Below are 57,671 nucleotides of genomic sequence, written 5' to 3'. Positions count from 1 at the left end.
GTCAACAATTGCAGTTGACGCCCCACATCAATGTAGTGCTCATTAAATAATGTCTGCTGATGATGAATTGTTTCTATACGCTCTGTTTCGAAAAAATGCCTGATGTTGATATAATTTAACGCGACAAGGCCGCCAAAAATAAGCAGCAATAGCCCCGTAATTGACAGTAAAGTTTTACTTAAAATACCAACATACAGGTTTTTTACCACACAGGGCTCCGTTTAAATCAAGTCTATCGCCATATTTCCTTTGGCTTCGAGCCAACATCGACGGTCACTAGCACGTTTTTTAGCAAGCAATTGATCCATTAGATCCATGGTGCCTTCATAATCGTCAATAGTCAGCTGAACTAACCGGCGAGTATTGGGGTCCATTGTCGTCTCACGCAGCTGGAGTGGATTCATCTCCCCGAGCCCTTTAAAGCGCTGAACATTTACCTTACCACGTTTTTTGTTCGCTTCAATTCTTGCCAAGATTGTCTCTTTCTCACCATCATCGAGTGCATAAAAAACTTCTTTGCCGACATCAATACGATACAGTGGTGGCATGGCTACAAAAATATGGCCATTGTCAACAAGAGGCCGGAAATGCCGGATAAACAATGCACAAAGCAACGTGGCAATATGGAGCCCATCCGAGTCAGCATCTGCCAAAATACAGATCTTCCCGTAACGCAATTTTTCCAGCTGGTTACTATCGGGATCAATCCCCAATGCCACAGAGATATCATGAATTTCCTGCGAGGCCAATACATCAGCGCCATCGACTTCCCAGGTATTCAGAATTTTACCGCGCAACGGCATAATGGCTTGGAATTCACGATTTCGGGCCTGTTTGGCACTTCCTCCGGCTGAATCACCTTCGACTAAAAACAACTCACCACGCAGCGGCTCTTGTGTTGAACAGTCGGTCAACTTACCGGGCAGAGCCGGACCATTAGTGACTTTCTTACGAGCAATTTTTTTACCAGAACGTAGTCGCTTTTGAGCATTACTGATAAAAAATTCGGCTAACTGCTCTGCTTCAGCGGTATTCGCGTTCAGCCACAGACTAAACGCATCTTTAACAACACCAGAAACCAACGCTGCACATTGGCGAGAAGACAAACGTTCTTTGGTCTGTCCGGCAAACTGCGGATCCTGAATTTTTACCGAGAGAATATAACTGAGCCTGTCCCAGAGATCATCGGGGGTCAATTTCACGCCACGAGGGAGCAAATTACGGTACTCACAAAACTCCCGCATGGCGTCAGTTAACCCTTGGCGTAACCCATTAACATGGGTACCGCCTAACGGCGTCGGAATAAGGTTCACATAACTTTCGGTGACGCCCTGTGGACTTTCAGGCAACCACGTCAACGCCCACTCGACACCATCTGTTTTGGTGACAATTTCACCGCAAAACGGCGTTTGTGGCAGCGTTTCTGAGTCTTCAACCGCCTGAGTAAGATAATCATTTAAGCCGCCTTCAAAACACCAACTCTGTTTTTCATCTTTCACTTCATCAATAAATTCGATGGTTAAGCCTGGGCATAATACCGCTTTGGCTTTTAACAGATGAGCTAACTTACCCGAGGCAAATTTAGGAGAGTCAAAGTATTTAGCATCTGGCCAAAAATGAACGACAGTCCCGGTGTTTCGCTTACCAACAGTGCCAACGACTGATAAGTCTTTAACTTTAAAACCGTCAGCAAATTCCATCTCATAACGCTGGCCATCACGTTTCACTTCCACCTCAATTTTCGACGAAAGTGCGTTCACAACCGATATTCCGACCCCATGCAAGCCCCCTGAAAACTGATAGTTTTTATTAGAGAATTTGCCACCTGCATGCAGTCGGGTAAAAATAAGTTCAACCCCACTCACCCCTTGTTCCGGGTGAATATCGACAGGCATACCGCGCCCATCATCAGAGACTGAGAGAGACTGATCAGCATAAAGCGTTACGGTAATATTGCGAGCAAATCCGGCGATTGCTTCATCAACGCTGTTATCAATCACCTCTTGGGCCAAATGATTTGGGCGGTCTGTCTCGGTATACATCCCTGGCCGACGCTTCACCGGATCGAGCCCACTTAAAACCTCAATAGCATCTGACGTGTATTCGTTAGTCATTATTATCCAATTTTTCGTAAGTCATAAAAAAACGCATGATCGCAGGGACATATCGCTTAAACTCGGCAAAACCATGTTCACCGCCATTTTCTACCGTCTGTTTGGTATGTGGATAAGCAACCAGTGCTTTTTGGTAGTCGAGCACTTCATCGCCTTTTTGCAACATCAGCCACTGCTTCACACTTGTGTCATCCGGACTGATTCGCAGTTGCTCCAACTCATCCAGATGATGTTGACACAAACGGAATCGTTCCTGAGTATATGGATGCACATGTTCCCCCAACAGCATCGGAACCATCGATAAATCAGCAACAGGATTAACCAATACTGCGGGTAAATCGTAATCAAGAGAAGCACGTGCTGCAAATAATCCACCTAATGATGAACCCACCACTCCGAGGATCTGACCTTGGAAGCTCTGCATTATCTCACAGATCTGACTCCAAGCGGGTTTTGGATAACAAGCCAATTGCGGCGAGATCAATTCAATGGGGCTATGAGTTTCTGAAAGATATTGTGCGATGCACTTTCTTTTGAAGGATTGACTACTTCCCTGAAAACCATGCAAAAAAAGTAAATAACGTGTCATCTATTATCCTACATTAGATGGACAAACAGCCGGCACAAATTAATATCCCTGAGACTGGGCATCCGGCAGAAACTGTTGACCAGCTAGACGTCTCACTCGAGAGTGAATTTCGCCATTTGCCCGCAGTTTCAAATAACGGTACCCAGGTTGCTGACGGTCCAGCGCAAATTCTTTCGACAGTGGCAAAAACTGAATACATGTACTCGGAGAAGCAATATAAGCCAGTTGTGCGCTCTGATATTCAAAATTCTGGTGAATATGACCGAATAGTACCGCTTTAACCTGCGGATGAGGTGCAATCACCTCATGAAAAGCATCCGCATTTTTTAAGTTATGTTGATCAAGCCAGTTGCAACCAATAGAGCAACTCTGATGATGCATTAAAATAAGCGCATGTTTTTGAGGATATTCGCTGAGCGAACGCGCTAGAAAATCTAATTGCTCCGGCTCTAAATAGCCATGGGGCTTCTCTGTAACCTGAGTATCCAGCAAAATTAACTGCCAATGATCACTCACCAGCTGCTTGGCACGACTTAATCCTTTTTGGCTGAGCGTTTGATGCATAACCGGCTGCCAATCATGGTTACCTGGCAACCACAAAATCGGCTTTTCTAAAACACTGACTGTCTCCACAAAACGCTCATATGAACGCGCACTGTGATCTTGAGAAATATCCCCAGTAGCCATAACCCAATCAAAAGGGATGTCATCTTGCTGAATTTGAGCTATGACCGCTTCTAACGAAGCTAACGTATTCACTCCCAACAGTCCCATGGCTGAGTTAGCAAATAAATGAGTATCGGTCAGTTGCAACAGCCGTAAGTCGCCGTCTGAATCAACATGAGTAAAAATTTTTTCAAATTCCACAATGTTATCTTACTAAAAAGTGTTGACTATCGGCCGAACGGGTATTCGTTATGCATCTACGGCCACTCGATGTTTTAAACAATAATGCAACCAATCATATAAAAACAGATTAACTTGTTGTTTTTCATCTTGCTGATACATCTGATGATTCGGATAATCATAGCGTGGCTTAAGCTTTGAAATCTGCTGACTTGAGCACACTTCAGCCAACGATGCATCGTGATAAAGTTTCACCACCATATGTGGTTCTTTTAAACCAGGCAAAGCGTGACGATAGCGCTGGCAAATCGCGAACACGGACGTATAGCGTGTTTGTTCACAACATTTTAGTTCGAAATCCCCGGTAAAAACAGGCGAAGACTGCCCCGACGGACGCAATCTCAGTTGTTCGCCAGGTTCCATTTCAGTCGGAAACATCCGACAGAACAACAGATAATTTGCTGAATAAACCTGCATCAATTTATTCAAGTCAACGCGATATTTTTTTACCACTGAATCCAAATCAATCTCCTAGCTATTGGCTAATCGGGGCATACCCCCAGCGTTGGCGCAACTGGTTCACATTCAAAGCGAGCCATTGTAACGCAATCAACGCTGCGGCGTTATTAATTCGTCCGGTTTGTGTCAGCTCAAAAGCATGTTCACGAGTCAAAATATGCACCTGAATATCTTCGTTCTCTTTAGCCAAACCATGTACACCACCGGCATCGCTAGCATCCACTTGAGCAACATACAGATGAATCTGTTCAGTCATCCCGCCAGCACTTGGATAATAGCTATAGAGTTTTTCTATTTCTCCCAATGATAATCCAGACTCTTCAACGGATTCACGGCGCGCAACATCTTGTGGGTCCTCGCCCTCTTTATCTAGCATACCTGCCACTAATTCAAGTTGCCAAGGCGATTGTGCGGTTGGATACGCGCCGACCCGAAATTGCTCTACCATCACGACCTCATCACGTTGTGGGTCATAAAGTAAAACGGCTGCGGCGTGGCCGCGATCTAATACTTCGCGACTAAACCAATCGCTCCAGCCACCTTCAAATAAACGATGTCGTAATTGGTAGCCATCTAACTTAAAAAATCCATGGTACAACGGTGTAACTTCTTTCACTTCAACATCATTGCGATCAAAACGAGCAACATCAATATTATTTTTCATGCCGTATCCTTAGAGGGCTGTTGACCTTTTGTAATTATTTTTTCAGCAATCTGAGGCTGATTTAGGCAAGACGAACATTTTGCCGTTCACTCTTTTAACTCAGGATAAATCTCTCTCAGATACTGCCTTCTTGGTTCATTTAAACGCATCCTGAACTTTGTTGCACCCTACTTGCTTAACTCATTAAGCGGCACAAAATTGCATCGCGTTCAAAATGCGTTTAATTTGAACAAAATTCAACCACCAAAGGTCAACAGTCCCTAGATATTTGAAAATCATTTCAAACTGTGACAACAACTGTCTCCTATTGTCCTATTTAATATCTCGCGTGTAAAAGTCAATTGCCTAGGCAATCAAAATTTCGTAGTATTGTAGCCCTATAATCACTAGATACTTTTGCAATATCCGCATACCTTTATAGTTTATATGTATCTTGAGGTATTCCTCTGAAGGCAAAAAGGAATCAGAATGAAGCTCAAACTCACATCTTTGTTGGTAGCAGCCGGTCTTGGTGCATGTGCTTTTAATAGCTATGCTGACGATTTGCTCCAAATTTATAAACTCGCACAACAAAAAGATCCGGTCATCCTACAAGCAAAAGCCGAACGTGATGCTGCATTTGAGAGGATTAACCAATCGCAAGCAGCATTGTTGCCGCATTTGAGCATCGATGGTGGATACACTTATAGCTCAACGTTAGGTAATTACTCACCAGCAAAATATGATAATGCTAGTGCGGGCCTCACTCTGACCCAATCTATCTTCTCAAGAGCGAACTGGCTTAATCTTGGGATTGCTGAGAAAGATGCAACCCAACAAGAAGCTTTATATGGGTATCAGCAACAGGGGCTAATGGTTCGTGTTGCAAGTGCTTACTTTAATGTACTAAGAGCCATTGATGACCTCTCTTATGTCAGAGCCAATAAAGACGCCGTCAAACGCCAATTAGAACAAACCCAACAGCGTTATAAAGTAGGTTTAACCCCTATTACTGATGTGAATGAAGCTCAAGCTGAATATGATCGCACTGTTGCCCAAGAAATCCAGTCAGAAAACAAGCTAGATAATAGCTATGAATCAATTCGCAAACTGATTGGTGTCATACCGCGTAATCTAAAACTGCTTAATACGAAAGAGTTTTCACCAGCCCCACTAAGCCATCAAAACAAATATTGGATGGACTCAGCAATAGATAAAAACTTGCAGCTTAATGCTGACCGTATCGCTAAACAAGTTGCAGAGCAGCAGATTGATGTCGCGCAAGCAGGTCATCTACCAACTTTATCTCTTAACGGCGGTTTAAGCACACAATACAAAGACTATCGTGATAATTCGATTGCCAGTAGAGCTTCTGACCAAGGTCATGCTGATTCAGCGAACATTGGCCTGCAACTTTCTGTGCCTCTGTACCAGGGGGGTGAGATTAATTCCAAAGTGCGTGAAGCGCGTTATAACTATGTAGCTGCCAGTCAATCTTTGGAAAATACCTATCGCACGATTCAAACAAACCTAAACAGTTATTATAATAACGTTCGAGCTAACTTAAGTTCGATTAAAGCTTACGAGCAGACAGTTAAATCATCTCTAAGCGCGTTAAAAGCAACTGAAGCGGGCTTTAAAGTGGGTACACGAACCATCGTTGATGTGCAGGATGCAACCAGTAACTATTATCAGGCGAAAGAAGAATTAGCAGCCTCTCGTTATGATTACATCATTAATATGTTAACTTTAAAACAGTTAGCTGGGACGCTGAAAGAGTCAGACCTACAAGGCATTAACAATCTCCTTTATGTGCCAAAATCACAAATTCCAGTTCAACCTGCTGCCCCCAGCTTAGATAGTAATTAAGCCAGCATGGACTTACCAATAAAGGCACTTTAATAGTGCCTTTATTATTTGGCAAGTCTGTCATCAACGGCAATTAAGCATCTGGAAATGGTTGTTGCCAAGGCTCAAGCCAGTCGCTTAGTTGCTCTTGTGCATCTAAAAACTGTTGGCCTTGAAGAGGAAAGCGACAATATTCAATCCTCTCTCCCTGCCAATCAAATCGGAGCCCAAAGGCATCTAAATATCCTCGCTCTGCATCGGCACCGTTATAACGCTCATCGCCCAAAATCGGCACCCCAAGGCTTTTCATTGCCACACGTAACTGATGCGTCCGCCCTGAATAAGGCCGTAACAGATAAGCTCTCAGACCATCACCTAACGCTTTACTATAAAACCGTGTTCGAGCGGGATTGTTTTGCGAAAAAGTTAGTTTCCAGCTCCCCGAGCGCGTTTTACACATATCACCTTTCACCTCTCCCTGCTTTTTCTTGGGTTTGCCATAGGCTAATGCTAAATAGAACTTCGCAATCTTATGCTCTTTAAAAAGAATCTGAAACCTGGCGGCCGCCTCAGCACTCGTTGCAAATAGCACCAGCCCTGAAGTCATCTTATCCAGCCGATGAACGGGCCATACGGCTCCGATTTTTTTATTGACGAACTGAGCCAACCCTGGTTGGTCATTTTCACGATGAAATGACAAACCATAGGGTTTATCCACCAGCACAAAATCCTGGTGTTTTAAAACAATCGGAATATCCACACAACTCCTTTATAAAATAGCCACTGCTTTAATCTGCACCCACACCACCATGTTCGGGATCAATTTAAGGTGTTGGCACGAATAACGCGATAATAGTGCTAACAAAGGCGTTTTCTCGGCCAATTCCAATTGCACTAAGACCTCATCAGGTCGAACACCGGGTTTCAATGAACACACCGTGGCCGGTAATAAATTAAGAATCGAACTATCTTGGGCCTTCGTTAGACTAATGCTGACATCACTGGCGAAGATCCGGCAACGAATCTTTTGGCCAATGGGAATGTCACGTTTAGACATTTGTAACACTTTAGAACCACAAGCCAATTCAGTTAATCCGTTTAAATGGCTGGTTACAACTGTATTGATAACGCTGCTGGCCCCGTCAGCAAATAATTGGGCACTTTTGGGGTTCAATAATGTCTGTTGCAATGGACCACTTAAACACACTCTCCCCTGTTTCATCAAAACCAGATGGTCAGCTAGACGGATGACCTCTTCGGGGGCATGGCTAACATAAACAATAGGAATATCCAGTTCGTTATGCAGTCGTTCCAAATATGGCAAAAACTCTCGTTTACGAGCTAAATCGAGCGCCGATAACGGCTCATCCATGAGTAGTAACTGCGGCGAAGTGAGTAGAGCTCGAGCAATGGCAACCCGCTGGCGCTCCCCTCCAGAGAGCGAACAAGGGCGTCGCTCAAGCTTGTCGCTGATCCCCAGCAACTGGCAGACATCGCCCATTGATACCTTACGTTGTTTAGGCGCAATTCGCCGCCAACCAAATTGTAAATTCTGCGCTACATTGAGGTGTTCAAATAAACTGGCTTCTTGAAAAACATAACCTATTGGACGACGATAAGTCGGGACAAAGTGATTTCTTTGCTCATCCTGCCAACAATGCTCCCCAAGCTGACAAAAGCTCTCAGGCAAACGCTCTAACCCAGCCAGAGCCCGTAATATTGTTGTTTTTCCGCAACCTGACTCACCAAAAAGCACACTAATACCCTGTGCAGGAAGTTGCTCATTGATATCTAATTCAAAATCGCTCAACTGGCGTTTAAAACGGATGGTTAACTCACTCATAAGGTCACTTTCCGAGTTGCTAAACGGCTATTGAGCATATATATGAGCAATAACGCGACAAATGAAAACCCAACCAGAACAGCCGCAAGTTGATTTGCCCGACCATACTCTAATGCTTCGACATGATTATAAATTTCGACAGACATCACTCGGGTCTGCCCCGGAATATTCCCCCCAATCATGAGTACGACGCCAAACTCACCAATACTGTGACAAAAACCTAAAATAGCCGCCGAGAAAAAACCCGGGCGAGCCAGAGGCAGTGCAACTTTAAAAAACGCAACTCCCGGCGGCATTCGCAAAGTAGCGGCCACCTCTAATGGTCGATGACCAATCGCTTCAAACGCGTTTTGTAGCGGTTGAAGGACAAATGGCAGAGTATGGATCACGCAGCCTATAACGATGCCGGTAAAGGTAAATGGCAATGGACTGACGCCTAACCAATCCGTCAACTGACCAATGGGCCCATGAGGTCCCATCAAGAGTAACAGATAAAACCCTAATACCGTTGGTGGCAAAACCAGTGGCAGTGAAACGATTGCACTAACAGGAGATTTTAATCGGCTTTTGGTTTGTGATAGCCACCACGCGATGGGTGTGCTCAACAGAAGTAGAATAATCGTAACGATGAGGGCTAACTTCAGCGTTAACACCATCACCATGAAATCCGAGGACACCATTTATTCACCTAATCGTTACAGTTAAATCAAGACAAATCATCCAGCGCTATTACTAGTGAGATTAACATCAAGAAATAGCACTTGGGAAATGCCTATTTATCGCTTACATCATAACCAAATGAGTGAATGATCTGTTTGGCTTTAGGTGATTGTAAATAAGCTAAGAATTTTTTAGCAGCCTGATTATCAGCACTTTTACTCAGTAATACCGCATCCTGACGGATTGCCGGATAGTAGTGATTAGGAACAATCCAACCAGAACCTGTTGAGATCTTGCCATTACGATACACTTGGGAAAGTGCCACAAACCCTTGTTGCACATTTCCGTAACTCACATAGGAATAGGTTTGGCCGATATTCTGACCAAAAACAAATTTATCTTTAAGTCTGTTATACAACCCCAGCTTTTTCAGTGTTGCAACCGCGGCGGCTCCATATGGAGCGGCCTTAGGATTAGCAAGTGCCAATTTATTAAACTTGCCTTCTTTAAGATACCGCTCACTGCCATCGATAAGCTTTGGTTGCTTCGACCAAAAAATCAACCGACCTTTAGCATAGGTAAATTCACTGCCTGCGACTGCAACATGGGCTTTAACTAATTTTCGAGGCCGTTTCTGATCCGCTGCCAAAAAAATATCAAACGGTGCACCATTGACGATCTGCGCATACAATTTCCCGGTTGAACCAACACTTAGCATTACTTGATCAGAACTGCTTTGTTGATAGTTTTTTACCAGAACCTGCAAAGGTTTATAAAAATTAGCGGCCACCGCAACCTTAACTTCCTCAGCATGGGCAACAGTCATAGAAGCTAAGAGTGCCAAAGCAGCTACCACTAATGTTTTTTTCACGATTATATTCCCTTATATTTGATAAAGTTAAGCATCATAACGACATAAAACAACGGCTGAAGGTGAAAATCCAACTGCAATCATCTGACCTTCAACCAACGCAAGCTGCTCTACCTGCTTTGTTTTTAACAAAGCGGCTAAGTTTTTATGCGCATCAATGGCAACACTCACCTGACAATGATGGCTATCTGGGGATAACCGTGTGATAGAACCTTGATAATAGTTTGCATGCGAGTGAACCCGATGTTCTGGCGCATACAGCTTAACTTGCGGCGCTTTAATCAGTGCTAAAACTTCCACACCCGGCGCTAACATGAGTTCATGGACGGCTTCACTGGTTACCGCTGCTTTAACCTGAAAATTGGCCCCAGCTTGGACAACAACCTGAGCCCGAACCCCTTGCTTATTCACTTTGATCACTCGCCCACTAATCTGGTTACGAGCACTACTTTGAAAGTGCAGCTGGCGCAACAATAATCGCAATTTAGCCAGTTCAAATTCAGGCTGATTAGCCAACAGTGGCTGTAATTTCACGAGAGACTGTTGATACTCAAGCTGCAATGCTCGGTACACCTGAATCAATTGCGTAGCCGCGACCGTCAACTGGGTGCCACCACCTCGTCGCCCGCCGCTTTGGGTGATAACCAGCGGTTGCTCCGAAAGGTTATTCATTGTATCTAATGCATCCCAAGCAGCCTTATAAGACATGGGCAATGATTTAGCCGCAGCGCTTAATGATCCATATTCGCCAATGGCTTCGAGCAAACGAATACGCTGCTCGGTAAACAGAGCCTGCCCGCCAATTTGCAATTGTAGGGGTAGTAATGATGGTTGCTGGTTACTCATTATATACCTCAATATATAACGCTTTTATTATATCGTTCAATATATAACGTATCAGAAATAAAAAATACCTATTCACTCAAGCAGTGTAATAGGCATTTATATCGAGCATGAACGACTTTAAAATGATTTAAACTTAGGCATTCAAGATGTATTTTTCGATAACTTGGGCGACACCATCTTCGTCATTAGTTCCAGTAATTGCATCAGCTATCGCTTTGGTTTCACAATCGGCATTTCCCATCGCAACCCCGAGGCCTGCCCAACGAAGCATTTGGTGATCATTGCCAGCATCCCCCACACAGATCACCTCTTCACGCGGAATATTCAAATACTCAGCCAACGCAGCGACACCATTGCCTTTGTGCGCGTTAGGATGCATAAACTCTAAGAAAAATGGTGAACTACGTAAAATGCTATATTGCTGGTAAAATTCACTAGGCAAACCAGCCATCGCAGGTTCAAGCAATTCCGGCTCATCAATCATCATCACTTTAATAAGTGGTTCATCATCATCCAAGTCATTAAAATCTATGGTAGTCCAGGGAATATCATTCATAAACGCTTCATGCTCAGTATAACGACTAACTGCGGGTGTAATTAAACCACGTTTTAAACTAAACGCGTGAACATTCACCCCAAGAGCATATGCTTGAGCAGCGATCTTTTTGGCGTCCTTACCATATACCTGCAGGTTTCCTAACACCAAATCAGACCCCATCTTTTGCACCAAAGCACCGTTATAACTGACGATAAATTGGCCATCATGATTAAGCCCCAACGTCTCAAGGTGCATAATAATCCCTTCGACCGGGCGACCTGATGCGAAAACGACCTCAACCCCAGAAGCTTTTGCCTGTGATATTGCTTCAACAACATGGGGAGAAATTTTATTCTGTGAATTTAACGTTGTGCCATCAATATCAAGGGCAAGCAATCGATACATCAAAAAAAGCTCCATTTCATAAGCAGATATGAACCTTCAGTTTAAATTAATACCTACTTATGTAAAAGCCTTCGCCAACGCTTAACTCTCAGAGATTGCGATCCGTTCAGCCAGCTCTTCAAACTGCTTGTCGATTTGCGGTCCGAATAATGGGTCGCGAGCAGCTGAGTGCTCCCAGTTTTGTTCAATATTACGCCAGTCATCTTCAGTTAGTGCTTCTTTAAGGGCCGGGAAAACCTCCTGCTCTTCGTAATCTAAATGACGCCACTGATAGTTGATATAATTTTCTAACTTCTCACTAAATTGATCTAACGGAATAACCGCATCTAGCAGAATAAGTTCTACCACATCAGCTAACTCAATAGTCATTTGACGCAATGTATCGTGCTCATTCTCGAGCTTATTCGACACCGTTTGCTGAGCATCTGATGAACGATATTTGCGGTAGTAATCATAAATCACATCCTCTTTAGGATGATGATACTTATCCGAATAATCGCGCATGTACGAAATAATATCAGCGATCAATTTATATTTGACGGTCTTTCCAGAGCGAATTAACTCAAGTTTATGCTCCAAAACCTTCAACAAAGACGCAATATTGCGATGCTCCTTTGAAATATTGTCTAACATCGTATACTCCTTAGCTCCAGTCGGACCAAAATCAATCCCAGATCTAGGTCGTTAGTTCACACTCCCAATCAGTGCATCAAAGATACACTTCCCCTTCATATTTCACTATAGCCTATTGAGGTATATCACTATAGTCTATTGAGCTATATGCATTGGTATTTGCCAATCAATTGGCGTTTTTCCTGATTCACTCAAATACTGGTTGGCCATCGAGAAATGATGACACCCCAAAAAACCTCGATGAGCCGATAATGGCGATGGATGCGGCGCTTTTAAAACCAGATGGCGGCGAGTATCGATCACGGTGCCTTTTTTCTGCGCATGCGCCCCCCACAACATAAAAACCAAGCCCTGACAATGCTCGTTAAGTTTAGTAATCACAGAATCACTAAACTGTTCCCAACCACAACTAGCGTGAGAATGCGCTTTGCCATGCTCAACCGTTAACACTGTATTTAACAGTAACACACCCTGCTTGGCCCAATACTCCAAATAACCATGTGCGGGAATTTCAAACCCCGGGATATCATTTTTCAGCTCTTTGTATATATTCACCAAAGATGGCGGTACTTTCACTCCCGGACGAACCGAAAAACATAATCCATGTGCTTGACCAAACTGGTGATAGGGATCTTGACCCAAGATAACAACTTTCACATTCTCCAGTGAAGTTAGTTTAAATGCATTAAAAACATCTTCCTGAGGAGGATATATCGCTTTGCCCAGCGCTCGTTCATGAGCCACAAATTGCATCGCCTGAGCAAAATAAGGCTTATTTTTTTCTTCACCTAATATCGCCGTCCAGGATGTTTCTGTCATAATTTAACTCTTTTAACAAATTCAAAGTCAATAGAATACGAACCTGTTAAGCTCAGAACAAGGTTCGTTTTCACAATAGTAGGTGTTTCTCCTAACCCAATCTAACAGGGGTCAACTCACGATGAAATATATTGGAGCTCATGTCAGCGCAGCCGGAGGTGTCTTTAACGCCCCCGTCAATGCAGCAAAAATCGGAGCCACAGCCTTTGCTCTATTTACCAAAAACCAGCGCCGCTGGCAAAGCCCCCCCTTGAGCGCAACAGCAATCAACCAGTTCAAAGCCAACTGTGCTCGCTATCAATTTAGTGCTGAGCAAATCTTAGTACATGATTCATATCTGATTAATCTGGGCCACCCAGAGCCAGATGCACTCAATAAATCTCGTCAAGCATTTGTTGATGAATTAAGCCGCTGCCACCAACTCGGACTAAAGCTACTTAATTTTCATCCAGGTTCCCATCTTCGCAAACAAAGTGTCGAACAAACCTTGGCTAAGATCAGTGAATCGATAAATTTAGCACATAAAGAAGTACCAGAAGTCGTTGCAGTAATTGAAAACACCGCCGGACAAGGTTCAAATCTCGGCTGGGATTTTGCACAAATCGGCCAGATTATTGCAAATGTTGCAGACAAAAGCCGAGTTGGCGTCTGTATCGATACCTGCCATGGGTTCGCCGCAGGTTACCCGATTCATACTCAAGAAGGATTTATGCAAACCTTTGCCGATTTCGACGCCTTAATTGGATTTGAGTATCTAAGAGGCATGCATCTCAATGACAGCAAAGGTCAACTAGGCTCGAGAATTGATCGCCACCAGAGTTTAGGTCAGGGAGAAATTGGCCATGACTGCTTTAAGTATGTGATGCAAGATCCACGCTTTGACAATATCCCATTGATTTTAGAAACAATTGACCAACACATCTGGCCACAAGAAATCAGCTGGCTGAAACAACTAGCTGGCGAAAACGAATAACACCCCAAAATTTCACCTGGATCAATGCAGGCCCTTAAAGATGCATCTAAAGTACATATATCCATATCTTTTAAATGGTTATTAAACCATGTTAGTATGAACAACATTGATTGAGGTCAATCAAAGGGCTTGTCTTAGAAAACTCAATTGTAAAAATATGATTGAGATCATATCCAGAAACAACTGGCAGGCCTAAGTTACTCGAGTAGATAGTATAGGAGCCATACCATGACTAAAGGTATTCAGATTACTAAAGCAAGTAATGATGCACTGCTAAACTCTTTCTGGTTACTAGACGAAGCGAACGAACAGGCTCGTTGCCTATGTGTCAAAGATGGTCTTTATGACGAAGATCAGATCGTTCCATTAGCCGAACTGGGTCGCATTGAATATCGTGAAATTCCAATGCATTCAGCACCTCGCGTTGAAGGGGGCCAACACCTAAACGTTAACGTTATGCGTCGTGAAACGCTTGAAGATGCTGTAAAACACCCTGAAAAATACCCACAGTTGACGATCCGTGTTTCTGGATATGCAGTTCGGTTTAACTCACTGACAGCAGAACAGCAGCAGGATGTTATTACTCGTACTTTTACTGAAAAAATGTAATAACGCTTTTCTCATATTCAAAAAGCCGCTCTTTGAGCGGCTTTTTATTGCCTATAATTCCCTAATCAACCACCTTATTTAGTCATCTGATTGTGTAACACAATCAGATTTTGTTACCAATACAATGCGCAACTGCCGCGTTTTCTCAACCAGTTTATATTTAAGAGGCCCCTGGTATTCCCGAGGCAGTATCGTGAAATAACTTCCTTTAGGCGCTGAGTCTAAAGGAGGGTTATTCAAGAAGAACGTAACGGCAGCCTGATCAACGTAACTGGGGAGCCAATGTTTATTGACCATAATCGGCACATGCATATTGTCACTTAGCTTCTGCAAATCTCGAAGTGAAGTATAACTATTCCAGCCCAACTTTAACGGTGTCGTCAAAATGAACAGCATATACAATGTCCCCATCACCTTTAACCAACTGGCAAAATTAACGTTTTTAAGCTTCGGGACACGAGAAATACCATAAGCACTAAAAAAAGCAGCTGTGATAAAAAACTCATACAGATAACGTTCAGAACGCGTACTAATCAGATGAACTACCGCAAAACAAAAAATAGTAAAGATGGCTAAAAGGGTCAGCCCTTCTCGATCAATATTCGAATCTCTATGCTTATATAAGTGGTAACAGCCATATAAGAAAAATGGCAGATACATAAAGTAATCTTTGAGCATGAACCAAAGATAACGATAAACAGGTTTATGTTTGTATTGCGTTGCTTCAGAAGTATCCGAGGTGACCAAACGGGCCCAAACTTCATCATATAAGAAGTGATGTAAAAAATCAGTTCGCAGCGAAATGTAGACATACCACCATAAAAATGAAGCCAAAAAGACCAACAATGCAGCCATTGCATGAAGCAAAAACTGGCGCGAGCGGATATCACGACCAACCGGAGTCAATAGATACACAATAACAATCGCCCAAGGTATCCCTCCCAGAAATCCTTTAGTCATGACAGCTAAGCCACTCATCAGGCCAAAACCCAGTATCCACATCAACCGCTTATCTTTGAGATAATGCCAGAAGAAAATCATCGCCATCACAATAAAAAATGCCGTGAGGGCTTCCATTTTTAAGGTATGCGAGTTTTTATAAATGACATAGCTAGTATCGAGGCAAAAAATACTCAGATAAGCTAAGTTATAACCTTTACATATTCTGGCTATCCAGTAGAAAAAAGCTAAATTCAAGACCAAAGCGGAAAAAGCCACCACCAGATTGACCGCGAATATACTGTGGCCAAACACATACAGGCTTAATGCGGTCAACCAAAATAACATGGGAGGCTTATTCAGATAAATGGCATCATTAAAGTGCATGACCAGCGGTGAATGCAGCGTCAGAATATTTTTTGAAATCGCCGCATACACCATACTATCGCCCCGCAGATCACCACTCGAAAGATTTGCAGCAAAAATAGCAAGCGTGAAGACGATCACCCATAACGACTTATAAGTGAATGTTTTGAAATCGATTTTAAAAGCAGAAGTCTGGAGCAAGAAAGGCACACCAAATTGTCACAAATTATGTGCCAACAATTTTCTATGTTGGTGTTAAAGTTGTCAAGATGGGCACTCGACGACTTTAACACCGTATTCGAGCGTTATGTTGCATCTGACTAGGGAATTTCGCGAATCACACCTTCCTGAGCAGTCGATGCAACGAGTACCCCCTCCTGATTGAAGAATTGGCCCCGAACCAGCCCATGCCCTGATGATGCAGCGGGGCTGTCAATGACATATAACAACCACTCATCCATGCGAAATGGTTGATGGAACCACATACTGTGGTCTATGGTTGCAACCTGCAATTTTTTATCAAAGAAGGTCCGACCATGCGGCTGCAGAGCCGTCGGTAGGAAATTAACATCCGAGGCGTAGGCAATCAACGACTGGTGTAAGTTTGGTCGGTCATTTAATACCCCATTTGCCTTCATCCAGATACTACGTTTAGCTTCGCAAGCTTGAGGATTAATGGGATCAATAAACTGTACAGGCCGAATATCAATTGGTTTATCGCAGATAAACCGGTTACACAATGCTGCTGGAAGTTGATCACGCATCCCAAAAGCATATTCCTGTTCTGACTGCAGTTCCTCAGGCGATGGCACATCAGGCATACTCATTTGATGCTCAAAACCCTTTTCCTGCTCCTGAAAAGAGGCGATCATCATAAAAATAGGACGGCCATACTGAATAGCCCGAACTTGGCGCGTTGTGATGGTTCGTCCGTCACGTAATTTGGTGACTTCATAAACAATCGGTTTTGCTGGATCACCGGGATGCAAAAAATAAGAATGTAGCGAATGAATTCGGCGCTCTTCAATGACCGTTTCACTGGCAGCACATAACGCCTGCCCTAGAACTTGGCCACCAAAAACGACGCCGATCCCTAAATCTTCGCTGTTACCCCGAAATAACCCCTGCTCTATCGATTCTAAACTGAGCAGATCCAGCAAATTTGAGAGAATTTTACTCATGATCCTTGCGCATCTGTTTGCATAAAAGCGACAAGGATGCGCAAACTCAGCCAGAAGATCAATCCCCTCGCTTAAAATTTAGCCAGAAACGGCCATTAATAATTCTTTTAATGGCGCAAATTCAGCTGGAAAATATTTAGAAAGTAATGGTAAATCAATTCGTTGAGCCAAGGCATCAGGTAATTCCACCGGTTTTGGCAAAATCCCATCCACCACTGATTTAAATTTCGCGGGATGGGCGGTACATAAGAAAATCCCCTGCTCTGCCTCGCGAAGCTGGCTGACAAGTTGTTGCCAAGCAATCGCACCATGCGGTTCACTGACATATCCCTGTTGATACAGTGCCAACATTGCCTCTTGAGTCTGCTCATCGGTCAACGCGCCAAAGCCTAATTCACTAAGAGAGCGATTTTGAACTTTAAACAGCTCTTCGATCCGAGGCCAATTACTCGGCTGACTGACATCCATTGCATTGGATAAAGTTGCCACGGTTGGATGGGGCAACCATTGCCCATCGGCCAGATAACGAGGAACCGTATCATTGATGTTCGTTGCAGCAATAAAGCGTTTAACCGGCAATCCTAAGCTCTGAGCAATCAATCCCGCGGTCAGATCCCCAAAATTACCACTGGGAACAGAAAAAACGACATTTTGACGCTTTTCTTGCGCCAACTGCGCAACTGCTTCAAAGTAATAACAGACCTGAGCCAACAATCGACTAATATTAATAGAATTGGCAGAATTAAGCCCGACCTGTTCACGCAACGCCTCGTCATCAAAGGCTTGTTTGACTAAGGCCTGACAGGCATCAAAGTCACTTTTCACCGCAACGGTCGTAATATTTTTTCCTAACGTACAAAACAGCTTTTCTTGCAACTCACTGATTTTCCCTTCTGGATATAACACCACAACTTTTATGTTCTCAATACCATAAAAGGCGTGAGCCACCGCAGCCCCGGTATCTCCTGAAGTTGCCGTTAAAATAGTAACGGCTTGCCCCGCGCTAAACCGTTTCAGACACTGTGCCATAAAACGAGCACCAAAATCCTTAAATGCCAAAGTGGGCCCATGGAAAAGCTCTAAAGCAGCGACATTGTCACTGACATTAGTGATGGGGGCAGCGAAACTAAAGGCATTGCGAACCATCTCCGTCACTTCAGCTAACGAGAGTTCATCGCCAATCAAATGATGCAAAATGGCACTACTACGAGTTACATAATCCTGATTCAGAAGTTCATCGATATTCGCTAATTTTGTTAACTCAGACGGGAAAAACAGCCCCTGATTCTTACCCAAACCGATTTGAACCGCCTCGGCAAAACTAACCTGCTGCTCAGGGCATTTAATGTTGTATAACTTCATAGTTGGTTTCCTGTAACTTGCGTGCCTTGTTTATTGATACGACAAATGTGGCAAAATCCGTCTTCGTTTTGAACAAAATGTTTTTCCAGCCAATCCGCGATTCGTTCAGCTTGTTCCATATCGGTCGCGATGCTAAATAACGTCGGGCCTGACCCCGAAATGCCACTGGCGATCGCTCCGGCATCTAACGCAAAATGACGCGCTTGATCAAATCCCGGAATTAAAGCGCGACGATAAGGTTCAGCAATCACATCGTTTAAAAAACTTGCAGCAAGTTGCGGCTGATTGGTATAGCTGGCATGAATAAACCCGCCGAGTTGCCGTCCATAGGTTAATACGTCTTGTCGACGATATTGTGCGGGTAAAATGGCGCGCGCTTCAGCCGTTGAAATGCTAATTCCAGGGTAAGCCAGAACCCAGAGCCAATCGTCGAAGGTTGGAATCGACTGACTGATCACCCCGGAACTTTCGAGCATCAGTTGGATGCCCCCTAAATAGCATGGCGCAACATTATCATAGTGAACACTGCCACTGATTTTCCCTTCCAACTTGCCCATCATCAGCAGCATCTGATTGGCATCAAATGGTGCATCATAAAACTGATTGAGCGCTTCAAAAGCAGCCACCACGGAACAAGCACTCGAGCCCAATCCACTACCGATGGGCAGATTCTTTTCCAGAATCATCGCCAGAGGCCGCTCGGCTAATTTCAGTGCTTTAATCTGATCGATAAAATACTCATAACATCCAAACAAAATATTCTGCTTGGGGTCAACTGGAAGTTTATGCGCAAAACGCCCCCGATTCTCAATCGCGAAGTGTTCACTGGCATAAACCTGAACGCGATCCCCCAAGAACTCTCCACTAATCGGTTCTAAGGCAGCACCTAACACGTCAAAGCCAACACTGACATTCCCGATCGATGCCGGAGCATAAGTTACCACTGACATGCTAGATCTCCTGTTTCCAATTTAAAGTTCTTAAGATATCGGCAAAAACACCGGCAGCAGTCACAGCGCTGCCAGCCCCATACCCTCGTAAGACTAACGGCAGAGGCTGATAATAACGGCTATAAAAAGCCAACGCATTTTCACCATCTTTAACGCGGTACAACGGGTTACTCACATCGACAGCCTGAATACTCACACGGCATTTACCTTCATTAATCTCACCGACATAACGCAACACTTTTTGTTCATGTTTAGCCTGTTCAATCCATTGATTAAAGTAGTCATCATTTTGCTCTAAACGAGCCAGAAAATCTTCTTTAGAACCACTCATATCAAAATCTGGCGCTATTGCAGGTTGCACTTCGATATCGTCTAAATCCTGCATAATTCCGGATTCGCGAGCCAGAATTAATAATTTACGAGCGACATCGGTCCCCGATAGATCGTCCCGCGGATCAGGTTCAGTAAAGCCATTTTCCAAGGCCAAGCGTGTGGCTTGAGAAAAACTCATCCCTTCATCAAGCTTGCCAAAAATATAAGACAATGAACCAGAAAGCACCCCAGTAAAACGCTGGAGTTGATCGCCCGCTTTGAGTAAATTCTGCAGGTTTTCAACAACCGGTAACCCTGCGCCTACATTGGTATCATACAAGAACTTGCGACGATGCTTGAGAGCTTGTTGGCGAAGTAATCGATAATAATGAATGTCACCAGTATTAGCCTTCTTATTGGCGGTGACCACATGGAATCCGTTGCCGAGCAGTTCACTATATAGCGCTGCCACATCTTCGCTGCTGGTACAATCCACAATCACCGGATTGATCAAGTGGTGCGCTCGCACCATTTCGCTGACCTCTGCTAAAGAAAAGCCACCATTAGGTACACTTTGAGAAAGGAGCTGTCGCCACTGACTAAGATCAATCCCCTCAGGATTGGTAATCATCGTTTTACTATTACTAATGCCACACACTCGTAAACCAATCTGTTGCGTCAGCAGATGAGTCTGTTGCGCATAAATCTGTTCCAACAATGCTCGGCCAACCCCGCCACAGCCAATCACAAATAGATCGATATAGGAGCGACTGTTAAAAAGATTCTGATGGCAGGCCCGAATCGCTTCTTCACTTTTCGCTTCACTAATCACCGCCGAAATAGAGCGCTCCGAAGAGCCTTGAGCAATCGCTACGATATTGATAGAAACCTGAGCTAAAGCAGTAAAAAATCGCGCCGCAACCCCTTTACTCGAGCGCATCTGATCACCGATTAAAGAGATAATGGCCAGATGGTCAACTTGCTCCACAGGTTCAAGCAGCTGATTTTTTAGCTCTAAGTAAAACTCACTGCGCAAAGCCTGCACGGCATGCTCGGCATCAACGCTATGAACACAAAAACTAATGCTGTATTCAGAGGAAGACTGGGTAATTAACACCACCGAAATTTTCTGCTGCGCTATGCAGGAAAATACCCGTCCACTCATACCCGCAATCCCTTTCATTCCGGGACCAGAAACAGTGAGCATGGTCAAATTAGATAAGCTGGATAATGCTTTAACCGCCTGTACTGATTGGTCGGCCTGATGGGCATCAATCAAAGTCCCCTGATGTTGAGGTTTAAAGGTATTTTTAATCAGGCAGGGAATATGGTATTGGGCAATCGGTGCAATCGTCCGAGGGTGTAAGACCTTCGCACCAAAGTATGAAAGCTCCATCGCTTCAGCGTAGCTTAAATGCGAGAGCAACTTCGCATCACTCACCAACCGAGGATCGCAATTATAGACGCCATCGACATCCGTCCAGATTTCACAACAATCGGCATCCATACAAGCGCTGAGCACCGCAGCACTATAATCGGAACCATTGCGCCCCAACACAACCGTATTGCCTTGAGCATCACTTGCGGTAAAACCAGGCATTAGATAGACATACTTTTCATCAATATTCTGGCAAGCAAACCGTTCACGGCTCAGCGCAATATTTACGCTGGCATTGAGCGGTTCACCTTCCCCGGCAAATAACAGACGTGGATCGAGGATCTCTGCAGGGCGCTCACGAGCCTGCAGTAACGCTTTCATACAAGCCACCGACAACTCTTCACCAGAGGCTAAAACCGCTGCCTGGGTCGTTTGGGGGCGGCATTTAAGCATCTGCATGCCGTGACAGAACTGTTTCAGTTGTTGGATTTTATCAGCGAGCTGCTGTTGCATAGGTGAAAGGGCAAACGAGGGATAGAATTGGTGCAGTCCTTCAAATAGCTGAATAAATATCTTCTTAAAAGCTGACAATGAGTTCTGCACCGCCGCATCATCATCAACCTGCTCGATTAACGCGACTAGCTGATTCGTAATACCAGCAGGGGCGGAAAGCACCACGGCTACCGGGTCTTGTCGATATGTATTCAATACAATGTCAGCGACCTGGTTGAAGCGCTCAGCATCAGCCAGCGACGACCCTCCAAATTTTAAAACCCTCATTCCCAACAGCTCCTCTATTTTTTGCCCTAAAAAAAAGGCCCGTCGTTTGACGGGCCCTGAATCACTTTAGAAGTTACAATCAGCCCGCCTCGCGCCCAACGGTAATGGTGCGAATAATAATGGTGGTAGTTGTCAGGCTGGTAATCTGTAACATTCGTAACCTCTATAATCTATAGCCCTACCTTTCATTAGTTAACATAGTTTGTCAAGAAAAAATATTATTTCAAGAATTCTCACATCATTAAAATGAATACTTAAAAATGACCTTCCCCTGACGATCCTCTTAGCAAAAACCGAAAATTTCCCGCGATATGTCTTTTATTAGCGATCACACTGATCGCCCTTTATTCTGCTGCCACTACGAATAGGAGAAAGGATTCCTGATAAAAACTTTTTTCTTTAGGCTAGAATCAGTTATTGATTCAGCATCCACAAAAATGATATAGACAGAATAATTAGTTCATAATTTATTCATCATCTTTAAAATCGGGCTCGGCTTATGAACGGATTGCGAATGGATTTGCACATCATTTCACTACTGTGCGTAGTCGTGTCTATGCCCGCATTTGCCCAAATGAGTCAGACCAGCGCGCCGAACGCTTCAACATCTCATTGGTATCTTTATACCCGCCATGACTCCGCCAATTTTGATTTTATAGCTGGCTCTAGAGATACAAGGCTTATTGGCGGCTATCAATATGCGCTACCCAATCAGCTTCACTGGTTTATCGAAACGGGGTTTAAGCCGTTAGAAGATGGACAATTAAGTGACATAGCGTCCAGGCATGGTATGAATTTAAGTACCGGACTAAGATATCAGCTCTCATCCGAAGTTGAATTATCTGGGATGTTTAATCAGCAAAACACAAGTGATGAACAGCATCACTCAACGGTTTCCATGAATTTCGAAGGCGCTTATAAGCTCAACACACAGTTAGCTTTAAAAGCACGTTATCAAGTCTACCCAGATAATACCCCGCTTAGTGAGAACAGCTTAGCATTTGATCTTAACTATAATTTTTAATCTGCCGCACCAACATTGCCGGATAGCGTCAATTATTTTGCAGGCCTTATACAGCTTCAAAATCGTTGTCTAAGGTGCAAATAGCGTCGCGGTGAACGATGCCAATATTTTTGAATAGTTCCCAAGTGACTAAACTGGGCTGAGTCAACACAACTTAGCAGCTTTACTTCAGCTCTCTTATTGACGGTGTAGATTGCCAGTTGATGAAACCGCCGCGCCAACATGAGACTTTGCAGTGGCGTTAATTGGCAGTAGAAACTCAATTCGGCATGGCTATTATCTTTTGCGGCCCCCCAAAGCGTAATAAAATGACAATGTCGATGTATCAATGCACTGGCCAACCATAAATTAAAACGATGGTTCTTATTTTTTGAATAAATATTCCCCATCGGATTTGAGGCAGTTATAATGCTTCCAGAAAAGCGCGGAACTGAAGATAAACTGACAAAATCGACCCACTGGGAGTTTGCCCACAAAGCAAAAAGTTGACGATGGGAACCATAACGTTCCTTTATGTAACTTTCTTTCATAATATGAGATTGACTTGTATCAAGAACGCGTTAAAAAATTGCAACCTGCACACACCTAAAGTTGTTATGTCTGTGTTAAGTACTTAGAATAGCATCATTACAAACGCACTTAACTTAGCTGTTTATCAGTAGGCGACTTCTTTGGCAGACTCCCTAAAGGATGGTTGAGTCACAGAGATATTTAACACCACGTCAACAATAGCCGTATAACAGCCAAAGATTAGAGGCTGGCCTAGGACTTAACCCAGCTAAACGTAAAAGTTTTTTATTTCCATTATTGAGGAAGACCATGACACCAAATATTTTGATTGTCGAGGATGAACTGGTCACACGCAATACTCTTAAGAGTATTTTTGAAGCAGAAGGGTATCATGTTCTAGAAGCAAATGACGGCTCGGAAATGAACGAACTGCTGGCGAACAACACAATTCATCTGATTATCATGGATATTAACTTGCCGGGGAAAAACGGACTACTTCTGGCGCGTGAGCTACGCGATAGAGAACAGATTGCACTCATGTTTTTAACGGGTCGTGATAATGAAGTCGATAAAATTCTTGGGCTTGAGATCGGTGCTGATGACTATATCACCAAACCGTTTAACCCTCGTGAGTTAACGATTCGTGCTCGCAACTTGCTAAACCGTACACTCAATGTACAAGGCCCGCATGATGAAAGTCATCCCGTTGAAACCTATCACTTTAACGGGTGGATCCTAGACATAAATAGTCGATCATTAGTGAGCCCTAATGGCGACAGTTACAAACTGCCTAGAAGCGAATTTAGAGCAATGCTCCACTTCGTGGAAAATCCAGGACAAATTCAAACGCGAGCGGACCTTCTCAAAAAAATGACTGGGCGTGAACTCAAACCCCATGATCGCACAGTAGATGTAACGATTCGCCGTATTCGTAAACATTTCGAGTCGGTCCCCGAAACACCAGAGATCATAGCGACCATCCACGGAGAGGGTTATCGCTTTTGTGGGGAAGTAGAACAGGAATAACAACATCCCGCTGTGATAACAGCGGGTTTTTTTTACCTGTTATAAATTTAAATTGATAGGCAATAATTATTGATCAAAATTAGGTTTGTTGTAATTTTTCTACATAATTGCCTAATCAATTCTGTATAATACTTCGAGGTTTAAGACTGAACTTCTCATCTGGAGATATTTTTCCATGAAAAAAACTAAAATCGTTTGTACTATCGGACCTAAATCCGAACCTAAAGAAAAACTCCGTGAATTAGTGGACGCGGGCATGAACGTCATGCGTTTGAACTTCTCCCATGGGGATTTCGAAGAACACGGGGGTCGAATCAAAAGCCTTCGTGAAATCATGGCTGAAACAGGTAAAACGCTGGCCATCTTATTAGATACGAAAGGTCCTGAAATCCGTACCATGAAACTTGAAGGTGGTCAGGATGTCTCTTTAACAACAGGTCAAACGTTTACCTTCACAACAGATCAAAGTGTTATCGGCAACAACGAACGTGTTGCAGTCACATACACCGGTCTAGCTCACGACCTGCGCCCAGGTAACATCGTTCTGGTTGACGATGGTTTATTGGAAATGGAAGTCACATCAGTTACTGAAGAAGAAGTAACTTGTAAAGTACTCAACAATGGTGACCTAGGTGAAAACAAAGGCGTTAACCTGCCAAATGTCAGTGTTAGCCTGCCAGCATTAGCGGAAAAAGATAAACGCGACCTCGTATTTGGTTGTGAACAAGGTGTTGACTACATTGCTGCCTCTTTCATCCGTAAAAAAGAAGACGTTTTAGCTATTCGTGAATGGCTCAAACAAAATGGCGGCGAAAGTATCCAGATTATCTCAAAAATTGAAAACCAAGAAGGTCTGGACAACTTCGATGAAATTCTAGCCGCTTCTGACGGTATCATGGTTGCTCGTGGTGACCTCGGCGTTGAAATCCCTGTTGAAGAAGTTATCTTCGCTCAGAAGATGATGATTGAAAAATGTAACCAAGCTCGCAAAGTAGTTATTACTGCAACGCAAATGCTTGATTCCATGATCAAAAATCCTCGCCCAACACGTGCCGAAGCCGGCGACGTTGCAAACGCTATCTTAGATGGTACCGATGCAGTGATGCTATCAGGCGAGTCAGCGAAAGGGAAATACCCTGCTGAAGCAGTTGGGATCATGTCAACGATCTGTCAACGTACTGATGCCGTCATGACATCACGTCTTGACCCTGCTCACGACAGCAACCACCTGCGCATTACTGAAGCTGTATGTAAAAGTGCAGTAGAAACTTCAGAAAAACTGAGTTCACCTCTGATTGTTGTTGCAACTCGCGGTGGTAAATCAGCTAAATCTATTCGTAAATACTTCCCACAGGCAAACATCTTAGCAGTTACAACAAACGAAAAAGTTGCTAAACAGTTATGTCTCTCTAAAGGTATTTTCCCCTATTTAGTTGATAAAATTGATAGCACTGATGATTTCTACCGAATCGGTAAAGAATTAGCACTTAAAACCGAAATGGCCCAAACAGGCGACATCGTAGTGATGGTATCTGGTGCCTTAGTTCCATCAGGCACAACCAACACATCTTCAGTTCACGTTCTATAATTGAAGGATGTTCCGTCCTTAAATACATTGACGGTTATTACGAAGCCAGTTTTAGGACTGGCTTTTTTATTTTCTGGCCACCATCGCATTCCCCCACTCCCCCATAGTGCTCGATAACTAAGATACTTGCCAAGATCATGCTCCCGCGAGCCTGTGCTACATTTATAGCATGAGCTTAAAGTGAGGAAGAATCGACTGTTCAAGGCATTATCTAGTATTAAATAAAGGCTACTCGTCAAGCATTGATAAAGCTGCAGATTTATCACATGTGAGTTCCTGATAACACATCAGAGACTGGTCATCGTCAGCTGAATGAGTATTTTGTCATAAAACTTCCATTATTTTGTGACCAAAATGCAATCAAAGCTTCGTAGCCTGATGCTGGAACATCAGGAGGATGGCTATGTTTTCTGTCGACAAAATCATACAGGATTATTACCCAGCAGTTCAGGAAAAACCCCGCTGCTATTCATTACTCAAATACTTTCTAAAAAAAGTTCTTTTTGAGGAAACCTTTCAACGTTTTGAACAAAAGCACCCGCAACTTAGCGGGCTGGCCTTTATTGACCAAGCCTTTAACGAGCTGGACTTTAGTTATCAGGTCTCAAGCAGTCATCGCGAACGGATCCCATCTGAAGGTCCCGTGATTATTGTCGCTAATCACCCTATTGGCTCACTGGATGGATTGGCTCTGCTGCACCTCGTCGGACAGATCAGAAGCGATGTCAAAATCATTGCCAATCAGATGTTGAGTGCCATAGCACCGATTGAATCACTCATTCTACCGGTTGATAATATGACTGGACGCAGTCGCCGTGATCAATTGGAAAAGTTACATGAACATCTGGAACAGCAAGGTGCTTTGATTGTTTTTCCCGCTGGAGAAGTCTCACGTTTGAAACACCTGCGTCAACAGGATTGTCGCTGGCAACGTGGTTTTGTCAAAATGGCAGATAAGAGCAAGGCACCGATCCTTCCGATCTGTGTCAAAGCGCGTAATAGCAGCTTATTTTATCTATGCTCAATGCTGAATAAGTCATTATCAACCATCTTACTGGTGCGAGAGATGTTCTGGCATCGAGGCCAAACGATCGATCTGGTTATTGGGGAACCGATTCCACATCATAGTTATAGTCACCCTAATATCGATCTATCTACTCGAGCACAATTATTGCGCAAACACACCTACCGAGTGGGTGCGGGGAAAAAAGGATTATTTCAAACCGAAGCGGCTATCGTCCATCCACAGCCTCGACAAAAGTTAGCTCAGGATGTCAATCAATTAATCAACCTTGGACAAACTCCCGATGGGCAATTGATCTACCTCTCTGAAAAAAACCATCCCGAAAGTTTATTGGCAGAATTAGGGCGATTACGCGAGTACTCATTTCGCACTGTTGGCGAAGGCACCGGCCAGCGCAGTGATACGGATCACTATGATGCCGAATATATGCATTTGATCTTGTGGCACCCACAAGACCAACAAATTGTTGGCGCCTATCGGCTGGTCGACAGTTTTAAAGCTATTCAGGAAAAAGGCCTTAATGCGCTTTATAGCCACAGTTTGTTTGAATATCAGCATTCCAACTGTGCGTTCCTCAAATCGGGAATTGAATTAGGAAGAAGCTTCGTTCAACCCCGCTATTGGGGCCGACGAAGTTTAGATTATTTGTGGCTAGGCATTGGTGCATTTTTAGCAAAACGCCCTCAATACCGCTATCTATTTGGTCCAGTTAGTATCAGTGCCCAACTCCCACCGCAAGCTCGCGATCTATTAGTGTATTTTTATCAGCAATATTTTGCTTCAGATTTTGTCCTCGCTCGCTCACGCAACCCGTATCTTTTAGAAAAACAGATCCGCCAGACGCTGAGCTTAAAATTTGAAGGCAATGACTATCAAAAGGATTTTGCGCTACTCAAATCAGCATTAGCCAACATGGGATGTGCCATTCCAACCTTATATAAGCAATACACCGAACTGTGTGAACCAGGTGGGGTTCAGTTTATTGATTTTAATGTTGACCCCAATTTTAAACAGTGTGTCGATGGTTTAGTGTTAGTGGATGTTGCACAACTTAAACCAAGCAAACATAAACGCTATATCGCTATCCACCAAAAATAACCCCCCTTTTTAATCACGGTGCAGCGGTTCAATCGCTGCACTCATTGAGTCAGACGAATGACGCTATCTTATTGACTATAGACATATCACAAAAATCATCATCTTCGCGGTAAGACATTACCCAAACAGTAAAGAAGCAGGTAAGATGATTTAAAATACATGACTCATCAAGCAGGTACATCAATGGAAACAATCGAGAGGACTCTCGAGTCGCAAAAAAACATTGCACTGGTTGCTCATGATAATCAAAAACCAGCGTTAATGCGCTGGTGCGCGCGAAATCAGGATACGCTTACCCAACATACACTCTATGGAACAGGAACCACTGGTTCGCTGTTAAGGAAAACTGGGCTCGATGTTAACTGCCTGTACAGTGGTCCAATGGGGGGCGATCAGCAGCTAGGTGCAATGATAGCCGAAGGCAAAATTGACGTTCTCATCTTCTTTTGGGATCCACTGGAATCCATGCCTCATGATCCAGATGTGAAAGCATTGCTACGTATCACCACCGTCTGGAATATTCCTGTAGCCATTAATGAAGCCTCTGCAGACTTTCTCATTGCCTGCGAATACTTCGGTGAGAAATTTGTCACACAGATCCCCGATTACAGTGATTATTTGATTGGACGAACCAATTAATCTGTTCGCTAGTCATCGAACGGTACACGATACTCGTGAATATAGTCAGCAGTATTATCTAAAGACATCGTTAATAAAGCAGATGATCAACCACCAGCAACTGACAAAAATACTGGTGGTTCATCGCTCTGGTCGTTGCTTAAGATGCGATCGGAGGATGCTGTTGATTGATTAATTCAGTTGGCCTTTCGCTTGTATTCGAGCCAATGGTCCGAATCCGAAAGACTTTGCCGGAGTAGGTTCGATTGGACTGATAGTCGGGTTGCAAAAATGCAGGTCGCATTTTCTTAAGCTTATCAAGCTGATCTTCTGTCAAATTACCGACAGGTAAAGAAAGCACTCGATAACTTAATAACGGCCGAGCAGCCAATGAGATCATACATTCGACACGCTCATGTTGCTCAATCATCTGCTGTGAATCGTTCATCTCCAGCACACCATTATTCAACAGATTTACAACAGCTGGTTCTGCCACCGGTAGTTTCAAAACACTGGTACGACGAATCACAAATTCGCGCAAAATAGCGCGTTCAGTATGATCAAGACAATGGATCAACGACTCCATATTGCGCCGATTCAATCGCTTCCGCCAAAATCCATCAACCACGGCCCAGCAACGGATAAACAACCGTCCGACAAAATAAGACAGACTTAGCAAAGCCCCCGCCCAAGCAATCAAAAGGTAATTAGGTGCAATACTCACAGGCCAGTATGATTGAGGGATCAGAATAAAAAACACCGCCCCACAACCAAACCAAGCCAATAACATTTCTAGAATATTTAAGCGAGCTAACGCTTGCTTTAACCAACGCATAAAAGCTCTCCCTTATATTGTCAAACCCATGACGTTACAAGCTAGAAAGCAAACTATATGCCAGATCTATTTTACTAAATTTAACCCGCCGCTTAACTAAGACCCAGTTGTTTCATGGCATCCACCAGAACTTGCACACCTGCATCAGTGTGGTGAGCATTTTCGCTGAGGTGACGGCGCCAACGCCGAGCCCCGGGGACACCTTGATATAAACCGAGCATATGACGAGTAATATGTTGCAATCGCCCCCCTTGTGCTAAATGAGCTTCAATATAAGGGATCATCTGTTCCACAACTTGTTCGCGGCTGACTGGCAATTTACCATGATCGGCAAAAATCTGACGGTCAACATCAGCCAGTAGATATGGATTTTGGTAAGCGGCACGCCCCACCATCACTCCATCAACATGTTCAAGGTGCACTAGCGCTTGTGTAAGGTTTGAGATCCCCCCATTAATGCTAATATTCAGATGCGAATAATCACGCTTCAGTTGATAAACACGCTCATAATCCAGCTCGGGAATTTCCCGATTCTCCTTGGGGCTTAAGCCTTGCAGCCACGCTTTTCGAGCATGAACAATAAAATTTTGACACTGGCTTTCAGTGGCAACAGTCTCAATAAAATCGGTAAGAAACAGATAGCTATCCTGATGATCAATACCGATTCGCGTTTTGACCGTCACCGGAATCGCAGCACTATCTTGCATCGCTTTCACACAATCGGCCACCAGCTGCGGCTCAGCCATTAAGCAGGCGCCAAACCGCCCATTTTGAACGCGATCAGATGGACAACCGACATTTAAATTAATTTCTTGATAACCACGCTGTTGGGCAATTTGAGCACATTTAGCCAAGTCTTCTGGCGAACTTCCCCCAAGCTGTAACACAACCGGCTGCTCCATCTCATTAAACAACAAATAGTCACCTTTCCCATGCAAAATAGCGCCAGTGGTGACCATTTCGGTATACAGCTGTGTTCGGCTAGTCAGTAAGCGATGGAAATAGCGACAATGACGATCGGTCCAATCGAGCATCGGGGCCACGCTAAATCTACAACTTAATGATGCATCAATATTACTGGCTAACTGACTGTCTTGCATAGATTTATCTCTACTCTGCTGTTGGCTCATTCTTAACAAATCTCAGCCATTTTTTATATAATTTAAAAATAGTTACCCACGTTACAATGGAACACGTAACGCCAGTAAATGTAGTGACACTGTTCAGCTCAAAAAAGAAATGGCATAGTATATCGCGAATCCCGAACTTTCGGAAAACGATCCGAAAGACTAGGGTTCGCTTTGGAAGGCCATGTTGGATACACCGAGTTTATCAGCAAGGGCAGGCAAACTCATCTGTGTGACTCAGTCAGCTATTCGCTCACAGGTCTTTCAGTATCAAGTTCCAGCGGTCAAGCACCAATGGACGCTCATCATATCCGAGTGTTACATCAACCGAAACATGGCTACGCACTTTCTTTTATCTCAACATTTTTGCGATACAAGGTACAGATGCGTAACTTTTCTGCAATCTGAATTTAACAATTAAAATCACTTGATGTATGGTTGAAAAGCAGACACGGCATTTATAAGACATCAAAAAGGGAGTTTTTCTATCGTGCAATTTTCTAATCCTATCTATATCACTTTCGGGATTTATTTGGTCAGCGTGTTGCTGATCGGATTCATCGCTTACTTTGCAACACGAAATTTTGGGGACTATATTCTAGGAGGACGAAGTTTAGGGAGTTTTGTAACTGCTATGTCCGCCGGCGCTTCTGACATGTCAGGCTGGCTGTTGATGGGGTTACCCGGAGCAATATATGCAGCGGGTTTGAGTGAGTCATGGATTGCGATCGGACTCGTCATCGGAGCTTATTTAAACTGGTATTTTGTCGCTGGCCGAATTCGTGCTCATACCGAGGTGAACAATGATGCGTTAACGCTACCGGAATATTTCCATCACCGCTTTGGGGCCCAGAATAAATCGATTCGAATTATCTCCGCGGCCATTATCTTGTTCTTTTTCACCATTTATTGTGCGTCCGGGATTGTCGCAGGAAGTCAGTTATTTCAGAGTTTATTCCCGGGAATGAGTTATGAGATGGCACTGGTGTTAGGCGCAGGGGCAACTATTGTTTATACGTTTATTGGTGGTTTCTTAGCTGTGAGCTGGACAGATACGATGCAAGCATCGTTGATGTTTTTTGCGCTTCTGTTGGCCCCAGTGATGGTCTACCTCAATTTAGGTGGCATGCATGAACTGCAATCAGCTATCACAGCAGCGTCAGAAGCCAGTGGTAAACACTATGGCAACTTCTTCTTTGGCACATCGGCGATTGGCATCATTAGTGCTGCCGCTTGGGGATTAGGCTATTTTGGACAACCCCACATTTTAGCTCGATTTATGGCTGCCGACTCAGTCAAATCAATGGTCAAAGCCCGTCGAATCGGTATGACCTGGATGATTCTTTGTTTGCTGGGGGCCTGTTCAGTCGGTTATTTCGGTCTAGCTTATTTCAGCGTTCATCCCGAACTGACACATGTCATGGATGTTACCGTCAATGGGAAAACGAGTATCAATAATGAACGTGTATTCATTGCGGTTAGCTCTTTATTATTTAACCCTTGGATCGCAGGCGTCGTTCTTTCTGCAATTTTAGCCGCCATTATGTCAACCTTAAGCTGCCAGTTATTGGTATGTTCAAGTGCGATCACTGAAGATTTTTACAAAGGCTTCATTCGTCCTAAAGCCTCACAAAAAGAGCTGGTTTGGTTAGGCCGATTGATGGTGTTAGTGGTGGCAATTATTGCGATAGCTATTGCCCAGAATCCGAAAAGCAGTGTGCTCAATCTAGTTTCCTATGCTTGGGCAGGTTTCGGTGCGGCATTTGGTCCCGTGGTCATTTTCTCGGTTCTATGGAAAAAAATGACATCAGCAGGTGCGTTGTCAGGCATGATAGCTGGAGCGGTTGTAGTCGTGGTTTGGAAAGCGTTACATACCGGTCTCTATGAAATTATTCCAGGCTTTATTGCTTGCTCGTTGGTCATCTGGATCGTATCGAAAATGACCCAAGCCTCTGATGAGGTTCAAGAACGTTTTGAACTCGGCTATCAGAACTTTCATCAAAGCGATGTTTAACACACCGCTTACAATCAAATTCCCTGTTTGCAACTGATATTGGCACGAAAAGACTGAGACATCCATTGCCTCAGTCTTTTTTTGTCCACACCGTCAGTTGCTCATCATCATAGATGCAGCGATGGACAGTGAGCTCCTGTTTTTTCGCTCTTAATGAAACTTTATTTTCACCGAGTCTAACGACATTTGAGCTTGCTGAACTTGAAAAACTATGCCGCAACTCAGTTTCACGCCAATAAAGTCATGCGATCTAGCCAATATTTGGGTCAATTCCACTTGCTTTATAGATTGACTATCAACAAAAGCTTCAGTGACTGACCATAGAACCGACGCCCCCTAAAAGTAAAGACGCTTCGCAAAACATGTGCTTTTCACTATATCAGGGGCACCTGATTATGACGCGGCTAACAATGGTGTGCTGAAATGGATTGAAAAAATCGCCAACATTAACCTGCAATCATTGATTGATGATTTAAACGAGTGACAAAGAGCAATAGCGCAGCTAAGTTGCGGATGGAAAAAGCCCACATTCATGAACGAAATGTGGGCTTGATACGGTTAAAACATATACTGAGTTTTAATATATACCATGTCATCACTATCGGATGAACGGTCACCACGGTAGTTAGTATTATTGTGTTTAACCCCTAGGTTAAAGGTGACATCGGGTAAAAAGTGATAACCAACTTCGCCCCCAAAAGCAGTCTGATAATTGACCTTCTCATGAGAACCCATATTGATATTGTCTTCACCATAAACTTTATAGAAAGTGCTCGGTGTTAATGGCCCAGTCACCCCAAGCTCGGTATGAAACAAATTCAGATTTTCACCCCGGATTTGCTTTAAAGCGCCGTGGTTATTCACTGAGGTATAGCCGACTTCCCCATAGCCTTGTATACCGCTATTGCCAAATGGCACATAACCACCAATATGAGCGCCCAAAGCATCAGCATGACTCGAATCATGATGACGATCTTTGTTATAGTTCGCATCGGCACCAATATAAATATTCGGCATAATTGTTTTATTAAATTCAACCGTTCCTTGGTGCTGATCGCCACTGATTCCATAGCCAACACCTAAATTATTAAACTGATCGGCGTTAGCAAACTGACTAATCAAAATTGCACTGCAAGCAGCGCAGATAAGGTTGAATTTCATCATAATAAGCCTGTTTGAAAAGAAATAATAAGTCGCTTAAGACATAGGAGGCTTAAAGTTAGCTCTACAATAGGAGCAAAGAAATAGGCAATATCCCCTATAACTCGACCAATATACTTTGGATATGCAGTTAAATCCTCTAAACTACCCCCTATCAGGTTTAGTTCAAGCCACGTAGGTTGCCTCAAGGCCAAGCAAATCGATTGGCTGAAAACCAGCACAATATAGACGACTGGTCTAATTTATGGTACATTAATATTATGAGTAAAAAAGATATTCGCCAGTATATTTTAGATACAGCTGAAGTCATTGTCAGTCAGAAAGGATTTTCGGCCGTTGGTATTAATGGACTGCTACAGGCAGCAGAGGTCCCTAAAGGGTCGTTTTACCATTACTTCGGCTCCAAAGAAGCATTTGGTGTTGCCCTTTTAGAGCATTACTTTACAAGGTATCTCCAGCAGTTTGAGCAATTAACCCAAGGCGAAAGCATATTAACTGCTGAGCAAGCGCTACTCGCGTATTGGCAGAACTGGCAAACAACTCAGAGCTATCACTCACATGCGCATCGCTGTTTAGTGGTTAAGCTAGCAGCAGAAGTGAGTGATCTCTCTGAAGCGATGCGTCAAGCATTACACTCCGGAATCGAACAAATTATCACTCGCTTAAGTGCCTTATTGGATAAGACACAGCTGATACAGCAGCATTCTACCTCGCAAGGAAGTCGGGAAGTAGCCCAGATCTTGTACCAGCTCTGGCTTGGTGCGAGTTTGCAGGTAAAAGTTTATCGTAATGACGAGCCTTTCAAACTGGCTATGTCAACGACAAAAAAATGGCTTAACATAGTCGCTTAGATGATTAACTAAGTGCACTTTTTGGCCAACTCCCTCTCCGTTCAACAAAAAGGTTTGGAACATGAATAACTTTGATTTTTATAATCCAACTCGAATCGTATTTGGTGACAAGACCATTGCAAAACTCGATGAGTTGCTTGCCAAAGACGCTAAAGTTTTGTTGCTTTATGGTGGACAAAGTGCCAAAAAAACTGGGACCTTAGACGAAGTCAAAGCCGCATTAGGACAACGCCAAGTTGCTGAATTTGGAGGTATTGAACCCAATCCAACATACGAAACATTGATCAAAGCTGTCGAAATGATTAAAGCACAAAGTTTCGACTTTCTATTAGCTGTTGGTGGTGGTTCAGTTATCGACGGCACGAAATTTATTGCCGCAGCCGCATGCTTTGATGACGAGAAAGATCCATGGTCCATTTTGGAAAATTATGGGACGAACATTACCCAAGCATTACCCTTTGGTAGCGTACTAACCTTACCCGCAACAGGTTCAGAAATGAACAATGGTGGTGTTGTCACCCATAAAGGCAAACATGCGAAACTGCCATTTCGCAGTCCATTAGTCTATCCTCAATTTTCAATTCTGGATCCGACAAAAACCTATACACTTCCAGAACGGCAAATTGCCAATGGTGTTGTCGATGCCTTTGTCCACACTGTTGAGCAGTATTTGACCTATCCAGTCGAAGGGATGATCCAAGACCGTTTTGCCGAAGGTATTTTACAAACACTGATCGAAGTAGGTCCTAAAGCATTAGCAGAACCTAATAATTATGATGTTCGTGCCAATCTAATGTGGTCGGCAACCATGGCGCTCAACGGACTCATTGGCGCAGGCGTACCACAAGACTGGGCCACTCATATGGTTGGTCATGAGCTCACCGCAATGCATGGTATTGATCATGCCCGCACACTCGCGATTGTGTTACCCGGCATGCTACAAATCCGTAAAGAGAGCAAAGCCGCGAAACTCAAACAGTATGCACAGCGTGTTTGGCATATCACTGAAGGTAGTGATGACGAAATGATCGATCAAGCGATTGCTAAAACCGAAGAGTTCTTCCAGCAAATGGGGATTGGCACTCGCTTGAGTGACTATGATCTGGATGAAGCAACAATTGAACCACTAACCGAGCAACTCAAAGCACACGGTATGGTTGCTTTAGGTGAAAATAATGATGTCACACCAGAAATTAGTGCAAATGTCTTAAAACTACGCATTTAGTTAAACCAAGCCCTGCCTCTAAGGCAGGGCCTTTACAATCAACACTCTATTCCCGCCATTGATCTATTTTTATCAAAAACCCCTTCTTTACATCGAACGATTGCACTAACTTGGTGGATTAACGTGTTTAATCGGTTGAAAAAGTATTAACAAGCTAGCTACACTAAGAACTGTTGTTAATTCAGACAACATCGGCTCGTTATATAAGGATGGATTGTGGTTGTCACGCTTATCCCATTAATTTCGCTATTTGTCAGTTGTTTTATCACTATGATGGGATTTGGCCTGATCGGCCTTGTTCTTCCCGTGCGAATGGGATGGGCAGGACTGGACACGAGTACCATCGGTTTAGTCCTAGCCATGTATGCTGTCGGGATGCTAATTGGTGGCATTTATAGCCGAAAGCTTATCGCCCGTGTGGGCCATATCCGAATGTTTGCCGCTTGCGCTTCATTAGGAGCCATTAGTGTTCTAGCCTTTTCTTTAACTGATAATACTTGGATGTGGGCGCTGTTTCGAACCATCCTTGGATTTTGTAGTGCCTGTACATTTGCTGCCATTGACGGTTGGCTCAGCGATGAAGCCAGCGACACTAACCGTGGTAAAATTTTAGCCATCAGCCAGATCACGGTGATGTCAGCGATGTTTGTCAGCCAGTTTATGATTAATCTGGCACCGATTAATACCCCGACCTTATTTGTCATCAGTGGCATCTTATTTTGTTCTGGATTAATTCCATTGGTCATGAGCCGCCGTAAAGGCCCAGAAGTTCATGAAACCACGAGCATGTCAGTGATCACATTATTTACAAAATCCCCGCTTGGCGTCATCAGCTGTTTTTCCAGTGGCCTGCTCTACGGTGCATTGATGAATATGCTGCCACTGTTTGCATCGCATCAACAAATTACGGGTTTTATGCTGTCGTTATTTATGGCAGCAGCCGTAATGGGGTCGTTTGTTTTACAGTTTCCGATCGGAATTCTATCAGATCGTTTTGACCGTCGAACCGTGTTATTTTTTCTGCTCATACTCAATATGGTCTCGACCATTTTTATCCCAATCGCCGCGCAATATAAGCTAGAAACGGTCATGATGGTTACAACGGGGATTGCCAATGGCATTTTCACCTGTCTTTATCCATTGAGTATTTCGGAAACCTTTGACCGCGTTCAAAAATCAGATATGGCGGCGGCGATGGGTGGATTATTAATTGTTTACGCATTGGGTAATATTGTCGGGCCACTGGGTGCTTCTTATGTCATGCAACATTTTGGGGATGTCTCGCTGTTCGGTTTTCTAATATTCACGCAATTAGCACTGCTAGGGTTTGTGATCTATCGAATGCGCGCTCGTGAGGCACTGCCGATCCATGTCCAGGAAAGCTTTGTCATGCATACCGAAGCGGGTTCAGCGCTCTATGATCTTGACCCACGTATTCCACAAGATGACTCACAAACACCTGATAATTTAGAAACTCAGGTTGCCGCAACCATTGCCGAACAAAGTCCTGCGGCAGCTGTTCGAATGGCGATTGAAATTGCCCAAACGGCCCCTGAAAAAGCAGCCGAACTCTGTACCCGATTGGCACAAATAGATGATATCGAAGTGGGTCGCTTATATAGCGCTATCGTCCAAGCCGCACCAGAACTTAGCCAGGATATTGCCGATGCTCTGGCCAGCAATGCCCCAGAACAAACCGCTGAGTTAGTCGCTTGGCTCAGTGATCATCGACCAGACAAACTTCAAGATATTGTGCTAGCCATTGCGAATCAGTATCCACAAGAAGATGATGAGCCAATCGATGATGAGCTTGAATTCCCAGAACCGGACGAAGAACTTGAAGAAGAGCCAATGCGTCCAGCCGATCTTGAAGCTTATCAGGAATCAGCTGCTGAGCTAGTCGCCCATTATGTGGAAAATCATCCTAAAGATGCGGTTAAAATTGCCGCTGCAGTGGTTGAAAATGTCCCAGAAGCCGCCTCGGATATCGTAGAAATATTGCATGATGCTGAACAGATTGATAATCAGGAATTAACCTCTGATATTCAGCAACACCAAGCAGAAAATGATTCCTCAGAATCAGAAGTAGATAAAACACACCACTAACAAACCTCATAAATAAAAACTGCGCTTAAAAGCGCAGTTTTTCAATGGTGCCTGACGGTCGGCTAATTTTGCTGGCGATGTTTAAACAATAAATTGAGGATTTCCACACTAATGGAAAAGAACATCGCAAAATAGATGTACCCTTTAGGCACGTCAATATGAACGCCCTCTAAAATCAGAGTAAAACCAACTAACAGCAAAAATGCCAAGGCCAAAATTTTGACTGAGGTATATTTTTCTAAAAAATCGCCAATCGATTTAGCTGCCAACATCATCATAAAGACAGCAATCACAATGGCCGCCATCATGATAAATAGGTGGGGTGAGAGTCCAACTGCGGTGATAACTGAATCCAAACTAAAGACAATATCCAGTAACATAATCTGAATAATCGCCATTAAAAATGAAGTGGCACCGCGAGGTTCACTCTCCTCTTCCCCTTCGATCGTTTCATAAATTTCGGTGGTCGCTTTCCACAACAAAAATAAACCACCAAATAACATCAGCAAGTCACGAGCAGAGACCCCATTTCCAGCAATAAAGAACAGCGGATGTAACAGATGGCTGACCCATGCTACCAGAGACAATAAAAGCAACCGCATACACATGGCCGCTAACAAACCAACTTGCCGGGCCTTGCCTCGTTGGCGTTCAGGAAGTTTAGCAACAACCAGCGTTAAGAACACAATGTTATCCATGCCAAGTATAATTTCTAACAATGTTAACGTTCCCAACGCTAACCAGGCATTCGGATCAACAATCCAACTGAACATAATAAACTGCCGCATAAATCAATAGCGGGCCATTATAGCCACTTCGGACCATGATCAACAAGGCGCCTTTAGTTATCATTTTCTAACTAAAGAGAATAGTTAGATCACGCCTTGCCCATAACAAGAGGATATAAAAAGGCACCCTTGCGGATGCCTTAAGAGAGTAAACCCAATTTTTCAACCGATAAGTGATATAACTTACAATGTCACCCCTAATTTAAAAATAGCCAATTCTTTAAACTCGTTCACTTCGTTACGCGTCGGCTGACCATTGACTAAAGTCACCAATTTATCGATAAACTGAGTCAATAACTCATCCATCGTTACCCCTTCTAACAGCGCCCCGGCATTAAAGTCAATCCAATGCGGTTTACGATTTGCCAGATCGGTATTGGTCGCAATTTTCATGGTTGGAACAGGTCCGCCGTATGGCGTTCCCCGGCCGGTAGTAAAGAGCACCATATGGCACCCGGCTGCCGCCAAAGCACTGGTTGCAACCGCATCATTCCCTGGCGCACTGAGTAAGTTCAGACCATGTTGAGTTAAGCGTTCCCCATAGTGAAGTACATCGATGACCTGACTCTGGCCTGACTTTTGAGTACAGCCTAGCGATTTATCTTCAAGAGTTGAAATCCCACCCGCTTTATTTCCTGGCGATGGATTCTCATAAATCGGCTGTTTGTGTTCAATAAAATAACTTTTAAAGTCATTGATCATAGCAACTAGTTTTTCAAACGTTTCTTGATCTTTACAGCGAGACATCAAAAGACGTTCAGCCCCAAACATCTCTGGAACTTCAGTTAAAACGGTGGTTCCGCCATTGCTAATGAGGTAATCAGAAAAAGCGCCCAATAGCGGGTTGGCGGTAATGCCAGAGAAACCATCACTGCCGCCACATTCAAGACCAAAACGTAACTCGCTGAGGTGACCAGCCTGACGTTCATCCTGCTTCATCAGTGCTAACAGTTCTTTAAGCTGATTCACGCCATACTCAACTTCATCAAGCTGATCCTGGCAAATCATAAAACGAACACGGTCACCATGGTCACCCAGCGTTTCTTTAAAGACATCGATCTGATTGTTTTCACAGCCCAAACCGACCACTAATACCCCACCGGCATTCGGGTGTTTCACCATATCCTGTAAAATAGTTCGGGTTGTGAGATGATCGTTACCCAACTGAGAGCAGCCGTAAGTATGTTCAAGCAGGTGCACACCGTCGATAGCCGAGAGATCTTCCTCTTTTTCCAACCGCTTAATCATCTGTTTAGCCATGCCGTTAACACAGCCAACCGTGGGAACAATCCACAATTCGTTACGCACACCGACTTGTCCATCAGGGCGACGATAAAGTATAACATCACGATCAGCCATCGGTGCTTTCAATGAAACATTAATCGGTTCATAGTCATAACGATCCAAGTCGCTCAGATTCGTTTTCACATTATGAGCATGCAGATGTTCACCAGCGCCAACTTCTGTTAATGTATGGCCGATTGCCTGACCATATTTAATCACTTGCGCATTTTCAGCTAACGCATGCAGCGCAATTTTATGGCCTCTGGGAACATCATCGCCCAGCGTGATTTGTTGCCCTTGATGGTGGATGACATCACCAGCTTTGAGCTCTTGCAGCGCAACCAGAACATTGTCACGCGGATGGATTTGGATGACAGATTGCATCATGCGCCCCTTAAAGCAGCAGTCAGTGCTTCACGAACACCTTTTTCAACAATCTGCTGCAAAGATTCAGTCACCTGTTCAGCAAGCCCCGGAACGAGCGTTAAATCTTGTTCCCAATGGCCTGAATCGCTTAACACAGCGCTCACCAGAGCGGCGTATGATAACTCGCCCATTTGCATTTTCTCCCAACTGTCGGAGAAAAACGTCAACCATTTTTCATCATCTTTAAGGGGCGTGGGTTGACCATGACGTTCCCCGCGATAAAACGCCAATAACGCAGCCAGAGCAAATGTTAAACATTTAGGCAGCTGCTGGTGCTGCTTTTGAAAACGTAACAGCTGAGGCAGAATCCGGGTACGATATTTCGTCATGCTGTTGAGTGAAATCGACAATAGCTGATGTTTAATAAACGGGTTTTTAAAACGAGACAAAACATCATTTGCAAATGATTCCAACTCATCTTTTGGCAGGTTCAGTGTGGGAATGATTTCATCAAAAATAGCACGATGCACAAATGCATGAAGCTGTTCATCAGCCATGGAATCCCCCACCGTATCGAGCCCAGCAAGATACGCAACCGGAACCATTGCCGTGTGAGCCCCATTTAAGATAGCCACTTTGCGGTCTTTGTATGGCTGGATATTATCAACAATCTTGATATTTAATTTTTGGTTATCGCTCAGCTCATGCAAGCACAGACTTTGAGCTAATGATTGTGGACCTTCAATCACGAACAAATAGAAGTATTCAGCCGTATCAATAAACTGGTCTTGATAACCAAATTCTTGTTCAAGGGCCGCCTGTTCATCCCCCGGAAAACCGGTCACAATTCGATCCACCAGCGTTGAACAGAAGGTATTATCATGCTCCAACCAATGAATGAACGCCTGTGGCAATCCCCACTCTTTGGCATAGCGCTCAACGAGCGCCTTCAGCTGATCACCGTTGTGCTCAATCAGTTCACAAGGCAGTAGAATGAACCCCTTATCTTTCGCACCATTAAAATGCTTAAAACGTTCAAACAGTAAACGCGTCAATTTAGCCGGATAACTGATCGGGGGGGTATCGCTGAATTTATCGCCGGCATGGTAATTAATGCCGGCTTCAGTCGTGTTAGAAAACAAAAACTTAATATTTTCATCGCATGCCAGCGACAGCACTTCATCAAACTGCTGATAACAGCTCAATTCGCGATTAACACTGCGAATAATACGAGGCATACGAACGGGCTTCCCAGCTTCGTTTAACCCTCGAATCAGTGTCGTATACAGTCCATCTTGCTCATTCAGGCTGGGTGGGAAATGACTATCAAGCGGCCGAATAATAACCACCCCCCCATTGAATGAGGTGTGTTCATTGAGTTTATCAATCTGCCAATCAACAAAGGCCCGTAAAAAATTCCCTTCGCCAAATTGAATCACTTTGTCAGGATAACTCGCGCCTGGAAAGTCTTTGCGATTTAATCGTTTCATATATTGTTTACCATTCCATTGAGCAAGACGCAGACTTATTCACCCAGTTCAACGCCGAAATAATGGCGCGCGTTATTAAAGCAGATATCTTCGACCATTGACCCTAGCCATTTCAGATCATTGGGCGCTTCGCCCGCTGCGACCCAATGCCCTATCATCTGACAGAGGATACGACGGAAATATTCGTGACGTGTATAAGAAAGGAAACTGCGGCTGTCGGTCAGCATCCCTACAAAACGACTTAACAAGCCCAGCTGCGCGAGTTGAGTCATTTGACGCTGCATGCCATCTTTTTGGTCATTGAACCACCAGCCTGATCCAAACTGCATTTTTCCTGGAATAGCATCGCCCTGAAAGTTACCGATCATGGTTCCCAGAACTTCGTTATCGCGAGGGTTCAAACAGAACAAAACCGTTTTGGGTAACTGGTTTGTGGTTGCCTGAGAATCCAGTAACTTGGATAAATTAGCGGCAATGGGTTCATCGTGAATAGAATCAAAACCAGTATCAGGACCTAATTGCCCCAACTGAAATGAGTTGTTATTGCGCAGCGCGCCAATATGATACTGCTGAACCATGCCTCGACGATGATATTCTTGACCTAAGAACAACAACACCGCAGTTTGAAAGGCAGCAACTTGCTCTTTGTTTAACGTTTTACCTGCACGGCGATCGGCAATCATCTGATCCAGTGAGGCTTCATCAGCTTCACCATAAGGAACCGTATCCAACGCATGGTCTGCAATCTTACAACCTAATTTTTGGAAATGATCCAGGCGCTTAGAAAGTGCCGTGGTTAAATCAGTAAAACGATTGATTTCGACATCTGCGGCTTGACCGAGTTGGGTCAGGTAATCAACGAAGATTGGCGCATCGATTTTAAAAGCCTTATCAGGGCGGAAAGATGGCAGAACTTTTACGTTGAAATCACTGTCTTGAGCAATCTGCGAGTGATATTCCAACGAATCGGCTGGATCATCTGTTGTACCAACCATTTTGACATTCATTTGCTCCATGATACCGCGGGCAAAAAACTCTGGCTGTGCGAGTCGTTCATTACACTCGTGCCAGATTGAATCCGCTGTTTTTAACGATAAGAGGCGATCAGTTAAACCAAAAGGACGACGCAACTCTAAGTGAGTCCAGTGAAAAATTGGATTACCAATGGTATAAGGAACAGTCGCTGCAAAGGCTTTAAATTTTTCGTAGTCACTTGCATCACCAGTACAAAAACGTTCTTCGACACCATTAGAACGCATTGCTCGCCATTTGTAATGGTCCCCTTTCAGCCAAATATCATAAAGGTTGTTAAACTGATAATTTTGCGCAATTTGTTCGGGTGGAAGGTGACAATGGAAATCAAAAATTGGCTGATCTTTAGCAAAGTCATGATAAAGATGCCGGGCAAAATCGGTGTCGAGTAAGAAGTCTTCAGTCAAAAACGAGCTCATGATTCACTCCAATAAAAGATGCAAAAGTCCCTGCTAGGTTGCTTAATCGCTGATCGCAGCCATACTGCAGCCATAAATTTGTTATACCAATTATTCTACTTCTTCTAAACACTGTCTACGGATATTCTCTTTTTTGCTAGTTTCATCACAGATTAACGGCAATCATGTCGCCTTTGCTGACTAAAATCACTTTTTCAATATTTCTCTCAGCGATTAAAAATATGTAAGTAATTCAAACCTAATTGTTATACCAATAACTAAAATAAATGACATGATGAGCAACCACAAATTCTCGTTCACGATATAATCCAAAAAATCAATCAAATACCGCTGCGAACACATATCTAAAATAGAAGAGAAAGGTCATGACTCCATCTGTTCAAATAGATTTTATGCTGAAATAATCGCTCGCCAGAAAGACCGATGATCGCCTCCCCCAACCTCATAGAACTTCTTGGCAGTCGCGAAGACTCCCCTGTAAAACCAGTTTCCATGATTCAAAGCACGCCCATATAGAACGAGTATATTTATTTGAAAAGATTCAACTAACGCGCCAATTTCAGAAGAAAACAAGCTGAATCAATACCTGACAATCCTCTCCCTAAGCTAATACCACGGGTCTCAATCCACAACGTTACAAGATACAGTGAATCAAATAGCTCATTGCCAACTTTGGACCGTTAAATTATTTAGCTATCTATAAACCAAATAAAAACCATGGTTTTTCCTGTCAGAATGAAAAAAATCTGCCAATACTCGTCAGTTAAGCTATAAACAGAATCCTTATAAATTTTTTAATATAAAATAAATCATATAGTTAAAATTATTAACTCTAACAAGCTCTGCTTCAGAACATTAAAATAACGCTCATTTAACTTCATATAAACGGATATAACTCAGAGAAGATTAGTCATATAAGTTGACTAAAAAGCGCTAAAAAACGTGATCTAAATCTATTTTATAGCGGATATACGCTATCCACCCACAAAGGCCCTTAAAAATGTGATGGTTCTCAACTTTAATATATATTATACCAATTATATTACTGCGGAATAATTTATAGGACAGGACGTTCCCATCGATTGGTATTGTCTAACGAACCTATCTCTAACCTTTACAAATGGGGTATTAGTTTTATGGAATGGAAAATGAAAGCCTTATCGCTGAGTGTACTGCTCGCAGCGCCTCTCACAATGACCAGTTTGTCTGCTCAAGCAGTCACCCTAAAACTTGCACACAACCTGCAAGCTGACCACGTGGTTGCTGTCACACTGCGCCATATGGCTAAAGAGATCAGTGATAAAACCAATGGCAAAGTAAAAGTTCGGATCTATGGCGATAGCCAAATGGGTGGGCCACGTCAGACTTTGGAAATGCTTCAACAAGGCGCCCTGTCCATGACGAAAGTCAGTGCCAGCGAGTTAGAACCATTTGAGCCAGCTTTCTCTATTTTTAGCTTGCCTTATCTGTTCCGCAGCCCAGAGCACTTTGACAAAGTCGTGTTTGGTCCAGTCGGACATGCACTAGAACAACTACCAAAGAAAAATGGTTTTGTTTTATTAGCGGCGTATGAAGCAGGAACGCGAAGCTTCTACGGTAAAAAACCAATTCGTGAACCCGCAGATGTAAAAGGTCTGAAAATTCGGGTGGTCTCAACCCCCACAACCAACAAAATGGTTGAATTACTAGGTGGCTCGCCAGCGCCAATTCCATTTGGTGAAGTCTATACCGCACTCCAGCAAGGTGTGGTTGATGCGGCAGAAAACAATATTCCGTCTTATGTTCAGACTCGCCACGTTGAAATTGCGAAATACTATTCAGAAGACCAGCATACCGCCGTCCCCGATTTTCTAGCCATCTCAACCATGGCGATGCAACGGCTCAGCCCTGAGCAACAAGAAATCGTCAAACAAGCGGCTCGTGACTCTGAAAAATACGAGAAAAAACTGTGGACTGCTCAGGTTCAAAAATCGAAAGCAGAGGCCATTAAACTCGGAGCAACTTTCATCAAAGTTGATAAACCAGCATTTCAACAAGCCATGAAACCACTTTGGGATGAATTTAAAAAAGATCCTGTTAAATCGAAATGGCTCAACAAAATCGAGGCCGTTAAATAGTCATCTTCCCAAAGACGAAACAGCCGGACCCCCATGTCCGGTTATGCAGGAGTATAAAATGCGTCTGGAATCCTTTAAAAAACCCGTTGATTTAGTCGTTGCTACAATTTGTATTGTTGTTATGACCTCTTTGGTGATCTGCGTTGTCTGGCAGGTATTTAGCCGCTGGATACTTAACGCCCCGAGTACCTTCACCGATGAGCTCGCACGTTTTAGTATGATCTGGGTAGGCTTGCTAGGCGCAGCTTATACCGTCGGCGCGCAACGTCACTTGGCAATAGACTTAGCGGTTGCTCATCTTACGGGCATAAAAAAACAAATGTGCACCATTTATACCAATCTTTGTGTTTTAGCATTTGCCGCTAGCGCAATGATTTGGGGCGGCATTCATTTAGCAACTCGCGTGATGCAAAGTGGCCAAGTGTCGCCAGCTATGCAAATTCCCATGGCTTACGTCTATATCGTTCTGCCTCTGGCGGGCTCAATTATGTGCTACTACAGCCTGCTGTTTATTTTCGAAGCAATTATCAATATTAATCAACCTGACGATGGCGTTCACGAGGAGCAAGCATAATGGATATGGAATGGTTGACGGCGCTGATTATGTTCGGCAGCTTCTTTATATTGGTCTTTAGTGGCGTGCCAATTTCGTTTTCAATTGGCTTATCATCATTATTGGCATGTTTTACCTTACTTCCGCCTCAGGTTGCCTTAGCAATTTTGGGACAAAAAGTTGCAACAGGCTTAGATAGCTTTTCGTTATTGGCAATTCCATTCTTCATTTTGGCTGGAATTTTAATGAACAACGGCGGGATAGCCCAACGCTTGATCAACTTCTCTCAAGTGCTCGTCGGTCGGATGCCTGGTTCTCTGGGCCATGTCAACGTCATGGCAAACATGATGTTCGGTTCTATCTCGGGTTCGGCGGTTGCAGCATGTGCAGCAGTCGGCGGCACCATGGCGCCAATGCAGAAAAAAGCGGGTTATCCCGCGCCATACTCAGCAGCAATTAATGTGACATCTTGTATCACCGGGCTGTTGATTCCACCGTCAAATGTGTTAATTGTCTATGCCTTAACGGCTGGCGGTTTGTCCGTTGCAGCCTTATTTATGGCAGGTTACATTCCAGGGCTCCTGATGGGCTTGGCTGTCATGGTTGTGGGTGCCGTGATCGCAAAACGCCGAAATTATCCAGTTGCGCCACGCCCAACCTTCAAACAGATTGTTAAAGCATTCTTGGATGCGCTGCCCAGTATGTTGTTAGTCGTGATCGTCATGGGTGGAATTTTAGCAGGCATTTGCACAGCCACTGAAGCTTCAGCAGTTGCCGTAGTCTATACCTTTATCCTATCTGTGTTTGTCTATCGCGAGATCAAACCGAAACAACTACCTAAAATTATCCTTGAATCGGTGGTGATGACGTCTATCGTATTGATGCTAATAGGCGTCTCGGTTGGAATGTCTTGGGTGATGACAGACGCAGAGATCCCCAATACTATTGCCGAAGGGCTATTGTCAGTATCCAGTAACCCCTTTGTGATTCTATTGATGATCAACATTATCTTGTTAATCGTCGGGATATTTATGGATATGACTCCGGCAGTTCTGATCTTTACCCCTATCTTCTTGCCCATTGCAACTCGCATTGGTATGGATCCGGTACATTTTGGTATTATGATGGTGGTTAACTTATGTATTGGCTTATGTACACCACCTGTAGGTAGTGCGTTGTTCGTTGGTTGCTCGGTCGCTAATCTGAAAATTCAGAATTTAATTAAGCCAATGCTGCCATTTTTTGCGGCGCTGGTCGTATCGTTACTGTTAATTACCTATATTCCAGAATTGAGTCTGTTTTTACCTAAGTTATTTGGGTTATATTAAAACCCGTTACTCTGGGGAGATAAGCTCCTCAGAGTATGTCTTCGTTGAATCTGTGAGTAGGATTTAGATCTGTGAACAATATCGATGCGAATTTTCATCCCAAAAGGCTCTACCAATCTATTGCAGCCAATCTAAAAGCTCAGATTGCATCGGGCATTTATCAGGTTGGAGATAGGCTACCAGCAGAGCGACTCATCGCTGAAACGATGAATGTCAGCCGAACGGTTATTCGTGAGGCAATTATCATGCTGGAAGTCGAAGGGTTAGTCGAAGTCCGCAAAGGCTCAGGAATCCATATCATCGCATCTCAAGCCTCATCCGTTGCTGAAACACCTGAAAACGCCAATGATGGATTATTAACCGCAGGTCCATTTGAGCTATTACAAGCCAGGCAGCTTATAGAAAGTAATATTGCCGAATTTGCAGCAACCCAGGTTACCAAGCAAGATATCCTAGAATTAACTCGAATCGTTGAACAAGGCCGTTATGAAGACCGAGCACGAGATTCAGCTTGGGATAAGCAATTCCATATCCAAGTTGCCAAAGCAACTCAAAATTCGGTTCTCGTGATTGTTACGGAGAATCTCTGGGTGCATCGCGATCAAAATCCCTACTGGTTGAAACTTCATTCTCATATTGACGATAAAGCGATGGACAGTTGGACATCGGATCATGAACAGATTTTAAGAGCACTGATGCGTAAAGATCCTCGGGAAGCAAAACTGACCACCTGGCAGCATCTGGAAAATACCAAAGAGATGCTCTTTAAAGCCACTAATTTTGATGGTGATCAGCAAGATGACCGCTATCTATTTTCGGACAATCCCGTTATCCATTTAAATAAATTAGCTAAAAAATAACCTAACTCACTGACTTTACTGCCGAATAGCTCACATATAAGTTGATCCTATAAAGATATGCTGACATCATAATTTAACTTTATTCACATCGTCAGTTATATTGACTATGGTTTAAGAGGTGGATGGTAGAATTTAGCATTCTGCCTATATTCTCGGTGAAGGATATCAAACGATTATGGAAGCAAAGTTCGTCAACCCATTTTTAAGCTCATTACTCAATGTCATTAGTACCATGGCTCAGCTTGAACTTAAGCCTCAAGCGCCGAAACTTAAAAAAGACGACGTTGCCCGAGGGGATGTTTCTGGTGTCATTGGGATGATAGGTCCAACAACAAAAGGCTCTTTTTCAGTCAGCTTTGATAAGTCATTGTCTCTTGAAATCATGCGACGCATGTTAGGAGAACAACCCAAGTCCATTAATGATGAAGTGACCGATATGGTGGGTGAAATTACTAATATGGTGACAGGTGGAGCCAAACGCATTCTAGCTGAGCAAGGGTATGAATTTGATATGGCAACCCCCATCGTTGTCTCCGGCCCAGGCCATACGATTCAGCATAAGACTGATGGCGCAAAGATCCTAATGCCTTTTACATCTGACTATGGCCACGCAACCATTGAGATCTGCTTTGACAAATAGCACGGCTAAGCCAACTGCCCTTAAGGGTAAGTTTGCACTAAAGGTTGTGTAACAATACTTTTTGCGTTTCTAAACACCCACTAAAAAGCCCGCGTAAAGCGAGCTTTTTATGCGCAATGCAAATTTTATCAGATTACAGGCTATCTGCATTTTCTGACAAATAAGCAGCCACACCATCAGGTGATTCTTTCATACCTTTTTTACCAGATTCCCATTGCGCTGGGCATACTTCACCGTTTTCCTGATGAAATGCCAAAGCATCAACCATACGCAACATTTCATCGATATTACGACCCAATGGTAGATCGTTCACGACCTGGTGACGAACAACACCATCTTCATCAATCAGGAATGAACCACGGAAAGCAACACCGGCTTCAGGATGTTCAACATCATATGCTTGGCAAATTTCATGCTTAACATCAGCAATCAGTGGGAACTTGACAGCCCCAATACCACCATCTTTAGTCGCAGTGTTACGCCATGCATTATGAGTAAACTGAGAGTCGATTGAAACACCGATCACCTCAACACCTCTTTTATTGAACTCAGCCAAACGGTGGTCAAAAGCAATAATTTCAGATGGGCAGACAAAGGTGAAGTCCATTGGATAGAAGAAAACTACCGCTTTTTTACCTTTAGTGGCTTCTTTAAAGTTGAAACTATCAACGATTTCACCAGTACCTAAGACGGCAGGAGCAGTAAAATCAGGAGCAGGACGACCTACTAAAACGCTCATATTCTTTTCCTCAATGCTTGCATTTGTGATAAAAATTTCATTGTTCTAAGAGTAAAACAATGCCCTATCAAAAAACTCTTTCATTATATATGGGGATGGATCAAATGTTTTCAACATTTGAAGAATATTTTTGAAATTTTATTAACGTCTCAACTACATTCGGCCCATTGCCGGATAAAATCAGAAAATCTCTTCACTCAATTATTCAAAATCGTCGAACTCGGGTCCAGCATAATTATCAAATCGGGAAAAATGTCCTTGAAATGTTAAAGGGACCTTGCCAATCGGACCATTACGCTGTTTGCCAATAATGACTTCTGCCAACCCTTTGTTATTTGGATCGTCATGATAAACTTCATCGCGATAGATAAACATAATTAAGTCAGCATCTTGCTCAATGGAGCCTGATTCTCGCAAATCTGAGTTGACAGGACGTTTATCTGAACGCTGTTCTAGACTTCGGTTTAACTGTGAGAGAGCCACAACTGGCACACTCAACTCTTTGGCTAATGCTTTTAGTGAGCGTGAAATTTCAGCAATCTCTAACGTCCGGTTTTCGGCCATTCCGGGAACCTGCATCAACTGCAAGTAGTCGATCATAATCAGACTTAACCCACCATGTTCACGAGCAATTCGCCTCGCTCTGGAGCGCACTTCAGTGGGAGTCAGACCTGACGAGTCATCGATATACATTTTCCCTTTGTCAGCCACCAACCCCATTGTCGATGACAAGCGCGCCCAATCATCATCATCAAGATTTCCGGTCCGGATTTTAGTTTGATCGATACGCCCTAATGAAGCCAGCATACGCATCATAATCTGTTCAGAAGGCATCTCTAAGCTGAAAACCAACACCGGCTTATTCTGCGTCATCGCCGCATACTCAGCTAGATTCATGGCGAAAGTGGTTTTACCCATGGAGGGACGCGCAGCAACGATCACCAAATCCGCAGGCTGCAAGCCACTGGTCATTTTATCCAGATCGGTAAACCCTGTAGAAACCCCAGTAACACCACCTTCACCAGGGCTCTTATAAAGCTCTTCAATACGATCTAACGTCTCGGCTAACAGGGTTTTTACCCCTTGTGGCCCTTCATCATTGGTCGTACGAGCCTCAGCAATGTGAAACACTCTGCTTTCAGCGAAATCTAATAGCTCACTACTTTTTCGCCCTTGAGGTTCATAGCCAGCATCAGCAATCTCATGGGCGACACTAATCAACTCTCGAGTCACCGCTCGCTCACGAACGATCTCCGCATAGGCACGAATATTCGCTGCACTCGGGGTATTTTTAGCAATTTCCCCCAAATAGGCAAAACCACCGATATCTTCCAACTGCTCTTGACGCTCCAGTTCTTCTGAAACGGTCACTAAATCAATCGGGTTTCCCTGCTCGGCAAGCCGATGCATCGCAGCAAAAATCAACCGGTGCTGGCGTGAATAAAAATCCTGCTCAACGACCTGCTCTGCGACATCATCCCAGGAGTTGTTATCAAGCATCAAGCCACCCAGCACGGCTTGTTCTGCTTCAAAAGAATGTGGTGGAACTTTTAACGCCGAAACCTGGGCATCGGAAGGTCTTGTTTTATTATTTCGTTCAGCCATCTATGACTCACTTATTCAAACTGCCCGGCTATTATCCATAAAAAGAGCAGCGCTTCAATTAACTATCTTCCTCAAAAATTACCAGTAATTTTCAACGGTCAGTTGTCCCGGTTTACGACGTAAGTTACGCGCAAAATTGCGATCTTTGAGCATCTCACGTGTTTGTTTGACCATCGCTGGATTACCGCAGATCATCACCTGACACAGCTCAGAGGAAAGCGTGAATTGACCATATTCAGTTAGCTCTTCGGTCGCTATTGCATCAGTGATTCTGCCAAACAGCCCATCCTCGGGGGATTCACGGCTCACTAACGGAATGAACTGAAAATTAGCGTGTTCCTCAGCAATCTTATCAATCAACTGCTGATAGTTTATATCCTGGTTATAGCGAACCCCTTGGACCAATGTAATCCGCTCAAATTGCTGCCAGCATTGTTGCTCCTGTAGCATGGCCAAAAATGGACCAACCGCAGTACCTGTGGATAGCATCAACAAATGGTGGGCTTTTGGTACTTCATCTAGCGTAAAAAAACCACTGGCGTGATCAGCGATTTGCAACTCGCTTCCCAAGGGCACCCGCGCTAACTGAGGTGATAATTGCCCACCCGCGACATCGACCAAATAAAATTCATGCAAACTTGTCGATGGCGAATTGACAAACGAATAGGCTCTTTTGACTAATTCACCATCCATCATCATTCCAAGTTGGGCATATTGCCCAGCCTTATACGGCTCGAGTTTGGCCTCGACCTTGATTGAAAAAAGTGTCTCTGTCCAAAACTGACGTTCAACGAGTTTTGCTTTTAACCACTGCATAACACCTCCTGATGCTAGGGGCCCTATCAAGTTTGTTTAAACACACGCTAAAAGATAAAAGTCTTAGTCTTCCAGAGCAATCACCAAATCACTTCGAGCAAAACAACTACACGCGAGAATATAGCCTTGTTCTATTTCCTGCTCAGTTAATGCATAGTCAGCACCCACTTCAACTTCGCCACTAAGAAGTTTCACCCGACAGGTACCGCAACTCCCCCCGCGACAACTACTCGCAAGCGCAACTCCAGCCGCCTCAGCAACTTCCAAGATCGTCTCATTCGCCGCGCTTCTAGCATTTAATGTCATCGGTTCAAAAGTAATCGTATATTGCTCTTGTTCCTCATCAGGGAGTGGCTGATATTGCTCAGCAGGTCGAGATTGCAGTACCTCAACTTGATCACCTTTGACCACTCGCCCAGGCTGGGTTACTACAAAATATTGACCAAAGATCACCTTGCCATCACTGACGCGGCGATGCAACTTTGTCAAAGAACGAAGCGGCTCTTGGTTCGGATCAGGTTGTGCAAACTCGACATCCGTATTAATCACCGGGCAACGTGCGCAACCTTTCACCGCTAACAGCTCCACTTCCCCAATGCGGATACGTTGCCACGTTTCTTCAGCAAAGGCTGAATCGGCATCGACGACTAGGTTGGGTCTAAATTGCTCAATTTTATCAACGCGCCCCGTATAAGCATTCAAAGCTTCAAGAGACTGCCGGCTAGCAACTAGCACGGGCGCACTATCTGAAAAACTAACGGGATATTCAGGAAGACTATTCACCTGGCGATGAGAATTTTGGTCATAAAAGCAAAGCCTAAAATCCCCACCTAAAAAGTCACTGATCCAGCTATTGGCCTTGTCACCTAAGCTTTTGGCATTGACATCTGAGCGCCAAACTCTCACATCAACTCGCCCATCATCAGCAGTTAAATCGACTTTTAGCTCAGGCATATTCGGCGCCGAAAAAATTACCGATTGCTCATTATCAATCCGGCATGTAACCAACACAAGTTTCGGGAATTTTTTGCCATTGACGAATTGTCCCCGGTGGGTCACCGCCATAAAACGACGGTCCCCTTGGACCCCTAAGCTACCAAGTTTAGCCTCAAGCATTGGATTCGCGCGGCAACCTTTAAGGGGGTAATTAAACAGACTTTCAACCCTCATCAAATCATCCTTTTTATAAATGAATGCTTATAACCCTAGCTGAACAGTCACGCCTTGCCAATAGGCATAAAAAAACCACGCTTAAAAGCGTGGTTTTCACGTTTAAAATCAGCTTTATGCTTATTCAGCAGCAACAACAACTTTAACAGTTGATGTGACATCAGCATGAACCTGAACGTCGATCTCATACTCACCAGTGTTACGCAGAACACCGTTAGGCAGACGAACTTCAGATTTAGCAACTTCAACACCGGCAGCACTAATTGCATCAGCAATATCACGCGTACCGATAGAACCGAACAGTTTACCTTCATCACCAGCTTTAGAAGTGATGGTAACCTGTGCTAAGTCTGTTAACTGCTGGCCACGAGCTTCTGCTTTAGCCAGAGTTTCAGCCAAGTGGCGTTCGTATTCAGCACGACGTGCTTCAAAATGTTCCAGGTTAGCTTTAGTTGCAGGAACAGCTTTACCTTGTGGGAACAAATAGTTACGAGCATAACCAGGTTTTACAGACACTTTGTCGCCCAGGCTACCCAGGTGACCAATTTTGTCCAAAAGAATAATATCCATTACCTTTCCTCGAAAGTTTTATAATTGAGTTAGGCCAATGCCTTACTTGTGCAAATCAGTGTAAGGCAGCAGAGCCAGGTAACGAGCACGTTTGATAGCACGTGCCAGTTGGCGCTGATATTTTGCGCTTGTACCAGTAATACGACTAGGTACGATTTTACCACTTTCAGTGATGTAATTTTTTAAAGTAGTGATATCTTTATAATCGATTTCAACTACGCCTTCAGCCGAAAAACGGCAGAATTTACGACGACGGAAAAAACGTGCCATAAGTTTATCCTCAAGCTAACAATTCTATGTGTTGGGCATGCAGAACCAGTTTTGATTCACCGTTTCTGGAACGTTGGGTTTGTAAAAAACCACGAACGCGCACTGTGCACCCCATTTCTAACGGGAGTAATTGTTTGCTAAATTTATCTCCACTAGCTACCACTGCGATGAAGCACTGGGCTGAGCGAACAAATCCAGCTTCGGTTTGTTGTGAACGGTGGCTGAGCCAAAACTGACAATGCTCAATACCGCTCGGACTCTTGCGATAACGTGGTACTTTAGTAAGCGTACCCACAATTACCAGCGAGTTTTCCACAACCGCTATTACTCAGCTGCTTCTTCGCTCTGCTCCACATTCTCTTCAGAGTCATCTGAATGAGATCTTGCTGGAGCGTCTTCACGATGGTCACGACGAGCTGGGCGATCATCTTTTGCTTTAGCAATTGGTGATGCTTCAGTTTCAGCGTGTTTTTTACGCATAATCATGTTACGGATAACGGCATCGTTGAAACGAAATGCGCTTTCCAACTCTTCAACTACTTCTGCAGTGGCTTCGATGTTCAACAGAACATAATGCGCTTTGTGCAGTTTTTCAATTGGGTAAGCCAGTTGACGGCGGCCCCAGTCTTCCAAGCGATGAATGATGCCGTTTTGGCCTTCAATAATGCCTTTGTAACGGTCGATCATACCTGGAACTTGTTCGCTCTGATCCGGATGGACCATGAATACGATTTCGTAATGACGCATGATTGCTCCTTACGGGTTTGCAGCCTCTCTCGGCGTACAGTCAAACGCGTGGAGGCAAGGAACGAATATGAAGTAACTGTTTTGAGGGCGCAGATTTTACACAATGACCCTTTTATGTGCAATCTATTATTGCTAAATTTCGGTATTATCTGACGAGGTTATAAGCGAGCTTGGTATAGCAATCGCTCAAAAGTCTTAAGAAAGGAATGGACTCAATTTTATGTCCGTTTGATAAACGGGTTACATATGTACTTAAGTAAGCCATGCTATTAGCACGGAAACAAAATCCGGCGACCTTATTTATCTTCCATACCGGGAAAACAACAAAGATTGACGTCATTATTTCACTCAGTAAATTGAGCATGCTCTCTTGAATATCAGGGAAAACCGACTAAAAATAGTAATATTATCAATAGCCAAATAAAACTCTATCAACACACTCAATAAAATCACCGCATTCTGCTCTTCACTTTCCCAATAGCAAATAGACCTGCACACTCTATTCACTCGTTGTCTTTTGCGGGGATCGAGCCACCTTGGTTTTAGAGCCCTTCTTAGTCGTTGTTTTTGCTTTTCCCCGATAAGATCGCTTGCGCCGAAACGCTGGCTTACTGGTTTTAACACCCGCAAGAGCTTGTGGCAATGTTTCACTCACTTGGGTAATTAAGCCATTAATCCGCTCCAGCAATGGCACCATAAAGGTTTGATATTTGATCTCCTTACGGCAGATCGCATCGAGGCTGCTCTCCCACTGTGCGGTCATATCTGGCAATGTTGCTTCGATTGGCAAACTATTAATAAGCCCTTTACCGGCATCGGTGGCTAAAATAGTTTTTCCCTGACGGCTTAAAAAACCCCGTTTACACAGCAGTTCGATAATGCCTGCTCGGGTGGCCTCCGTTCCTAAGCCATCCGTTTCTTTGAGCACTTTGCGGATCTGCGGATCACTAACATAGCGACTAATACCGGTCATGGCACTTAATAAGCTAGCATCCGTAAAATGCTTCGGAGGCTGTGTGATTTTTTCTTGCACCTCACCACGTTCACATGTCAGTGGCTGCCCCTGTTTTAACTCGGGAAGCTGCGGCTGACGCTCTTCATCATCCTGGCCACTCGGGTCCCGGCAAAATAATTGCTTCCAGCCTAATTGCTGATCGCGTTTGCTGGAGGTTTTAAAGGTACCACCGGCGATCATCACCGTAACCTTTGTATCCCAGTAAATATAGGCCTCATAGAACTGCGCCAAATATTGCCGAGCGACCTGCAAATACACCTGCCGCTCACGCGTTGATAATCCCGCTAAGTTAGCAGCTTTCGCGGTTGGAATAATAGCGTGGTGTGCATCCACTTTACTATCGTTCCAGGCTTTCGATTTAAGAGACGGATTCGGGGCATCGCAACCTTGTATCAGTTCACTAGCGCCCTGCTCGATGGCTTTCAAAACTTTGCCGGCATCAGCCAACTGCTCCTGCGGTAGATAACGGCTATCGGAACGTGGATAGGTGATGAGCTTATAGCGTTCATACAACGCCTGAGCGGAATCTAGCACCTCCTGAGCGCTCAAACCAAAGCGCTTGTTACAATCGATCTGTAATGATGACAAGTTATACGGGAGTGGCGGAGACTGGCGCTTTTGCTTTTGCTCAACACTTTCAACCGTTGCCCTCTGCCCGGCGATGCGGCTGACGACATTTTCGGCCAAGCCTTTAACCAGCACCCGGCCATCTTCATCCATCCACGGCTGACAAGCCTCACTTGGCTTCCACTTCGCTTTAAAGCTCTCACCCCGCTCGGTTTGGAGCTCAGCCTCGACCTCATAAAACGGTTTAGGCTGAAAATCGTTGATCGTTTCATCCCGACGGACGACAAGTCCCAATACTGGCGTTTGAACTCGTCCCACCGAAAGCACCCCCTGAAAACCGACTTTGCGCCCTTGCAGGGTGAAAGCGCGGGTCAGGTTCATCCCATAAAGCCAATCAGCGCGACTACGCGCCAAAGCTGATGTCGAAAGAGGGACAAATTCATGGTTGCTGCGCTGCGCCCCTAAAGCGCGCTTCACCGCGCTGGGGTTGAGATCGCTAATCAGCAGACGCTGAGTGTTGGCCAACTTGGTTTTACTGACTTTAAGATAAGCCAACACCTCATCAACCAGCAGTTGACCTTCGCGATCCGGATCGCCGGCATGGACCAACTGCTCAGCCTGAGCCACCAGCTTTTTAAGTACTTTAAGTTGCCCGGCAGTCGTTTTTTTCGGTTTGAGCTGCCATATATCAGGAACAATCGGCAGATCGGCTAACTTCCATGATTTATATTTGGCATCATAAGCATCCGGCTCAGCCTGTTCCAGCAGATGCCCCACACACCAAGAGACGCAATCACCATTAGCCGCTTCAACGTAACCTTCCTGTTTACGCAGTGGTTTCGGGAGTACGTCCGCAATCGCACGGCCAAGGCTGGGTTTTTCTGCAATATATAAGATCATAGCGCCACAGATACTGTATAAAATTACAGTAAATTTAACGAACCATGAAAAGAAGTGCAATCGCTCTGTGAAATCTTTCTATTCCGATAGCGTCACTCTCACCGCACTCTTAAGGCACTGTAACTACCCCGTATTTAAAGCCACATATCAGCGATTGCTTGATG

At 44.0% G+C, this 57,671-nt stretch carries 53 protein-coding genes (1 of these 53 running past the window's edge); 17 read left to right on the top strand and 36 right to left on the bottom strand.

The features are described from left to right. The 6 genes in view from EV690_RS08600 to nudF are tightly spaced (at most 48 nt apart) and all read right to left on the bottom strand, a layout consistent with a single transcriptional unit that may run on beyond the window. A protein-coding gene (locus tag EV690_RS08600) for a putative bifunctional diguanylate cyclase/phosphodiesterase (RefSeq protein ID WP_131912569.1) crosses the window boundary here: on the bottom strand, positions 1-209 show its beginning. 2,209 nt of this gene lie to the left of the window's left edge; only the first 209 of its 2,418 coding nucleotides appear in the window; its start codon is at positions 207-209; its stop codon lies beyond the left edge, outside the window. Between the two features lie 12 nt (positions 210-221). Then, positions 222-2,114 (bottom strand): DNA topoisomerase IV subunit B, encoded by a 1,893-nt coding sequence (gene parE / locus EV690_RS08595; RefSeq protein ID WP_131912568.1) that lies wholly within the window; start codon positions 2,112-2,114, stop codon positions 222-224. After that, entirely contained in the window at positions 2,107-2,703 is a 597-nt protein-coding gene (locus EV690_RS08590) for a YqiA/YcfP family alpha/beta fold hydrolase (protein WP_131912567.1), read from the bottom strand. The genes parE and EV690_RS08590 overlap by 8 nt, the downstream gene beginning before the upstream one ends. Positions 2,704-2,742: 39 nt before the next feature. Further along, positions 2,743-3,570 (bottom strand): 3',5'-cyclic-AMP phosphodiesterase, encoded by an 828-nt coding sequence (gene cpdA, locus EV690_RS08585; RefSeq protein WP_224054921.1) that lies wholly within the window; start codon positions 3,568-3,570, stop codon positions 2,743-2,745. A gap of 48 nt (positions 3,571-3,618) precedes the next feature. Beyond that, positions 3,619-4,062, bottom strand: a complete 444-nt coding sequence (locus EV690_RS08580; RefSeq protein ID WP_224055062.1) for a DUF1249 domain-containing protein — start codon at positions 4,060-4,062, stop codon at positions 3,619-3,621. A gap of 22 nt (positions 4,063-4,084) precedes the next feature. Continuing rightward, the gene (gene nudF, locus EV690_RS08575; protein WP_131912565.1) at positions 4,085-4,732 is read right to left on the bottom strand and encodes an ADP-ribose diphosphatase; all 648 of its coding nucleotides are present in this window, start codon (positions 4,730-4,732) and stop codon (positions 4,085-4,087) included. 468 nt (positions 4,733-5,200) lie between these two features. Here nudF and tolC point away from each other — a divergent pair, with 468 nt between their 5' ends. Continuing rightward, entirely contained in the window at positions 5,201-6,580 is a 1,380-nt protein-coding gene (gene tolC, locus EV690_RS08570; protein ID WP_131912564.1) for an outer membrane channel protein TolC, read from the top strand. 73 nt (positions 6,581-6,653) lie between these two features. Here the strand turns inward: tolC and EV690_RS08565 are convergent, their stop codons facing one another. The 8 genes from EV690_RS08565 to ung all read right to left on the bottom strand — a co-directional run bounded on the left by EV690_RS08565 (position 6,654) and on the right by ung (position 13,174). Further along, positions 6,654-7,319, bottom strand: a complete 666-nt coding sequence (locus EV690_RS08565; RefSeq protein ID WP_224054922.1) for a TIGR01621 family pseudouridine synthase — start codon at positions 7,317-7,319, stop codon at positions 6,654-6,656. 9 nt (positions 7,320-7,328) lie between these two features. Beyond that, positions 7,329-8,402, bottom strand: a complete 1,074-nt coding sequence (modC, locus tag EV690_RS08560; protein ID WP_131912563.1) for a molybdenum ABC transporter ATP-binding protein — start codon at positions 8,400-8,402, stop codon at positions 7,329-7,331. After that, positions 8,399-9,082: a molybdate ABC transporter permease subunit gene (gene modB, locus EV690_RS08555; RefSeq protein ID WP_131912562.1), complete on the bottom strand. Its 684-nt coding sequence runs from the start codon at positions 9,080-9,082 to the stop codon at positions 8,399-8,401. Before modB ends, modC begins: the two co-directional genes overlap by 4 nt. Positions 9,083-9,174: 92 nt before the next feature. Next, complete coding sequence (gene modA / locus EV690_RS08550) at positions 9,175-9,933, bottom strand: molybdate ABC transporter substrate-binding protein (RefSeq protein WP_131912561.1); 759 nt, start codon at positions 9,931-9,933, stop codon at positions 9,175-9,177. Between the two features lie 27 nt (positions 9,934-9,960). Next, on the bottom strand, positions 9,961-10,779 hold the full coding sequence (locus tag EV690_RS08545; RefSeq protein ID WP_131912560.1) for a TOBE domain-containing protein: 819 nt from the start codon (positions 10,777-10,779) through the stop codon (positions 9,961-9,963). A 133-nt stretch (positions 10,780-10,912) separates the two neighbouring features. Beyond that, entirely contained in the window at positions 10,913-11,722 is an 810-nt protein-coding gene (locus EV690_RS08540) for a Cof-type HAD-IIB family hydrolase (RefSeq protein WP_131912559.1), read from the bottom strand. A gap of 81 nt (positions 11,723-11,803) precedes the next feature. Beyond that, the gene (locus EV690_RS08535) at positions 11,804-12,355 is read right to left on the bottom strand and encodes a hemerythrin domain-containing protein (RefSeq protein ID WP_131912558.1); all 552 of its coding nucleotides are present in this window, start codon (positions 12,353-12,355) and stop codon (positions 11,804-11,806) included. Positions 12,356-12,490: 135 nt separating this feature from the next. After that, positions 12,491-13,174 (bottom strand): uracil-DNA glycosylase, encoded by a 684-nt coding sequence (gene ung / locus EV690_RS08530; RefSeq protein ID WP_396022804.1) that lies wholly within the window; start codon positions 13,172-13,174, stop codon positions 12,491-12,493. A gap of 121 nt (positions 13,175-13,295) precedes the next feature. Between ung and nfo the strand changes: the two genes are divergently transcribed. Next, positions 13,296-14,147: a deoxyribonuclease IV gene (gene nfo, locus EV690_RS08525; protein WP_131912556.1), complete on the top strand. Its 852-nt coding sequence runs from the start codon at positions 13,296-13,298 to the stop codon at positions 14,145-14,147. A 228-nt stretch (positions 14,148-14,375) separates the two neighbouring features. Continuing rightward, positions 14,376-14,756: an autonomous glycyl radical cofactor GrcA gene (grcA, locus tag EV690_RS08520; protein WP_131912555.1), complete on the top strand. Its 381-nt coding sequence runs from the start codon at positions 14,376-14,378 to the stop codon at positions 14,754-14,756. 78 nt (positions 14,757-14,834) lie between these two features. Here grcA and EV690_RS08515 read toward each other — a convergent pair whose 3' ends face one another. The 5 genes from EV690_RS08515 to thrA all read right to left on the bottom strand — a co-directional run bounded on the left by EV690_RS08515 (position 14,835) and on the right by thrA (position 22,024). Beyond that, positions 14,835-16,262: an ArnT family glycosyltransferase gene (locus EV690_RS08515; protein WP_131912554.1), complete on the bottom strand. Its 1,428-nt coding sequence runs from the start codon at positions 16,260-16,262 to the stop codon at positions 14,835-14,837. A gap of 119 nt (positions 16,263-16,381) precedes the next feature. Continuing rightward, complete coding sequence (tesB, locus tag EV690_RS08510; protein WP_131912553.1) at positions 16,382-17,242, bottom strand: acyl-CoA thioesterase II; 861 nt, start codon at positions 17,240-17,242, stop codon at positions 16,382-16,384. Positions 17,243-17,320: 78 nt separating this feature from the next. Next, entirely contained in the window at positions 17,321-18,604 is a 1,284-nt protein-coding gene (thrC, locus tag EV690_RS08505; RefSeq protein ID WP_131912552.1) for a threonine synthase, read from the bottom strand. Next, a complete protein-coding gene (gene thrB, locus EV690_RS08500) occupies positions 18,601-19,554 on the bottom strand; it encodes a homoserine kinase (protein ID WP_131912551.1) in 954 nt (317 codons plus the stop codon). Before thrB ends, thrC begins: the two co-directional genes overlap by 4 nt. A gap of 1 nt (position 19,555) precedes the next feature. After that, on the bottom strand, positions 19,556-22,024 hold the full coding sequence (thrA, locus tag EV690_RS08495; RefSeq protein ID WP_131912550.1) for a bifunctional aspartate kinase/homoserine dehydrogenase I: 2,469 nt from the start codon (positions 22,022-22,024) through the stop codon (positions 19,556-19,558). A 514-nt stretch (positions 22,025-22,538) separates the two neighbouring features. Between thrA and EV690_RS08490 the strand changes: the two genes are divergently transcribed. After that, positions 22,539-23,048, top strand: coding sequence for an outer membrane beta-barrel protein (locus EV690_RS08490; RefSeq protein WP_131912549.1), 510 nt, complete (start codon positions 22,539-22,541; stop codon positions 23,046-23,048). A 56-nt stretch (positions 23,049-23,104) separates the two neighbouring features. Here the strand turns inward: EV690_RS08490 and EV690_RS08485 are convergent, their stop codons facing one another. Next, on the bottom strand, positions 23,105-23,578 hold the full coding sequence (locus tag EV690_RS08485) for a DUF3293 domain-containing protein (protein WP_131912548.1): 474 nt from the start codon (positions 23,576-23,578) through the stop codon (positions 23,105-23,107). 289 nt (positions 23,579-23,867) lie between these two features. Between EV690_RS08485 and arcA the strand changes: the two genes are divergently transcribed. The 4 genes from arcA to EV690_RS08465 all read left to right on the top strand — a co-directional run bounded on the left by arcA (position 23,868) and on the right by EV690_RS08465 (position 28,933). After that, the gene (arcA, locus tag EV690_RS08480) at positions 23,868-24,584 is read left to right on the top strand and encodes a two-component system response regulator ArcA (protein ID WP_131912547.1); all 717 of its coding nucleotides are present in this window, start codon (positions 23,868-23,870) and stop codon (positions 24,582-24,584) included. Between the two features lie 175 nt (positions 24,585-24,759). Further along, positions 24,760-26,172: a pyruvate kinase PykF gene (gene pykF / locus EV690_RS08475; RefSeq protein ID WP_131912546.1), complete on the top strand. Its 1,413-nt coding sequence runs from the start codon at positions 24,760-24,762 to the stop codon at positions 26,170-26,172. A 403-nt stretch (positions 26,173-26,575) separates the two neighbouring features. After that, on the top strand, positions 26,576-28,294 hold the full coding sequence (gene olsF / locus EV690_RS18795) for a bifunctional ornithine lipid synthase OlsF (RefSeq protein WP_131912545.1): 1,719 nt from the start codon (positions 26,576-26,578) through the stop codon (positions 28,292-28,294). A 183-nt stretch (positions 28,295-28,477) separates the two neighbouring features. After that, the gene (locus tag EV690_RS08465; protein ID WP_131912544.1) at positions 28,478-28,933 is read left to right on the top strand and encodes a methylglyoxal synthase; all 456 of its coding nucleotides are present in this window, start codon (positions 28,478-28,480) and stop codon (positions 28,931-28,933) included. A 139-nt stretch (positions 28,934-29,072) separates the two neighbouring features. On the opposite strand, the gene EV690_RS08460 is transcribed toward EV690_RS08465, so the two are convergent. Then, positions 29,073-29,747, bottom strand: a complete 675-nt coding sequence (locus tag EV690_RS08460; protein ID WP_131912543.1) for a super-infection exclusion protein B — start codon at positions 29,745-29,747, stop codon at positions 29,073-29,075. Positions 29,748-29,839: 92 nt separating this feature from the next. Beyond that, positions 29,840-30,847: a tRNA dihydrouridine(20/20a) synthase DusA gene (dusA, locus tag EV690_RS08455; protein ID WP_224054923.1), complete on the bottom strand. Its 1,008-nt coding sequence runs from the start codon at positions 30,845-30,847 to the stop codon at positions 29,840-29,842. Positions 30,848-31,364: 517 nt separating this feature from the next. Between dusA and putP the strand changes: the two genes are divergently transcribed. Beyond that, positions 31,365-32,888 carry a sodium/proline symporter PutP gene (gene putP / locus EV690_RS08450; protein WP_224054924.1) on the top strand — a complete coding sequence of 508 codons (1,524 nt, stop codon included), beginning with the start codon at positions 31,365-31,367 and terminating at the stop codon, positions 32,886-32,888. Positions 32,889-33,446: 558 nt separating this feature from the next. Here the strand turns inward: putP and EV690_RS08445 are convergent. Further along, the gene (locus tag EV690_RS08445; RefSeq protein ID WP_131912541.1) at positions 33,447-34,052 is read right to left on the bottom strand and encodes a hypothetical protein; all 606 of its coding nucleotides are present in this window, start codon (positions 34,050-34,052) and stop codon (positions 33,447-33,449) included. Positions 34,053-34,309: 257 nt separating this feature from the next. Between EV690_RS08445 and EV690_RS08440 the strand changes: the two genes are divergently transcribed. The 3 genes from EV690_RS08440 (at position 34,310) to EV690_RS08430 (ending at position 38,231) form a co-directional block, all read left to right on the top strand. Next, entirely contained in the window at positions 34,310-34,900 is a 591-nt protein-coding gene (locus EV690_RS08440; RefSeq protein WP_131912540.1) for a TetR/AcrR family transcriptional regulator, read from the top strand. Between the two features lie 61 nt (positions 34,901-34,961). Continuing rightward, positions 34,962-36,125, top strand: a complete 1,164-nt coding sequence (locus EV690_RS08435; RefSeq protein ID WP_131912539.1) for an iron-containing alcohol dehydrogenase — start codon at positions 34,962-34,964, stop codon at positions 36,123-36,125. Between the two features lie 216 nt (positions 36,126-36,341). Further along, positions 36,342-38,231, top strand: coding sequence for an MFS transporter (locus EV690_RS08430; protein ID WP_131912538.1), 1,890 nt, complete (start codon positions 36,342-36,344; stop codon positions 38,229-38,231). Between the two features lie 62 nt (positions 38,232-38,293). On the opposite strand, the gene EV690_RS08425 is transcribed toward EV690_RS08430, so the two are convergent. The 4 genes from EV690_RS08425 to uxaC all read right to left on the bottom strand — a co-directional run bounded on the left by EV690_RS08425 (position 38,294) and on the right by uxaC (position 43,610). Then, positions 38,294-39,007: a TerC family protein gene (locus EV690_RS08425; RefSeq protein WP_131912706.1), complete on the bottom strand. Its 714-nt coding sequence runs from the start codon at positions 39,005-39,007 to the stop codon at positions 38,294-38,296. A 195-nt stretch (positions 39,008-39,202) separates the two neighbouring features. Continuing rightward, positions 39,203-40,687: a UxaA family hydrolase gene (locus EV690_RS08420; RefSeq protein ID WP_131912705.1), complete on the bottom strand. Its 1,485-nt coding sequence runs from the start codon at positions 40,685-40,687 to the stop codon at positions 39,203-39,205. Continuing rightward, positions 40,687-42,159, bottom strand: coding sequence for a tagaturonate reductase (locus EV690_RS08415; RefSeq protein WP_131912537.1), 1,473 nt, complete (start codon positions 42,157-42,159; stop codon positions 40,687-40,689). Before EV690_RS08415 ends, EV690_RS08420 begins: the two co-directional genes overlap by 1 nt. Positions 42,160-42,194: 35 nt before the next feature. Further along, complete coding sequence (gene uxaC, locus EV690_RS08410) at positions 42,195-43,610, bottom strand: glucuronate isomerase (RefSeq protein WP_131912536.1); 1,416 nt, start codon at positions 43,608-43,610, stop codon at positions 42,195-42,197. A gap of 1,148 nt (positions 43,611-44,758) precedes the next feature. Here uxaC and EV690_RS08405 point away from each other — a divergent pair. The 5 genes from EV690_RS08405 (at position 44,759) to EV690_RS08385 (ending at position 49,108) form a co-directional block, all read left to right on the top strand. After that, positions 44,759-45,727, top strand: coding sequence for a TRAP transporter substrate-binding protein (locus EV690_RS08405; RefSeq protein ID WP_396022834.1), 969 nt, complete (start codon positions 44,759-44,761; stop codon positions 45,725-45,727). A gap of 58 nt (positions 45,728-45,785) precedes the next feature. Beyond that, complete coding sequence (locus tag EV690_RS08400) at positions 45,786-46,301, top strand: TRAP transporter small permease (protein WP_131912534.1); 516 nt, start codon at positions 45,786-45,788, stop codon at positions 46,299-46,301. Between the two features lie 5 nt (positions 46,302-46,306). Further along, positions 46,307-47,608 carry a TRAP transporter large permease gene (locus EV690_RS08395; protein ID WP_131912704.1) on the top strand — a complete coding sequence of 434 codons (1,302 nt, stop codon included), beginning with the start codon at positions 46,307-46,309 and terminating at the stop codon, positions 47,606-47,608. 71 nt (positions 47,609-47,679) lie between these two features. Next, positions 47,680-48,468 carry a transcriptional regulator ExuR gene (gene exuR, locus EV690_RS08390; RefSeq protein WP_131912533.1) on the top strand — a complete coding sequence of 263 codons (789 nt, stop codon included), beginning with the start codon at positions 47,680-47,682 and terminating at the stop codon, positions 48,466-48,468. Positions 48,469-48,643: 175 nt separating this feature from the next. Further along, positions 48,644-49,108, top strand: a complete 465-nt coding sequence (locus EV690_RS08385) for a chemotaxis protein CheX (protein ID WP_131912532.1) — start codon at positions 48,644-48,646, stop codon at positions 49,106-49,108. A gap of 133 nt (positions 49,109-49,241) precedes the next feature. On the opposite strand, the gene EV690_RS08380 is transcribed toward EV690_RS08385, so the two are convergent. From EV690_RS08380 to EV690_RS08340, 9 genes are all read right to left on the bottom strand, one after another. Continuing rightward, the gene (locus tag EV690_RS08380; protein ID WP_131912531.1) at positions 49,242-49,847 is read right to left on the bottom strand and encodes a peroxiredoxin; all 606 of its coding nucleotides are present in this window, start codon (positions 49,845-49,847) and stop codon (positions 49,242-49,244) included. 201 nt (positions 49,848-50,048) lie between these two features. Beyond that, the gene (dnaB, locus tag EV690_RS08375) at positions 50,049-51,452 is read right to left on the bottom strand and encodes a replicative DNA helicase (RefSeq protein ID WP_131912530.1); all 1,404 of its coding nucleotides are present in this window, start codon (positions 51,450-51,452) and stop codon (positions 50,049-50,051) included. Between the two features lie 78 nt (positions 51,453-51,530). Next, positions 51,531-52,268: a ferredoxin--NADP reductase gene (locus EV690_RS08370; protein WP_131912529.1), complete on the bottom strand. Its 738-nt coding sequence runs from the start codon at positions 52,266-52,268 to the stop codon at positions 51,531-51,533. A gap of 63 nt (positions 52,269-52,331) precedes the next feature. Next, entirely contained in the window at positions 52,332-53,438 is a 1,107-nt protein-coding gene (locus EV690_RS08365; protein ID WP_131912528.1) for a YcbX family protein, read from the bottom strand. A gap of 120 nt (positions 53,439-53,558) precedes the next feature. Then, positions 53,559-54,008 carry a 50S ribosomal protein L9 gene (gene rplI, locus EV690_RS08360; protein ID WP_131912527.1) on the bottom strand — a complete coding sequence of 150 codons (450 nt, stop codon included), beginning with the start codon at positions 54,006-54,008 and terminating at the stop codon, positions 53,559-53,561. A gap of 42 nt (positions 54,009-54,050) precedes the next feature. Next, positions 54,051-54,278, bottom strand: a complete 228-nt coding sequence (gene rpsR, locus EV690_RS08355; protein ID WP_131912526.1) for a 30S ribosomal protein S18 — start codon at positions 54,276-54,278, stop codon at positions 54,051-54,053. Positions 54,279-54,288: 10 nt separating this feature from the next. Next, positions 54,289-54,594, bottom strand: coding sequence for a primosomal replication protein N (priB, locus tag EV690_RS08350; protein ID WP_224054925.1), 306 nt, complete (start codon positions 54,592-54,594; stop codon positions 54,289-54,291). 8 nt (positions 54,595-54,602) lie between these two features. After that, positions 54,603-55,025, bottom strand: coding sequence for a 30S ribosomal protein S6 (gene rpsF, locus EV690_RS08345; protein ID WP_131912525.1), 423 nt, complete (start codon positions 55,023-55,025; stop codon positions 54,603-54,605). Between the two features lie 499 nt (positions 55,026-55,524). Then, positions 55,525-57,507, bottom strand: coding sequence for a DNA topoisomerase III (locus EV690_RS08340; RefSeq protein WP_131912524.1), 1,983 nt, complete (start codon positions 57,505-57,507; stop codon positions 55,525-55,527). Positions 57,508-57,671 lie beyond the last annotated feature (164 nt).

This window comes from Celerinatantimonas diazotrophica, from assembly GCF_004339545.1.
GTDB classification, from domain to species: Bacteria; Pseudomonadota; Gammaproteobacteria; order Enterobacterales; family Celerinatantimonadaceae; genus Celerinatantimonas; species Celerinatantimonas diazotrophica.
This window is presented reverse-complemented; position numbering and strand designations above follow the sequence as displayed.

What these genes read in the sequence shown, in the direction of transcription:
- parE (WP_131912568.1), bottom strand. Translation starts at nt 2,114, where the DNA reads ATGACTAACGAATACACGTCAGATGCTATTGAGGTTTTAAGTGGGCTC.
- EV690_RS08590 (WP_131912567.1), bottom strand. Translation starts at nt 2,703, where the DNA reads ATGACACGTTATTTACTTTTTTTGCATGGTTTTCAGGGAAGTAGTCAA.
- nudF (WP_131912565.1), bottom strand. Translation starts at nt 4,732, where the DNA reads ATGAAAAATAATATTGATGTTGCTCGTTTTGATCGCAATGATGTTGAA.
- tolC (WP_131912564.1), top strand. Translation starts at nt 5,201, where the DNA reads ATGAAGCTCAAACTCACATCTTTGTTGGTAGCAGCCGGTCTTGGTGCA.
- modC (WP_131912563.1), bottom strand. Translation starts at nt 8,402, where the DNA reads ATGAGTGAGTTAACCATCCGTTTTAAACGCCAGTTGAGCGATTTTGAA.
- modB (WP_131912562.1), bottom strand. Translation starts at nt 9,082, where the DNA reads ATGGTGTCCTCGGATTTCATGGTGATGGTGTTAACGCTGAAGTTAGCC.
- EV690_RS08545 (WP_131912560.1), bottom strand. Translation starts at nt 10,779, where the DNA reads ATGAGTAACCAGCAACCATCATTACTACCCCTACAATTGCAAATTGGC.
- EV690_RS08540 (WP_131912559.1), bottom strand. Translation starts at nt 11,722, where the DNA reads ATGTATCGATTGCTTGCCCTTGATATTGATGGCACAACGTTAAATTCA.
- EV690_RS08535 (WP_131912558.1), bottom strand. Translation starts at nt 12,355, where the DNA reads ATGTTAGACAATATTTCAAAGGAGCATCGCAATATTGCGTCTTTGTTG.
- ung (WP_396022804.1), bottom strand. Translation starts at nt 13,174, where the DNA reads ATGACAGAAACATCCTGGACGGCGATATTAGGTGAAGAAAAAAATAAG.
- nfo (WP_131912556.1), top strand. Translation starts at nt 13,296, where the DNA reads ATGAAATATATTGGAGCTCATGTCAGCGCAGCCGGAGGTGTCTTTAAC.
- grcA (WP_131912555.1), top strand. Translation starts at nt 14,376, where the DNA reads ATGACTAAAGGTATTCAGATTACTAAAGCAAGTAATGATGCACTGCTA.
- tesB (WP_131912553.1), bottom strand. Translation starts at nt 17,242, where the DNA reads ATGAGTAAAATTCTCTCAAATTTGCTGGATCTGCTCAGTTTAGAATCG.
- thrC (WP_131912552.1), bottom strand. Translation starts at nt 18,604, where the DNA reads ATGAAGTTATACAACATTAAATGCCCTGAGCAGCAGGTTAGTTTTGCC.
- thrB (WP_131912551.1), bottom strand. Translation starts at nt 19,554, where the DNA reads ATGTCAGTGGTAACTTATGCTCCGGCATCGATCGGGAATGTCAGTGTT.
- thrA (WP_131912550.1), bottom strand. Translation starts at nt 22,024, where the DNA reads ATGAGGGTTTTAAAATTTGGAGGGTCGTCGCTGGCTGATGCTGAGCGC.
- EV690_RS08490 (WP_131912549.1), top strand. Translation starts at nt 22,539, where the DNA reads ATGGATTTGCACATCATTTCACTACTGTGCGTAGTCGTGTCTATGCCC.
- EV690_RS08485 (WP_131912548.1), bottom strand. Translation starts at nt 23,578, where the DNA reads ATGAAAGAAAGTTACATAAAGGAACGTTATGGTTCCCATCGTCAACTT.
- arcA (WP_131912547.1), top strand. Translation starts at nt 23,868, where the DNA reads ATGACACCAAATATTTTGATTGTCGAGGATGAACTGGTCACACGCAAT.
- pykF (WP_131912546.1), top strand. Translation starts at nt 24,760, where the DNA reads ATGAAAAAAACTAAAATCGTTTGTACTATCGGACCTAAATCCGAACCT.
- olsF (WP_131912545.1), top strand. Translation starts at nt 26,576, where the DNA reads ATGTTTTCTGTCGACAAAATCATACAGGATTATTACCCAGCAGTTCAG.
- EV690_RS08465 (WP_131912544.1), top strand. Translation starts at nt 28,478, where the DNA reads ATGGAAACAATCGAGAGGACTCTCGAGTCGCAAAAAAACATTGCACTG.
- EV690_RS08460 (WP_131912543.1), bottom strand. Translation starts at nt 29,747, where the DNA reads ATGCGTTGGTTAAAGCAAGCGTTAGCTCGCTTAAATATTCTAGAAATG.
- dusA (WP_224054923.1), bottom strand. Translation starts at nt 30,847, where the DNA reads ATGCAAGACAGTCAGTTAGCCAGTAATATTGATGCATCATTAAGTTGT.
- EV690_RS08445 (WP_131912541.1), bottom strand. Translation starts at nt 34,052, where the DNA reads ATGATGAAATTCAACCTTATCTGCGCTGCTTGCAGTGCAATTTTGATT.
- EV690_RS08440 (WP_131912540.1), top strand. Translation starts at nt 34,310, where the DNA reads ATGAGTAAAAAAGATATTCGCCAGTATATTTTAGATACAGCTGAAGTC.
- EV690_RS08435 (WP_131912539.1), top strand. Translation starts at nt 34,962, where the DNA reads ATGAATAACTTTGATTTTTATAATCCAACTCGAATCGTATTTGGTGAC.
- EV690_RS08420 (WP_131912705.1), bottom strand. Translation starts at nt 40,687, where the DNA reads ATGCAATCTGTCATCCAAATCCATCCGCGTGACAATGTTCTGGTTGCG.
- EV690_RS08415 (WP_131912537.1), bottom strand. Translation starts at nt 42,159, where the DNA reads ATGAAACGATTAAATCGCAAAGACTTTCCAGGCGCGAGTTATCCTGAC.
- uxaC (WP_131912536.1), bottom strand. Translation starts at nt 43,610, where the DNA reads ATGAGCTCGTTTTTGACTGAAGACTTCTTACTCGACACCGATTTTGCC.
- EV690_RS08405 (WP_396022834.1), top strand. Translation starts at nt 44,759, where the DNA reads ATGAAAGCCTTATCGCTGAGTGTACTGCTCGCAGCGCCTCTCACAATG.
- EV690_RS08400 (WP_131912534.1), top strand. Translation starts at nt 45,786, where the DNA reads ATGCGTCTGGAATCCTTTAAAAAACCCGTTGATTTAGTCGTTGCTACA.
- EV690_RS08395 (WP_131912704.1), top strand. Translation starts at nt 46,307, where the DNA reads ATGGAATGGTTGACGGCGCTGATTATGTTCGGCAGCTTCTTTATATTG.
- EV690_RS08385 (WP_131912532.1), top strand. Translation starts at nt 48,644, where the DNA reads ATGGAAGCAAAGTTCGTCAACCCATTTTTAAGCTCATTACTCAATGTC.
- EV690_RS08380 (WP_131912531.1), bottom strand. Translation starts at nt 49,847, where the DNA reads ATGAGCGTTTTAGTAGGTCGTCCTGCTCCTGATTTTACTGCTCCTGCC.
- dnaB (WP_131912530.1), bottom strand. Translation starts at nt 51,452, where the DNA reads ATGGCTGAACGAAATAATAAAACAAGACCTTCCGATGCCCAGGTTTCG.
- EV690_RS08370 (WP_131912529.1), bottom strand. Translation starts at nt 52,268, where the DNA reads ATGCAGTGGTTAAAAGCAAAACTCGTTGAACGTCAGTTTTGGACAGAG.
- EV690_RS08365 (WP_131912528.1), bottom strand. Translation starts at nt 53,438, where the DNA reads ATGAGGGTTGAAAGTCTGTTTAATTACCCCCTTAAAGGTTGCCGCGCG.
- rplI (WP_131912527.1), bottom strand. Translation starts at nt 54,008, where the DNA reads ATGGATATTATTCTTTTGGACAAAATTGGTCACCTGGGTAGCCTGGGC.
- rpsR (WP_131912526.1), bottom strand. Translation starts at nt 54,278, where the DNA reads ATGGCACGTTTTTTCCGTCGTCGTAAATTCTGCCGTTTTTCGGCTGAA.
- rpsF (WP_131912525.1), bottom strand. Translation starts at nt 55,025, where the DNA reads ATGCGTCATTACGAAATCGTATTCATGGTCCATCCGGATCAGAGCGAA.
- EV690_RS08340 (WP_131912524.1), bottom strand. Translation starts at nt 57,507, where the DNA reads ATGATCTTATATATTGCAGAAAAACCCAGCCTTGGCCGTGCGATTGCG.